Annotated in this window: 49 protein-coding genes and 1 tRNA gene (2 of these 50 running past the window's edge); 28 read left to right on the plus strand and 22 right to left on the minus strand. The window is 72.6% G+C overall.

The genetic code is table 11. The features are described from left to right. The 3 genes from AMK24_RS17500 to AMK24_RS17510 all read left to right on the plus strand — a co-directional run. Nucleotides 1–1,362: the 3' portion of a class I adenylate-forming enzyme family protein gene (locus tag AMK24_RS17500; RefSeq protein WP_199876448.1), read on the plus strand. It extends 408 nt beyond the left edge of the window; the window shows 1,362 of its 1,770 coding nt (coding positions 409–1,770); its start codon lies beyond the left edge, outside the window; its stop codon occupies nucleotides 1,360–1,362. 49 nt (nucleotides 1,363–1,411) lie between these two features. Next, nucleotides 1,412–2,005, plus strand: coding sequence for a TetR/AcrR family transcriptional regulator (locus AMK24_RS17505; RefSeq protein WP_030114195.1), 594 nt, complete (start codon nucleotides 1,412–1,414; stop codon nucleotides 2,003–2,005). Between the two features lie 363 nt (nucleotides 2,006–2,368). Next, nucleotides 2,369–3,703 (plus strand): M28 family metallopeptidase, encoded by a 1,335-nt coding sequence (locus AMK24_RS17510; RefSeq protein WP_073769708.1) that lies wholly within the window; start codon nucleotides 2,369–2,371, stop codon nucleotides 3,701–3,703. Between the two features lie 130 nt (nucleotides 3,704–3,833). Here the strand turns inward: AMK24_RS17510 and AMK24_RS17515 are convergent, their stop codons facing one another. After that, nucleotides 3,834–5,048, minus strand: coding sequence for an acyl-CoA dehydrogenase family protein (locus tag AMK24_RS17515; protein ID WP_073769709.1), 1,215 nt, complete (start codon nucleotides 5,046–5,048; stop codon nucleotides 3,834–3,836). 3 nt (nucleotides 5,049–5,051) lie between these two features. Continuing rightward, nucleotides 5,052–6,074 (minus strand): phosphotransferase family protein, encoded by a 1,023-nt coding sequence (locus AMK24_RS17520; RefSeq protein WP_073769710.1) that lies wholly within the window; start codon nucleotides 6,072–6,074, stop codon nucleotides 5,052–5,054. Nucleotides 6,075–6,297: 223 nt separating this feature from the next. On the opposite strand from AMK24_RS17520, the gene AMK24_RS17525 reads away from it, so the two are divergent. Beyond that, the gene (locus tag AMK24_RS17525) at nucleotides 6,298–7,233 is read left to right on the plus strand and encodes an NADP-dependent oxidoreductase (RefSeq protein WP_073769711.1); all 936 of its coding nucleotides are present in this window, start codon (nucleotides 6,298–6,300) and stop codon (nucleotides 7,231–7,233) included. A gap of 24 nt (nucleotides 7,234–7,257) precedes the next feature. On the opposite strand, the gene AMK24_RS17530 is transcribed toward AMK24_RS17525, so the two are convergent. From AMK24_RS17530 to AMK24_RS17540, 3 genes are all read right to left on the minus strand, one after another. Next, nucleotides 7,258–7,569: a DUF202 domain-containing protein gene (locus AMK24_RS17530; protein ID WP_073769712.1), complete on the minus strand. Its 312-nt coding sequence runs from the start codon at nucleotides 7,567–7,569 to the stop codon at nucleotides 7,258–7,260. Next, the gene (locus tag AMK24_RS17535) at nucleotides 7,566–7,961 is read right to left on the minus strand and encodes a YidH family protein (RefSeq protein ID WP_073769713.1); all 396 of its coding nucleotides are present in this window, start codon (nucleotides 7,959–7,961) and stop codon (nucleotides 7,566–7,568) included. Before AMK24_RS17535 ends, AMK24_RS17530 begins: the two co-directional genes overlap by 4 nt. A 159-nt stretch (nucleotides 7,962–8,120) precedes the next feature. Then, nucleotides 8,121–8,630 carry an NUDIX hydrolase gene (locus tag AMK24_RS17540; protein ID WP_073769714.1) on the minus strand — a complete coding sequence of 170 codons (510 nt, stop codon included), beginning with the start codon at nucleotides 8,628–8,630 and terminating at the stop codon, nucleotides 8,121–8,123. A gap of 157 nt (nucleotides 8,631–8,787) precedes the next feature. On the opposite strand from AMK24_RS17540, the gene AMK24_RS17545 reads away from it, so the two are divergent. Continuing rightward, nucleotides 8,788–10,449: an FAD-binding dehydrogenase gene (locus AMK24_RS17545; RefSeq protein ID WP_073769715.1), complete on the plus strand. Its 1,662-nt coding sequence runs from the start codon at nucleotides 8,788–8,790 to the stop codon at nucleotides 10,447–10,449. Between the two features lie 217 nt (nucleotides 10,450–10,666). Here AMK24_RS17545 and AMK24_RS17550 read toward each other — a convergent pair whose 3' ends face one another. Further along, the gene (locus AMK24_RS17550; RefSeq protein ID WP_073769716.1) at nucleotides 10,667–11,092 is read right to left on the minus strand and encodes an ASCH domain-containing protein; all 426 of its coding nucleotides are present in this window, start codon (nucleotides 11,090–11,092) and stop codon (nucleotides 10,667–10,669) included. 225 nt (nucleotides 11,093–11,317) lie between these two features. Here AMK24_RS17550 and AMK24_RS17555 point away from each other — a divergent pair, with 225 nt between their 5' ends. Continuing rightward, the gene (locus AMK24_RS17555; protein ID WP_073769717.1) at nucleotides 11,318–12,298 is read left to right on the plus strand and encodes a hypothetical protein; all 981 of its coding nucleotides are present in this window, start codon (nucleotides 11,318–11,320) and stop codon (nucleotides 12,296–12,298) included. Between the two features lie 131 nt (nucleotides 12,299–12,429). Then, on the plus strand, nucleotides 12,430–14,001 hold the full coding sequence (locus AMK24_RS17560; RefSeq protein ID WP_073769718.1) for an APC family permease: 1,572 nt from the start codon (nucleotides 12,430–12,432) through the stop codon (nucleotides 13,999–14,001). A 74-nt stretch (nucleotides 14,002–14,075) separates the two neighbouring features. Here the strand turns inward: AMK24_RS17560 and AMK24_RS17565 are convergent, their stop codons facing one another. Both AMK24_RS17565 and AMK24_RS17570 read right to left on the minus strand, forming a co-directional pair. Beyond that, nucleotides 14,076–15,473, minus strand: coding sequence for a GntP family permease (locus AMK24_RS17565; RefSeq protein WP_073769719.1), 1,398 nt, complete (start codon nucleotides 15,471–15,473; stop codon nucleotides 14,076–14,078). A gap of 11 nt (nucleotides 15,474–15,484) precedes the next feature. Then, a complete protein-coding gene (locus AMK24_RS17570; protein ID WP_073769720.1) occupies nucleotides 15,485–16,012 on the minus strand; it encodes a gluconokinase in 528 nt (175 codons plus the stop codon). A gap of 131 nt (nucleotides 16,013–16,143) precedes the next feature. Between AMK24_RS17570 and AMK24_RS17575 the strand changes: the two genes are divergently transcribed. The 3 genes from AMK24_RS17575 to AMK24_RS17585 all read left to right on the plus strand — a co-directional run bounded on the left by AMK24_RS17575 (nucleotide 16,144) and on the right by AMK24_RS17585 (nucleotide 18,630). Next, nucleotides 16,144–16,845, plus strand: a complete 702-nt coding sequence (locus AMK24_RS17575) for a FadR/GntR family transcriptional regulator (RefSeq protein ID WP_073769721.1) — start codon at nucleotides 16,144–16,146, stop codon at nucleotides 16,843–16,845. A 70-nt stretch (nucleotides 16,846–16,915) separates the two neighbouring features. After that, complete coding sequence (locus tag AMK24_RS17580; protein ID WP_073769722.1) at nucleotides 16,916–18,001, plus strand: S-(hydroxymethyl)mycothiol dehydrogenase; 1,086 nt, start codon at nucleotides 16,916–16,918, stop codon at nucleotides 17,999–18,001. Further along, nucleotides 18,001–18,630, plus strand: coding sequence for an MBL fold metallo-hydrolase (locus AMK24_RS17585; protein WP_073769723.1), 630 nt, complete (start codon nucleotides 18,001–18,003; stop codon nucleotides 18,628–18,630). The genes AMK24_RS17580 and AMK24_RS17585 overlap by 1 nt, the downstream gene beginning before the upstream one ends. A 12-nt stretch (nucleotides 18,631–18,642) precedes the next feature. Here the strand turns inward: AMK24_RS17585 and AMK24_RS17590 are convergent, their stop codons facing one another. Beyond that, complete coding sequence (locus AMK24_RS17590) at nucleotides 18,643–19,581, minus strand: RluA family pseudouridine synthase (RefSeq protein WP_073769724.1); 939 nt, start codon at nucleotides 19,579–19,581, stop codon at nucleotides 18,643–18,645. A 267-nt stretch (nucleotides 19,582–19,848) separates the two neighbouring features. After that, nucleotides 19,849–19,936: transfer RNA gene (locus AMK24_RS17595), tRNA-Leu, on the minus strand. 183 nt (nucleotides 19,937–20,119) lie between these two features. Between AMK24_RS17595 and AMK24_RS17600 the strand changes: the two genes are divergently transcribed. The 3 genes from AMK24_RS17600 (at nucleotide 20,120) to AMK24_RS17610 (ending at nucleotide 22,779) form a co-directional block, all read left to right on the plus strand. Then, nucleotides 20,120–21,454: a M20/M25/M40 family metallo-hydrolase gene (locus AMK24_RS17600; RefSeq protein ID WP_073769978.1), complete on the plus strand. Its 1,335-nt coding sequence runs from the start codon at nucleotides 20,120–20,122 to the stop codon at nucleotides 21,452–21,454. A 163-nt stretch (nucleotides 21,455–21,617) separates the two neighbouring features. Continuing rightward, on the plus strand, nucleotides 21,618–21,851 hold the full coding sequence (chpH, locus tag AMK24_RS17605; protein ID WP_015607544.1) for a chaplin ChpH: 234 nt from the start codon (nucleotides 21,618–21,620) through the stop codon (nucleotides 21,849–21,851). Between the two features lie 139 nt (nucleotides 21,852–21,990). Continuing rightward, entirely contained in the window at nucleotides 21,991–22,779 is a 789-nt protein-coding gene (locus AMK24_RS17610; protein ID WP_073769725.1) for a chaplin, read from the plus strand. Nucleotides 22,780–22,849: 70 nt separating this feature from the next. Here the strand turns inward: AMK24_RS17610 and AMK24_RS17615 are convergent, their stop codons facing one another. Further along, nucleotides 22,850–23,038: a DUF5703 family protein gene (locus tag AMK24_RS17615; protein ID WP_003970138.1), complete on the minus strand. Its 189-nt coding sequence runs from the start codon at nucleotides 23,036–23,038 to the stop codon at nucleotides 22,850–22,852. 47 nt (nucleotides 23,039–23,085) lie between these two features. Here AMK24_RS17615 and AMK24_RS17620 point away from each other — a divergent pair, with 47 nt between their 5' ends. Next, on the plus strand, nucleotides 23,086–23,751 hold the full coding sequence (locus AMK24_RS17620; protein WP_073769726.1) for a hypothetical protein: 666 nt from the start codon (nucleotides 23,086–23,088) through the stop codon (nucleotides 23,749–23,751). 83 nt (nucleotides 23,752–23,834) lie between these two features. Here AMK24_RS17620 and AMK24_RS17625 read toward each other — a convergent pair whose 3' ends face one another. Continuing rightward, a complete protein-coding gene (locus tag AMK24_RS17625; RefSeq protein WP_073769727.1) occupies nucleotides 23,835–26,177 on the minus strand; it encodes a helix-hairpin-helix domain-containing protein in 2,343 nt (780 codons plus the stop codon). Continuing rightward, nucleotides 26,174–27,157, minus strand: a complete 984-nt coding sequence (locus tag AMK24_RS17630; RefSeq protein WP_073769728.1) for an aldo/keto reductase — start codon at nucleotides 27,155–27,157, stop codon at nucleotides 26,174–26,176. The genes AMK24_RS17625 and AMK24_RS17630 overlap by 4 nt, the downstream gene beginning before the upstream one ends. Before the next feature lie 138 nt (nucleotides 27,158–27,295). Between AMK24_RS17630 and AMK24_RS17635 the strand changes: the two genes are divergently transcribed. Then, nucleotides 27,296–28,345: an LLM class F420-dependent oxidoreductase gene (locus tag AMK24_RS17635; protein WP_073769729.1), complete on the plus strand. Its 1,050-nt coding sequence runs from the start codon at nucleotides 27,296–27,298 to the stop codon at nucleotides 28,343–28,345. Nucleotides 28,346–28,569: 224 nt separating this feature from the next. Continuing rightward, nucleotides 28,570–29,358 (plus strand): hypothetical protein, encoded by a 789-nt coding sequence (locus AMK24_RS17640; RefSeq protein ID WP_073769730.1) that lies wholly within the window; start codon nucleotides 28,570–28,572, stop codon nucleotides 29,356–29,358. Nucleotides 29,359–29,462: 104 nt separating this feature from the next. On the opposite strand, the gene corA is transcribed toward AMK24_RS17640, so the two are convergent. Continuing rightward, nucleotides 29,463–30,458 carry a magnesium/cobalt transporter CorA gene (gene corA, locus AMK24_RS17645; protein ID WP_073769731.1) on the minus strand — a complete coding sequence of 332 codons (996 nt, stop codon included), beginning with the start codon at nucleotides 30,456–30,458 and terminating at the stop codon, nucleotides 29,463–29,465. A 55-nt stretch (nucleotides 30,459–30,513) separates the two neighbouring features. Between corA and AMK24_RS17650 the strand changes: the two genes are divergently transcribed. From AMK24_RS17650 to AMK24_RS17670, 5 genes are all read left to right on the plus strand, one after another. After that, nucleotides 30,514–31,236 carry a histidine phosphatase family protein gene (locus tag AMK24_RS17650; RefSeq protein WP_073769732.1) on the plus strand — a complete coding sequence of 241 codons (723 nt, stop codon included), beginning with the start codon at nucleotides 30,514–30,516 and terminating at the stop codon, nucleotides 31,234–31,236. Nucleotides 31,237–31,306: 70 nt separating this feature from the next. Continuing rightward, entirely contained in the window at nucleotides 31,307–31,897 is a 591-nt protein-coding gene (locus tag AMK24_RS17655; protein ID WP_073769733.1) for a DUF3090 domain-containing protein, read from the plus strand. Then, complete coding sequence (locus AMK24_RS17660; RefSeq protein ID WP_073769734.1) at nucleotides 31,861–32,700, plus strand: SCO1664 family protein; 840 nt, start codon at nucleotides 31,861–31,863, stop codon at nucleotides 32,698–32,700. Before AMK24_RS17655 ends, AMK24_RS17660 begins: the two co-directional genes overlap by 37 nt. Before the next feature lie 111 nt (nucleotides 32,701–32,811). Further along, nucleotides 32,812–34,041, plus strand: coding sequence for a cysteine--1-D-myo-inosityl 2-amino-2-deoxy-alpha-D-glucopyranoside ligase (gene mshC, locus AMK24_RS17665; RefSeq protein ID WP_073769735.1), 1,230 nt, complete (start codon nucleotides 32,812–32,814; stop codon nucleotides 34,039–34,041). A 123-nt stretch (nucleotides 34,042–34,164) separates the two neighbouring features. Next, nucleotides 34,165–37,212, plus strand: a complete 3,048-nt coding sequence (locus AMK24_RS17670; protein ID WP_073769736.1) for an NPCBM/NEW2 domain-containing protein — start codon at nucleotides 34,165–34,167, stop codon at nucleotides 37,210–37,212. 69 nt (nucleotides 37,213–37,281) lie between these two features. Here the strand turns inward: AMK24_RS17670 and AMK24_RS17675 are convergent, their stop codons facing one another. The 5 genes from AMK24_RS17675 to AMK24_RS17695 form a co-directional block, all read right to left on the minus strand. Next, entirely contained in the window at nucleotides 37,282–38,346 is a 1,065-nt protein-coding gene (locus AMK24_RS17675) for a PAC2 family protein (protein ID WP_073769737.1), read from the minus strand. 274 nt (nucleotides 38,347–38,620) lie between these two features. After that, nucleotides 38,621–40,231: a glycerol-3-phosphate dehydrogenase/oxidase gene (locus tag AMK24_RS17680; RefSeq protein ID WP_073769738.1), complete on the minus strand. Its 1,611-nt coding sequence runs from the start codon at nucleotides 40,229–40,231 to the stop codon at nucleotides 38,621–38,623. A 14-nt stretch (nucleotides 40,232–40,245) separates the two neighbouring features. Beyond that, nucleotides 40,246–41,790, minus strand: a complete 1,545-nt coding sequence (gene glpK / locus AMK24_RS17685; protein ID WP_073769739.1) for a glycerol kinase GlpK — start codon at nucleotides 41,788–41,790, stop codon at nucleotides 40,246–40,248. A gap of 44 nt (nucleotides 41,791–41,834) precedes the next feature. Next, the gene (locus AMK24_RS17690) at nucleotides 41,835–42,626 is read right to left on the minus strand and encodes an MIP/aquaporin family protein (RefSeq protein WP_073769740.1); all 792 of its coding nucleotides are present in this window, start codon (nucleotides 42,624–42,626) and stop codon (nucleotides 41,835–41,837) included. A 412-nt stretch (nucleotides 42,627–43,038) separates the two neighbouring features. After that, nucleotides 43,039–43,803, minus strand: coding sequence for an IclR family transcriptional regulator (locus AMK24_RS17695; protein WP_073769979.1), 765 nt, complete (start codon nucleotides 43,801–43,803; stop codon nucleotides 43,039–43,041). A 239-nt stretch (nucleotides 43,804–44,042) separates the two neighbouring features. Here AMK24_RS17695 and metH point away from each other — a divergent pair, with 239 nt between their 5' ends. From metH to AMK24_RS17710, 3 genes are all read left to right on the plus strand, one after another. Next, entirely contained in the window at nucleotides 44,043–47,555 is a 3,513-nt protein-coding gene (gene metH / locus AMK24_RS17700; RefSeq protein WP_073769741.1) for a methionine synthase, read from the plus strand. 144 nt (nucleotides 47,556–47,699) lie between these two features. Beyond that, the gene (locus AMK24_RS17705; RefSeq protein ID WP_073769742.1) at nucleotides 47,700–48,401 is read left to right on the plus strand and encodes an HAD family hydrolase; all 702 of its coding nucleotides are present in this window, start codon (nucleotides 47,700–47,702) and stop codon (nucleotides 48,399–48,401) included. 308 nt (nucleotides 48,402–48,709) lie between these two features. Next, a complete protein-coding gene (locus AMK24_RS17710; RefSeq protein WP_073769743.1) occupies nucleotides 48,710–50,308 on the plus strand; it encodes an ABC transporter substrate-binding protein in 1,599 nt (532 codons plus the stop codon). Nucleotides 50,309–50,388: 80 nt separating this feature from the next. On the opposite strand, the gene AMK24_RS17715 is transcribed toward AMK24_RS17710, so the two are convergent. After that, complete coding sequence (locus tag AMK24_RS17715) at nucleotides 50,389–51,060, minus strand: response regulator (RefSeq protein ID WP_073769744.1); 672 nt, start codon at nucleotides 51,058–51,060, stop codon at nucleotides 50,389–50,391. A 9-nt stretch (nucleotides 51,061–51,069) separates the two neighbouring features. Continuing rightward, entirely contained in the window at nucleotides 51,070–51,915 is an 846-nt protein-coding gene (locus AMK24_RS17720; RefSeq protein ID WP_242435188.1) for a RecB family exonuclease, read from the minus strand. 176 nt (nucleotides 51,916–52,091) lie between these two features. Here AMK24_RS17720 and AMK24_RS17725 point away from each other — a divergent pair, with 176 nt between their 5' ends. From AMK24_RS17725 to AMK24_RS17735, 3 genes are all read left to right on the plus strand, one after another. Further along, entirely contained in the window at nucleotides 52,092–53,324 is a 1,233-nt protein-coding gene (locus AMK24_RS17725; protein WP_073769746.1) for a site-2 protease family protein, read from the plus strand. A 62-nt stretch (nucleotides 53,325–53,386) separates the two neighbouring features. Further along, the gene (locus tag AMK24_RS17730; protein ID WP_073769747.1) at nucleotides 53,387–54,298 is read left to right on the plus strand and encodes a tRNA (adenine-N1)-methyltransferase; all 912 of its coding nucleotides are present in this window, start codon (nucleotides 53,387–53,389) and stop codon (nucleotides 54,296–54,298) included. 181 nt (nucleotides 54,299–54,479) lie between these two features. Continuing rightward, nucleotides 54,480–55,058, plus strand: coding sequence for a hypothetical protein (locus AMK24_RS17735; RefSeq protein ID WP_073769748.1), 579 nt, complete (start codon nucleotides 54,480–54,482; stop codon nucleotides 55,056–55,058). Nucleotides 55,059–55,107: 49 nt separating this feature from the next. Here AMK24_RS17735 and AMK24_RS17740 read toward each other — a convergent pair whose 3' ends face one another. Continuing rightward, nucleotides 55,108–55,419 carry a ferredoxin gene (locus AMK24_RS17740; RefSeq protein WP_073769749.1) on the minus strand — a complete coding sequence of 104 codons (312 nt, stop codon included), beginning with the start codon at nucleotides 55,417–55,419 and terminating at the stop codon, nucleotides 55,108–55,110. Nucleotides 55,420–55,659: 240 nt separating this feature from the next. Between AMK24_RS17740 and arc the strand changes: the two genes are divergently transcribed. Continuing rightward, nucleotides 55,660–56,910, plus strand: partial view of a proteasome ATPase gene (gene arc, locus AMK24_RS17750; protein ID WP_073769750.1) — the 5' portion only. 516 nt of this gene lie beyond the right edge of the window; the window shows 1,251 of its 1,767 coding nt (coding positions 1–1,251); it begins with the start codon at nucleotides 55,660–55,662; its stop codon lies off the right edge, out of view.

A 56,910-nucleotide genomic window follows, 5' to 3' on the forward strand; every position in this document is an offset into this window, starting at 1 on the left:
ACCGTCGTCCCGCTCAACCCGATGTACAAGGCCGGCGAGGTCGGCCACGTCCTCGCCGACGCCGGGGTCACCGCGCTGGTCTGCTCGGACCGGGCGTGGGAGGCGTACCTGCGGGAGACCGCGGCGGCGGCCCCGTGCCTCCGGATCGCGCTCACCGCCTGCGAGCTGGACCTCCAGAGCGTGAACGACCCCCGCGTCCTCGGCTTCGAACGGCTCCCCGCCCCCGGCCCCGACGACCTCGCGGACGACCTGCTGGCCGTCGCCCGCGCCGGCCGCCCCGCCCCCGCGGACCCCGCTCCCACCGCCGCCGACACCGCGCTGATCAGCTACACCTCCGGCACCAGCGGCGTCCCCAAGGGCGCGATGAACACCCACGGGAACATCACGGTCAACGCCGAACGCCAGCGCACCGGCCACCCGATCGCGGAGGGCTCCGCCTACTTCGCGCTCGCCCCGCTCTTCCACATCACCGGGATGGTCTGCCAGTTCGCCGCCTGCGTCGCCAACGCGGGCACGCTCGTCCTCGCCCACCGTTTCGAGGCGGGCGTGGTGCTGGAGGCGTTCGCCGTCCACCGCCCCGCCTACACCGTCGGCCCGTCCACCGCCTTCATGGCGCTGGCCGCGCACCCGGACGCCACCCCGGACCACTTCGCCTCGTTCCGGGTGATCTCCTCCGGCGGCGCGCCGCTGCCGCCCGCCCTGGTGGAGAGGTTCCGCGCGGGGTTCGGCCCGTACCTCCGCAACGGCTACGGACTCACCGAGTGCACCGCCCCCTGCGCCTCGGTCCCGCCCGAGCACGAGGCCCCCGTGGACCCGGTCTCGGGCACCCTCTCGGTCGGCGTCCCCGGCCCGGACACCGTCGTACGCATCCTGGACGAGGAGGGGCGCGAGGTCCCCTTCGGGGAGCAGGGGGAGATCGCGGTGCGCGGCCCGCAGGTCGTCCCCGGCTACTGGAACCTCCCCGGGGCCACCGCCGTCGCCTTCCCGGACGGCGAGCTGCGCACCGGCGACATCGGCTTCATGGACGCGGCGGGCTGGCTGTACGTCGTGGACCGGAAGAAGGACATGATCAACGCCTCCGGGTTCAAGGTGTGGCCGCGCGAGGTCGAGGACGTCCTCCACACCCATCCGGCGGTGCGCGAGGCGGCCGTCGTGGGCGTGCCCGACGCCTACCGGGGGGAGACCGTCCGGGCGTACGTGAGCCTGCGGCCGGGCGCGTCCGCGGAGCCCGGCGAACTGCGCGCGTACTGCGAGGAACGGCTCGCCGCGTACAAGTACCCGCGCGAGGTGCGGATCCTGAGCGAGCTGCCGAAGACCGCGAGTGGGAAGATCCTCAGGCGGGAACTGCGTTCCCCCCGTTAGAACAGCGTCGGAACCGCCCACGCACGGTACGAAAGGAAGGTGGCGGCTCATGTCCAAGGCGACGGACCAGAACGGCACTCCCGTCCCTCAGAGACTGCTGGCCGCCGCCACCCGGCTCTTCGCCGAGCGCGGGTACGACCGCACCTCGGTCCAGGAGATCGTCGAGGCGGCGGGCGTCACCAAGGGGGCGCTCTACCACTACTTCGGCTCCAAGGAGGACCTGCTCCAGGAGGTCTACGCCCGGGTGCTGCGGCTCCAGCAGGAGCGCCTGGACGCCTTCGCGAACGCCGAGGCCCCCGTCGAGGAGCGGCTGCGGGACGCGGCGGCCGACGTGGTGGTCACGACCATCGACAACCTGGACGACGCGTCGATCTTCTTCCGTTCCATGCACCACCTGAGCCCGGAGAAGAACAAGCAGGTACGGGTCGAGCGACGCCGCTACCACGAGCGCTTCCGGGCCCTGATCGAGGAGGGCCAGCGCAGCGGGGTCTTCTCCTCCGCCACCCCCGCCGACCTGGTCGTCGACTACCACTTCGGCTCCGTCCACCACCTCTCCACCTGGTACCGCCCGGACGGTCCGCTCAGCCGCCAGGAGGTCGCCGACCATCTCGCCGACCTGCTGCTGCGGGCCCTGCGCCCGTAGCGCGGGGCCGCCGCGCCCCCCGTGACGCACCGCTCCGGAGCGGCGCCCGGGCCGTCCGCCCCCGGGGCCCCGCGCCGTCCACTGGCCCGCTCCGCCGACCGGGGCGAGCCTGGATGTATGACGTATACGCCCCCTCCCGGTGAGGCCCCGCGGTTCACGGGTTCGCCTCTGTTCGTTAATAGAACGGCTATGTCCGGTTTCCGCTCTTGACGGAGCACGGTCATTTACCTGAGCATCGGTCACGCATCGCGCACCTCCGGGCCCCCTTCTCGGGGCCCATGCTCCAGGACCCGGCCGCCCCACCGCGCGGCCGGGGACCCCCCGCACGTTCCGTCAGTCCCCAACGGAATCCGGAGCCCGTGAATGAGACCGAACCGTTTCGCCCTGCGCAGATCCCCGGCGGCCGTCGCGGCCGTGGCCCTCGCCGTCGCCCTCGGGGCCGGCGTGCCGGCCGCCCACGCGGACGCGGCGGGGGCGGCGAAGGCCGCCGTCGCCGCCCCCGACATCCCCGTGGCCAACGTCAAGGCCCACCTGTCGCAGCTCTCGACGATCGCCGCGAACAACGGCGGCAACCGCGCCCACGGCCGCCCCGGCTACAAGGCGTCCGTGGACTACGTGAAGGCCAAGCTCGACGCGGCCGGATACACCACCACGCTCCAGCAGTTCACCTCCGGCGGGGCCACCGGATACAACCTCATAGCCGACTGGCCCGGCGGCGACCCGAGCAAGGTCCTGATGGCCGGGGCCCACCTCGACTCGGTCTCCTCCGGCGCCGGGATCAACGACAACGGTTCCGGCTCGGCCGCCGTGCTGGAGACCGCCCTCGCCGTCTCCCGTGCCGGGTACCAGCCCGACAAGCACCTGCGGTTCGCCTGGTGGGGCGCAGAGGAGCTGGGCCTGATCGGCTCGAAGTACTACGTCAACAACCTGCCGTCCGCCGAGCGTTCCAAGCTCGCCGGCTACCTCAACTTCGACATGATCGGCTCGCCCAACCCCGGCTACTTCGTCTACGACGACGACCCGGTCATCGAGAAGACCTTCAAGGACTACTTCGCCGGCCTCTCGGTCCCCACGGAGATCGAGACCGAGGGCGACGGCCGCTCCGACCACGCCCCGTTCAAGAACATCGGCGTCCCGGTCGGCGGCCTCTTCACCGGCGCCGGCTACACCAAGTCGGCCGCCCAGGCGCAGAAGTGGGGCGGGACGGCCGGGCAGGCCTTCGACCGCTGCTACCACTCCTCCTGCGACAACCTGAGCAACATCAACGACACCGCCCTGGACCGCAACAGCGACGCCGCCGCGCACGCGATCTGGACGCTGTCCGCCGGCTCCACCGGCGAACCGCCCACCGGCACCGTCTTCTCCAACGACGCCGACGTCGCCGTCCCGGACGCCGGGGCGGCCGTGACCTCCTCGGTCGCGGTCACCGGCCGGACGGGCAACGCCCCGGCCGCGCTCTCGGTCGGCGTCGACATCAAGCACACCTACCGGGGCGACCTGGTCGTCGACCTGATCGCCCCGGACGGCAGCGCGTACCGGCTGAAGAACTCCAGCAGCGGCGACTCGGCGGACAACGTCATCGCGACGTACACGGTCAACGCCTCCGGCGAGACGGCCAACGGGACCTGGAAGCTCCGCGTCCAGGACATCGCCCGCCAGGACACCGGCTACATCGACAGCTGGAAGCTCACCTTCTGACCGCCGGTCCCACCGGCCCGGGGCCACCGGTCCAGGGCCCACCGGGCGGCGGCCCCGCCCTCCGGACCCCGTGCGAGCGCCGCGGCCCCTTCCCGAGCACCGCCTCGGGAAGGGGCCGCGGCGGCGTCCGTCACCCGTGCCGCTTGATCTCCCGCCGGGCCAGCGACCGCTGGTGCACCTCGTCGGGGCCGTCCGCCAGCCGCAGAGTCCGGGCCGAGGCCCACAGCTCCGCCAGCGGGAAGTCCTGGCTGACCCCGCCCGCGCCGTACAACTGCACCGCCGAGTCCAGGATGTCCACCACCGCGCGCGGAGTGGCGATCTTGATGGCCTGGATCTCCGTGTGCGCGCCCTTGTTGCCCACGGTGTCCATCAGCCAGGCCGTCTTCAGCACCAGCAGCCGCAGCTGCTCCACCGTGACCCGGGCGTCCGCGATCCAGTTCTGCACGACGCCCTGCGCGGCCAGCGGCTTGCCGAACGCCGTACGCTCCACGGCCCGCCGGCACATCAGCTCGATCGCCCGCTCCGCCATCCCGATCAGCCGCATGCAGTGGTGGATGCGGCCCGGCCCCAGCCTCGCCTGCGCGATGGCGAAACCACCGCCCTCCTCGCCCACCAGGTTGGCCGCGGGCACCCGCACGTCGTGGAAGACGACCTCGGCGTGGCCGCCGTGCGAGTGGTCCTCGTACCCGTACACCCGCATGGCCCGCCGCACCTCGACGCCCGGGGCGTCGCGGGGGACCAGGACCATCGACTGCTGGCGGCGGATGTCGTCTCCGTCCGGGTCGGTCTTGCCCATCACGATGAAGACCGCGCAGTCGGGGTTCATCGCCCCGGAGATGTACCACTTGCGCCCGTTGACGACGTAGTCCCCGCCGTCCCGGATCATCCGGGTCTCGATGTTCGTCGCGTCCGAGGACGCCACCTCCGGCTCCGTCATCGCGAACGCGGAGCGGATCTCCCCGGCGAGCAGCGGCTCCAGCCACCTCTTCTTCTGCTCCTCGGTGCCGAACTGGGACAGCACCTCCATGTTCCCGGTGTCCGGGGCGGCGCAGTTCGTCGCGGTCGGCGCGAGGTGCGGGGAGCGTCCGGTGATCTCCGCGAGCGGGGCGTACTGGAGGTTCGTCAGCCCGGCCCCGTACTCCGCGTCCGGCAGGAAGAGGTTCCACAGCCCGCGCCGGCGCGCCTCGGCCTTCAGCTCCCCGACGACCGCGGGCGTGTCCCACGGCGAGGCGAGCCGTGCCCGCTGCTCCTCGGCGACCGGCTCGGCCGGGTACACGTGCTCGTCCATGAACGCGAGCAGCCTGCCCCGCAGTTCCTCGGTACGGGCGTCGAATGCGAAGTCCATGGGTCAGCCTTCCTGGAGGGTGGTGCGGCCGTGCTCGATGAAGACGGGGACGAGGTCGCCGATCCGGTCGAAGCCCGCGCCGACGGTCTGGCCGAGGGTGTAGCGGTAGTGGATGCCCTCCAGGATCACGGCGAGCTTGAACCACGCGAACGCCGTGTACCAGGAGATGGCGGAGGCGTCCCGGCCGGACCGGGCGGCGTAGCGCTCGATCAGCTCGGCGGGGGAGGGGTGCCCGGGGGCCCCGCTGGTGGTGGAGACGGGCGACCTCGGCAGCCCGAGGTCGGAGCTGTACATCACGAGCAGGCCGAGGTCGGTCAGCGGGTCGCCGAGCGTGGACATCTCCCAGTCGAGGACGGCCCTGATGCGGTCGTCCGGGCCGAGCAGCACGTTGTCCAGCCGGTAGTCGCCGTGGACGACGGTGGGCGCGGGGGAGGCGGGCAGGGCCCGGCCGAGGGCGGCGTGCAGCTCGTCGATGCCCGCCAGCTCGCGGTTGCGGGAGGCGTCCAGCTGCTTGCCCCACCGCCGCAACTGCCGGTCCAGGAAGCCCTCCGGCCGCCCGAAGTCCCCGAGCCCCACCGCTTCCGGGCCCACGGCGTGCAGGTCCACCAGGGTGTCGACGAGTCCGAGGACCGCCGCCCGGGTGCGCTCGGGGCCCAACGGGGCGAGCTGGGCGGCCGTGCGGTACGGGGTGCCCTCGACGTACTCCATCACGTAGAACGGCGCGCCGAGCACCGCGTCGTCCTCGCAGAGCAGCAGCGGCTCCGGCACGGGCACGGCGGTGGGGTGCAGGCCGCTGATCACGCGGTACTCGCGCCCCATGTCGTGCGCGGTGGCCAGCACGTGGCCGAGCGGCGGCCTGCGCACCACCCACTGCCCCGTCCCGTCGCCGACGACGTACGTGAGGTTGGAGCGGCCGCCCTCGATCAGCCGCGCTTCGAGGGGTCCGCTCACCAGCCCCGGCCGCTCGCGGTCGAGACGGGCCCGCAGCGCCACGGGGTCGAGACCTGGCGGGGGGACTGGGCTCATGGGGCGTACCTCCGGGCGACGGAACGAGGGGCGGGACGGACGGAGACCATGATGCCGACCAGTCGGTATGCCGTCCAGTGCCTTCCGTGATCGGGCCGTCCCGCAGGCCGGCCGGGGCACGCGGCCGAGCCTCCGCGCGCTCTGCGGCCACCGGCGGCCACCGGTGGCCGTACCGGCGGCGCTCCGAGTTGCGGCGCCCCCGGCCTGCGCGGAAGGTCGGAGGATGAAGGCGATCAGCTACAGCGCGTACGGCTCCGCGGACGTCCTGGAGTACGGCGAGCGGCCCGACCCCAAGGTCGGCCCCGACTCCGTCCTGGTGAAGGTGCGGGCCGCCGCCGTCAACCCGGTCGACTGGAAGGCCCGCGAGGGCTACCTGCAAGGGGCGCTCGACGCCGTCTTCCCGGTGGTCCCCGGCTGGGACGTCTCCGGCGTCGTCGTGCAACCGGGCGTCGCCGTGGACGAGTTCGCGGTGGGCGACGAGGTCATCGGCTACGTACGGGAGGACTTCCTCTCGCGCGGCACGTTCGCCCAGTACGTCGCCGCCCCCGTGCGCACCCTGGCCCGCAAGCCGCTGAGCCTGAGCTTCGAGGAGGCGGCCGGCCTGCCGTTGGCCGGGCTGACCGCGTACCAGGTGCTGCACCGCGTCCTGAAGATCCGCGAGGGCGACACCGTCCTGGTCCACGCGGCGGCCGGCGGGGTCGGATCGCTCGCCGTCCAGATCGCCCGGCACACCGGCTGCCGGGTCGTCGGCACCGCGAGCCCCCGCAACCACGACCACCTGCGCAGCCTCGGCGCGGAGCCGGTGGAGTACGGCGAGGGCCTGGTCGAACGCCTGCGGGAACTGGTTCCCGAGGGCTTCGACGCCTCCTTCGACACGGTGGGCGGCGACGCCCTGCGGGCCTCCGCCGAGACTCTCGCCCCGGGCGGCCGGCTCGCCTCCATCGCCGACGAGGAGGTCTTCTCCTACGGCGGGCGCTACGCCTTCGTGCGCCCCGACGCGGACGACCTGACCCAGGTCGCGGAGCTGGCCGAGCGGGGCATCGTCACCGTCCACGTGGACCGGGTGTTCCCGCTGGAGGAGGCCGCCGAGGCCCACCGCCTCAACCAGGAGGGGCGCACCCGCGGCAAGATCGTGGTGACGGTGGACTGGGACGGCTGAGGGCGGAGCGCGGCGGGGCCGCGCTCAGAAGACCATCGCCGCCGCGAACACCGCCAGCGCCACCGTGCACAGCGCGGCCGTCAGCGCCCCGCGCGGCGCGAGCGGCCGGGGGCGCGCCACCCCCAGCGCCACCACCCGGCGGTGGGCCGTCAGCAGGAACCCCAGCCAGGCCAGCGCGCTCAGCGCCACCGCGACCAGCGTGCCCGGGGCCGCCCCGCTGTGCAGCGCCTGCCGTACGGCGAGCAGCGCGACGACCGTGGCGGAGAGCGTGGTCCGCCGCCAGGCCAGCCGCGTCCGCTCGGGCTGCAGTCCGGGATCCCGGCCCGGCGCCGTCACCCGCCCTCCCAGCCGAAGAGGACCACCACCACCATCGCCACGGCCACGACGGCGACCACGAGGCCCAGCAGGGTCGGGAACCGGGACACCGGCAGGTCACCGCCCCGCCGCATCGCCCGCTCGCACCGCACCCAGTGGTTGACCGCCCGCAGCGCGCAGAGCACTCCGGCGGCCAGCAGCCCGAGCGCCAGCCCGGCCCGGACGCCCCATGCCAGCTCCGGCAGGAACTGGTCGACGGCGAACCCGCCGCCGATCAGCGCCAGCGCCGTCCGGATCCAGGCGAGGAACGTGCGCTCGTTGGCCAGCGAGAACCGGTAGTCGGGGGTGTCCCCCTCCTCCCGGACCCGCTGCGGCGCGAACCACAGCCGTACGCTCTGCGCGATCTTGTTCACACCGGAAACCCTAGGCGCTGCCCCCCGGCCGGACCCGACCGGGCCGGACCGCGCCCAACCGCGCCCGACTGCTTCCGACCGCGTCCGACCGGGCCGGACCAGGTCCGAGGCCGTGCCGGGGCGGGCCCGGAGGGGCCGGTGGGCCGGTACCGGGCCCCGTCACGCCGTCCGGGGCTCCCGCAGCCGCCGGTACGCCTCCAGGCCGTCCGGCACCCAGGGCCACTCCCCGAGCCGCCGCTCCAGCTCCGCCTCGTCGAGGAACGCGTGCCAGGCGACCTCCTCCACCTGCGGGGAGACCGGCAGCTCGCAGCGCACCCGGTAGACGGCCGACCACCAGGTGTGCTCGCCGTCCGCGTAGAGGAACCGGAACAGCGGCTCCGGGCGGGGCAGCCCCGAGACCCCCAGCTCCTCCTCCGCCTCGCGCAGCGCCGCCTCGTCGTACGACTCGCCCGCGCCCACGACACCGCCGACGAACATGTCGTAGTGCGAGGGGAAGACCGGCTTCGTGTCCGTACGCCGGTGGACGAAGACCCTCCCCTCCGCGTCGCGCACCTCGATGAACACGCAGCGGTGCCGCAGCCTCCGCGCGGTCGCCTCACCGCGCGGAGCCTGCCCGACGACCACGTCGTTCTCGTCGACGATGTCCAGAATCTCCTCGGAGGGGTCCATGCGCTCCATCCAACAGCACCAGGCCGGACGGTTGACGTGGCCCCGGCGGATACCCAAGATCTGACGCACGGGTAACTTGAACGTCTCGCCGCCCCCCGGGGCCGACCGCCGCCGCCCGTCCTGCCCGCCCCCGAGCCTTCCCGACAGGATGGAACCCATGGCGTACGACGCTGACGTGATCGTGATCGGGGCGGGACTCGCCGGGCTGGTGGCCACCGCCGAACTCGTCGACGCCGGCCGCTCCGTGATCCTCCTCGACCAGGAGCCCGAGCAGGCCGTCGGCGGCCAGGCGCACTGGTCCTTCGGCGGTCTCTTCCTCGTCGACTCGCCCGAACAGCGCAGGATGCGGATCAAGGACAGCCGTGAGCTGGCGCTCCAGGACTGGTACGGCACGGCGGGCTTCGACCGCGAGGAGGAGGACCACTGGCCGAGGAAGTGGGCCGAGGCGTACGTCGACTTCGCCGCCGGTGAGAAGCGCTCCTGGCTGCACCGGCAGGGGGTGCGCTTCTTCCCCGTCGTCGGCTGGGCCGAACGCGGCGGTTACGACGCGACCGGCCACGGCAACTCCGTACCCCGCTTCCACATCACCTGGGGCACCGGCCCCGGCATCGTCGCCCCCTTCGAGCGGCGGGTCCGCGAGGGCGTCGCCCGGGGGCTCGTCCGGCTGGGGTTCCGCCACCGGGTGACCGGTCTCTCCCGCACCGCCGGGGCGCTCGACACGGTCACCGGCGAGATCCTGGAACCCAGCGCGGCCGAGCGCGGCGCCGCGAGCAGCCGGGAGGTCGCCGGGGTCTTCGAGCTGAGGGCCCAGGCGGTGATCGTCACCTCCGGCGGCATCGGCGGCAACCATGACCTGGTCCGCGCCCAGTGGCCGAAGCGCCTGGGCGCCCCGCCCGAGAAGATGCTCTCCGGCGTCCCGGCCCACGTGGACGGCCTGATGCTCGGCATCGCGGAGAAGGCGGGCGCGCACCACATCAACCGCGACCGGATGTGGCACTACACCGAGGGCATCGAGAACTGGAACCCGATCTGGGCCCGGCACGGCATCCGGATCCTGCCCGGCCCCTCGTCCCTCTGGTTGGACGCCCGCGGCAAGCGGCTGCCGGTGCCCCTCTTCCCCGGCTTCGACACGCTCGGCACCCTCGAACACATCATGGGCTCGGGCCACGGCTACACCTGGTTCGTGCTCAACCAGCGCATCATCGGCAAGGAGTTCGCGCTCTCCGGCTCCGAGCAGAACCCGGACCTGACCGGGAAGTCGGTGCGCGACGTGATCGGCCGGGCCCGTGTGGACGTGCCCGCCCCGGTCAAGGCGTTCATGGACCACGGGGCCGACTTCGTCGTGGAGAAGGAGCTCGGCGCGCTGGTGCGCGGCATGAACGCGGTCACCGGCGACGGCCTCATCGACGAGGCGGGCCTGCGCCACGAGATCACCGCCCGCGACCGCGAGATCGCCAACCCCTTCACCAAGGACCTCCAGGTCACCGCGATCAACGGAGCCCGCGCCTACCTGGGCGACCGCCTCATCCGCACCGTGAAGCCGCACCGCATCCTGGACCCGGCGGCGGGACCTCTGATCGCCGTCCGGCTCAACATCCTCACCCGCAAGTCCCTCGGCGGCCTGGAGACGGACCTGTCCTCCCGGGTCCTGACCGCCGACGGCGCCCCGCTTCCCGGCCTGTACGCGGCGGGCGAGGCGGCGGGCTTCGGCGGCGGCGGAGTCCACGGCTACCGCTCCCTGGAGGGCACGTTCCTGGGCGGCTGCGTCTTCTCGGGCCGGGCGGCGGGCCGGGCGGCGGCGGAGGCCGTGGCCTCGTAGCCCCGAGCACCGGCGGGCGGGCCGTTCCAGCCCTTCGCGGGCCCCGGCGACCGGGCCTCCGGCCCCCGCTTCTCCCGAGCGGAGGGCCCGGCTCCGGCCCCGGGCCGAGCCCTGCGGAGGCCGAGGGGCGGAGGCCCGGGGGCGGCCCCGGCAACCCCCGGCCGAGGGCCCGCCCCCGCCTCCGGACACCCTGCCTCCGGGCGCCCCAGCCCCCGGGTCACACCATCCGCTCGACCACCCGGAACCGCTCCGCGACGATCAGCGTCCCGTCGTCCACCGTGAACGACGGATCCCCCAGAGCCTCCCGCATCTCCTCGCCGTGCCAGAACCGTTCGTGCCCCGCCCGCCACTCGGCCACCGAGGCGTACCCCTCGCCCTCGTCCAGCACGTGCCGCAGGTCCACGGCCCCCAGCGGCAGCACCCGTACCTCCGTCACCTCGACCACCGCGACCTCCCGCCCGTCCGAGTCGATGAGCGCGGAGCGTTCGCCGACCGGCGGCAACTCCTCCTGCTCCGCCTCGTATTCGCACAGCAGCCCGGTGGTGGACACCTTCTCGCCCGCGAGCACCGCTGCCACCAGCCGGTCCCGCAGCGGTCCGGGAAAGGCGAGGAGGAAGGGCTTCAGGGGTTCGCGTGGCTCCATGCGACCAGTGTGGCATCCGCGGGAACCCCGGTCCGGGCGCCGACGAGTGCCGCCCCGCCCCCCTCCACCCGCTGTGCCGCCGTCCTCGGCGGTTCGACCGGAATCAGCCAACTGACTTACCCATATGAGCAGTTGGCGTCCAACGCCCCTTGACGCGAAGCGCGGCCTCCCGCTTTGCTGTGCGCGATCGTCCGCTCGCACACCGCATCGAAAGAAGCCCGCGGCATGCCCCCGCCTCCGCCGCCCCCGCCCCCTCTGGGCCGTTCCCGACGCCGGGGCAGCCGCTCGGAACACGTCTTCGACCCGGCTCTCGACGACGACGAACTCATCGCCGTACGCGGCCGGTTCGCCCGGGGCAGATGGTCCGAGGCCCGCACCCTGCTGGTGGGCACCGGACGGGACTGGGACCGCCGCGCCCACCGCCTGCTCGCCCTCGCCGAGATCGCGTCCGCCGTGGACTGGGCGGGCGACTGGCTGCTCGTCGAACCCGAGAGCGCCGACGCGGCCGTCCTCCTCGGCTGCGCCCGGGTGGCCCGTGCGCTGCGGCCCGGGGCCGGGCCGCGCGACGCCGCCCGCGCCCGCGAGGCGTGTCTGGCCGCCGCCCGCCTCACCCCCGACGACCCCACCCCCTGGCTCGCGCTGCTCCTCCTGGACCGGGGGCGCGACGACGGCGCGGACGAGACCGGCCGGCTCTTCGAGGAGGTGCGCTCCCGCCACCCGGACCACCATCACGCCCACCACGTGATGGCGGCTCTGCTGGCCGAGAGCAGCCCCGAGAGCGGCCACGACCCGCTCCACGAGGTCTACGACTTCGCCTCCTGGGCCGCCGAACTGGCCCCGGCCGACTCCCCGTTGGCCGTCCTCCCCGTCATCGCCCACGCCGAGCGCTACCGCGTCCTGGTCGCGGCGGGCATCGAACCCGCCGACCCGGCGGCCTCCGACCACTGGTCCGGACGCCGCGCCCGCCAGGTGACGAAGGCCGCCTTCGACTGGTGGCTGGAGTGGGAACGCGACGACCACCCCCGCCACCGCGTCGACCTGAACTTCCTGGCGCACGCCAAGGTCTGCGAGGGCCGGCCCGCCGAGGCCGCCGCCCTCTTCCACCGCATCGGCGCGCACGCCACCGCCGCGCCCTGGTCGTACGCCGGAGGGGAACCCCACGCGGCGTTCACCGCCGCGCGCGCCTACGCCCTCGGCGCCCCCTGAGGGGCGGCGTCCCTTGGAGCACGCCGCCCCTGAGACGCCTCCTCCTGAGACGCTCCTGGGACAGGGCGCCCGCGCAGCACGAAGAGCACCACCCCACCGGCTCCACCCCGAAGGAAGGAACCCCACCCGTCATGTCGACCGGCAGTTCGTTTTCCAGCGAGACCGACACCACCGGGAGCGCGGCCGGCGCCGGAGGGATCAACACCTACAAGGGCGAGGAGCGCGCCCTGCGCGCCGACCGGCTCGGCACCCCCGGCCTCCTGCTCTCGGTGGTCGCCGCCAGCGCGCCCCTGATGGTCGTCGCGGGAGTGATGCCCACGGTCTTCGGCGTGATGGGCATCGTCGGCCAGCCGCTGCTCTACCTCATCCTGGGCGCCGTCCTGATGCTCTTCGGCGTCGGTTACGCGGAGATGAGCCGGCACGTCCACAACGCCGGCGCGTTCTACGCCTACATCGCCCGCGGGCTCGGCCCGACCGCCGGCGCCGGGGCCTCGCTCGTGGCGCTGGTGGCGTACAGCGCGATGCAGGTCGGCATCTACGGCATCCTCGGCTTCGAGGTCTCCGGCATCTTCGCCGCCTACCTCGGCATCGAGCTCGCGTGGTGGATCCCGGCCCTGGCCTCGGCGGCGGTCGTCGGCGCCCTGGGCTGGCTGAAGATCGACCTCAACGCCAAGGTGCTCGGCGTCCTCCTGGTCATCGAGTGCGCCCTCGTCGTGATCTTCGACATCGCCGCCGTCAGCAAGCCGGGCCCCGAGGGCCTGTCGCTGCACGCCTTCGACCCCGAGACGCTCGCCGGCGCCGGACTCGGCACCGCGCTCTGCTTCTGCGTCGCCGCGTTCGTCGGCTTCGAACAGGCCCCGGTGTACGCCGAGGAGACCAGCCGCCCGCAGGTCGTGGTCTCCCGGGTGATGTTCCTCGCCGTCGGCTACGCCGCACTGTTCCTGGCGATCAGCTCCTGGGCCCTCACCGTGGCCGCCGGACCCGGCTCCATCGCCGACACCTCCCTCAAGGAGGGCCCCGGCATGCTGTTCGGCCTCACCGAGGAGCGGCTCGGCTCCACCTTCACCGACGTGCTGCACGTCCTCTTCGTCACCGGGATGTTCGCGGCGCTCCTGAGCTTCCACAACGTGGTCGCCCGCTACGCGTTCGCGATGGGCCGCGAGGGCCTGCTGCCCGCCCGCTTCGGCCGTACCAACCGGGTGAGCGGCGCCCCCGGCACCGGTTCGCTGCTCCAGAGCGCGGTCTCGGTGGTGGTCGTCCTGGCGTTCGCGTTCACCGACGACAACCCGGTCGGCGACCCCACCGCCCCCGTCCTGCGGCTGTTCACCTGGATGGGCAACGTCGGCGCGCTCGGCGTCATCCTGCTGATGGCCGCCGCCTCCTTCGCCGTCATCGCCTTCTTCGTCAAGCGCGGCGCGGGCCGCGCCCAGGCCCCCCGCCTGGTCGCCTCCGCCCTCGCCGGACTGGCGCTGCTGTCGATCGCGGTCCTCACCGTCCGCGACTTCGGCGCCCTCGTCGGCTCGGGCCCCGGCTCGGCCCTCACCTGGCTGCTGCCCGGTGTGATCGTCCTCGCCCTCCTCGGCGGCCTGGCGTACGGGGCGGTACTGCGCTCGGTCCGGCCCGGGGTGCACGCCCGGATCGGCCTCGGCAACGAGGCGTTCCGGCTGGAGAAGGCCGCCGGGAGCGGGACCGCCCGCCGCTGAGCCTCCGTACGCACGCGTACGCGCCCGCCCCGGACGGTTCCGGGACGGGCGCGTACGTACGCGGTACGGGGCCGCTACAGCAGCAGCGACAGCAGCAGGATGAACGCCATCGCCACCACGGAGATGATCGTCTCCATCACGGACCAGGTCTTCACCGTCTGGCCGACGTTCATGCCGAAGTACTCCTTCACCAGCCAGAACCCGGCGTCGTTGACGTGGCTGAAGAAGAGCGAACCGGCGCCGACCGCCAGCACCAGCAGCGCCGCGTGCGAGGTCGACATGTCGGCGGCCAGCGGGGCGACCAGACCGGCGGCCGAGATCGTGGCGACCGTGGCCGAGCCGGTGGCGAGGCGGATCGCGACGGCGATCAGCCAACCGAGCAGCAGGGCGGGGATCGACCAGTTCTCGGAGAAGTCCAGGATCATCCGGCCCACACCGGCGTCGATGAGCGTCTGCTTGAAGCCGCCGCCCGCCCCGACGATGAGCAGGATCCCGGCGATCGGGGCGAGGGACTTCTCCACCGTGCCGGCCAGCCGGTCCTTGGTGAACCCGGCGGCCCGGCCGAGCGTGAACATCCCGACCAGGACGGCCGCGAGCAGGGCGATCAGCGGCGAACCGATGACCATGGTGACCTTCTGGAGGCCGTTCTCCGGGTTGTCGACCACGATCTCGACGAGCGCGTTCAGCAGCATCAGGACGACCGGCAGCAGGATGGTCGCCAGGGTCGCGCCGAAGCTCGGGCGGCGGTCCAGCTCCTCCGAGGGCCGCTGCGGGATCATGTTCTCCGGCGGCTTGATGTCCACCCAGCGCGCGGCGTAGCGGGAGAAGACCGGACCGGCGATGATCACCGTCGGTATGGCGACCAGCACGCCGAGCGCCAGCGTCACGCCCAGGTTGGCGTCCAGGGCGTCGATCGCGACCAGCGGGCCGGGGTGCGGCGGGATCAGCCCGTGCATCACCGAGAGCCCGGCCAGCGCGGGGATGCCGATCCGCATCAGGGAGTAGTTGCCGCGCTTGGCGACCAGCAGCACGACCGGGATCATCAGCACGATCCCGACCTCGAAGAACAGCGGCAGCCCGATGATCGAGGCGATCAGGACCATCGCCCAGGGCATCGCCCGGCCGCTCGCCTTCGCCAGGATGGTGTCGACGACCTGGTCGGCGCCGCCGGAGTCCGCGAGCAGCTTGCCGAGGATCGCGCCGAGCGCGATCAGGACGCCCACGCCCGACACGGTGGAGCCGAGGCCCGAGGTGAAGCTGAGGATCGTGTCCGCCGGGGCCGCGCCCGCGAAGGAGCCGAGCGCCAGCGAACCGATGGTCAGCGCCAGGAAGGCGTGCATCTTGAGCTTGGTGATGAGGAGAACGATGACGGCGATGCCCGCCAGGACGGCGATGCCCAACTGAGCGTTGCCTGCCGAGGTGATCGGTTCGGCGGCGTCCGCTGCCAGCATCTCGACGCTGAGACTGGTCACGGTGAAGGTCCTTAACTGTCGAGCCGGCGCAGTGCCGCGACGGCTCGCTGGGTGATTTCCGTAGGGGTGCCGGACACGTCGACGCTCACCCCGGCCTCGTCGGCCTGGAGCGGCTGGAGCGTCGCGAACTGCGAGTCGAGCAGCGCGGGGGGCATGAAGTGGCCCTTGCGATCCGCCATCCGCTCCTCGATAAGCGCCCGGTCGCCGGTCAGGTGCAGGAAGACGGCGTCGGGCGCCCCCTCCCGCAGCCGGTCCCGGTAGACCCGCTTGAGCGCGGAGCTGGAGACGACCCCGCCGAGCCCGGCACGCCCGTGCGCCCATGCGCCGATGGCGTCCAGCCAGGGCCACCGGTCGTCGTCGTCCAGGGGGGTGCCGGCCGACATCTTGGCGATGTTCGCCGGGGGATGGAAGTCATCGCCCTCGGCGTACGGAACGCCGAGTTCGGCGGCGAGCAGGGGGCCGATCGTGGTCTTGCCGGTTCCTGCTACGCCCATCACCACGACGACGTGGGGGGTGCTCGTGGGGGGTGCGGTCTTCATGGGGTGTCTCGCTGTCTTCTTCGACATCGGTCCGTCGCGCTACTGAAACCTATTAGGTACGACTTATTCAAGAGTCTGTGACGTAAACGTCGTACTTATTGTTCCCGAGGGGCACCCCTTAGGCTTGACCCATGACCACACAGAGCCAGGGGCTGCATACGCATGTGCTGGACACCCTGGGTCTGGAGATCTCCTCCGGCCAGTGCCCGCCCGGCAGCGTGCTGCGCACCGACGAGCTGGCCCAGCGCTTCGACGTCTCCCGTACGGTCGTCCGGGAAGTGGTCCGGGTCCTGGAGTCGATGCACCTGGTCGAGTCGCGCCGCCGCGTCGGCGTGACCGTCCGCCCCACCGACGCCTGGAACGTGTACGACCCCCAGGTCATCCGCTGGCGCCTCGCCGGCGCCGACCGCCCCCGCCAGCTCCGCTCCCTCACCGTGCTGCGCTCCGCCGTCGAACCGGTCGCCGCCTCCCTCGCCGCCCGCCACGCCACCGCCGAGCAGTGCGCCGAGCTGACCGAGCGCGCCCTCGGCATGGTCGCCACCTCGCGGGGCCAGCAGCTGGAGGGCTACCTCGAACACGACATCGCCTTCCACCGGATCGTCCTCAACGCCTCCGGCAACGAGATGTTCGCCCGGCTCGGGGACGTCGTCGCCGAGGTCCTGGCGGGCCGCACCCACCACCAGGTGATGTTCGAGGACCCCGACCCGGCCGCCGTCACCCTGCACGTACGGTTGGCCGAAGCGGTCCGCGAGGGGGACGCGGAGGCCGCCGAGCGGATCACCAAGGAGATCGCGGTGGGCGCCCTGCACGAACTGGACGTGCTCGCTCCGTAGCGGGCGCCCCGAGGCGTACGGTGGTCCGCGATCGATCTTCGCGAAGCGCGGGAACAGGGAGAACAGGGTTATGGCACAGCAGGTGCAAGCGGTCATCGCACCGGGCAAGGACGAGCCGGTCAGGGTCGAGACGATCGTGATCCCGGACCCCGGCCCCGGCGAGGCCGTCGTGAAGATCCAGGCGTGCGGCGTCTGCCACACCGACCTGCACTACAAGCAGGGCGGCATCAACGACGAGTTCCCCTTCCTCCTCGGCCACGAGGCGGCGGGCGTCGTGGAATCGGTCGGCGAGGGCGTCACCGACGTCGCCCCCGGCGACTTCGTCATCCTCAACTGGCGTGCCGTGTGCGGCCAGTGCCGCGCCTGCCTGCGCGGCCGCCCCTGGTACTGCTTCGACACCCACAACGCCGGGCAGAGGATGACCCTGCTGGACGGCACGGAGCTGTCGCCCGCCCTCGGCATCGGCGCGTTCGCGGAGAAGACCCTCGTGGCCTCCGGCCAGTGCACCAAGGTCGACCCCGAGGTCGCCCCGGAGGTCGCCGGGCTGCTGGGCTGCGGCGTCATGGCGGGCATCGGCGCCGCCATCAACACCGGCCAGGTCGGCCGCGGGGACTCCGTCGCCGTCATCGGCTGCGGCGGCGTCGGCGACGCGGCGATCGCCGGAGCCCGGCTGGCCGGCGCGGCGAAGATCATCGCGGTCGACATCGACGACCGCAAGCTGGAGACGGCGAAGAAGATGGGCGCCACCCACACCGTCAACTCCCGCTCCACCGACCCCGTCGAGGCGATCCGCGCCCTCACCGACGGCAACGGCGCCGACGTGGTCATCGAGGCCGTCGGCCGCCCCGAGACCTACCAGCAGGCCTTCTACGCCCGCGACCTGGCCGGCACGGTCGTCCTCGTCGGCGTCCCCACCCCGGACATGAAGCTCGAACTGCCGCTCCTGGACGTCTTCGGACGCGGCGGCTCCCTCAAGTCCTCCTGGTACGGCGACTGCCTGCCCTCGCGCGACTTCCCGATGCTCGTCGACCTGCACCAGCAGGGCCGCCTCGACCTCGCCGCCTTCGTCACCGAGACCATCGGCATCGGGGACGTCGAGCAGGCGTTCGCCCGGATGCACGACGGCGACGTCCTGCGCTCGGTGGTGGTCTTCTGATGGCCGCCCGCATCGACCACCTGGTCACCTCCGGCACCTTCGCCCTCGACGGCGGCGAGTGGGACGTCGACAACAACGTCTGGATCGTCGGCGACGACAGCGAGGCGATCGTCATCGACGCCGCCCACGACGCCGCCGCCATCGAGACCGCCCTCGGCGGCCGAACCCTGCGCGCCATCGTCTGCACCCACGCGCACAACGACCACATCGACGCCGCGCCCGCCCTCGCGGAGGCCACCGGCGCCCCGGTCCTGCTCCACCCGGACGACCTGCCGCTCTGGCTGGCGACCCACCCGGAGCGCACTCCGGACGGCACGCTCACCGACGGGCAGGAGCTGACCGTGGCGGGCACCACGCTCACGGTCCTGCACACCCCGGGCCACGCCCCCGGCGCGGTCTGCCTGTACGCCCCCGAGCTGGGAACCGTCTTCACCGGCGACACCCTCTTCCAGGGCGGCCCCGGCGCCACCGGCCGGTCGTTCTCGTCCTTCCCGACGATCATCGACTCGATCCGGGACCGCCTGCTCACGCTCCCGGGCGACACCGCCGTGCGCACCGGCCACGGCGACCCCACCACCATCGGCGCGGAGGCCCCGCAGCTCGACGAGTGGATCAGCCGCGGCCACTGAGCGCCGCCCGCCTCACCCCTCCGGCCAGGCGGAGAGCCGCAGCCCGCTCGTGAAGCGGCGCGGCTCCCCGCCGACCGGATCGGTGAACTCCAGCACCCGCGCCAGCAACTGCAACGGCCGCGCGTAGTCGTCCGCGGCCCCCTCCGCCTCCACCACCGGATACAGCGGGTCGTGGAGGATCGGCAGCCCCAGGGCGTTCATGTGGACCCGCAGCTGATGCGTCCGCCCGGTCGCGGGCAGCAACCGGTAGCGCCCCGCCCCACCGCGCCGCTCCACCAGCTCCACCCGGCTCTCGCTGTTCGCCTCGCCCGGCTCCTCGCGGGCCGCCAGCACCCCGCGCTCCTTGACGATCCGGCTGCGTACGGTCCGGGGGAGGGCCACCGAGGGGTCGTACGGGGCCACCGCCTCGTACTCCTTGCGCACCCGCCGGTCCCGGAACAGCGTCTGGTACGCGCCCCGGTCCTCGGGCCGCACCACGAACAGCAGGAGCCCCGCCGTCAGCCGGTCCAGCCGGTGCGCGGGCTGCAGCGCGGCCAGCCCCAGCTCCCGCCGCAGCCGGGCCACCGCGGTCTCGGTGACGTGCCGCCCCCGGGGCGTGGTCGCCAGGAAGTGCGGCTTGTCGACGACCACGATCCGCTCGTCGCGGTACACCACCCCGACCGGGAACGGCACCGGCTCCTCGGGGGCGAAGTCCCGGTGGAACCAGAGGCGCAGCCCGGCGGCGTACGGCTCCGAGCCCCGCACGGCGGCCCCGTCCGCCCCCACGAACCGCCCGGCCTCCAGCATCTCGGCCACCCGCCCGGCCCCCACCGCCCCGCCGAACCGCGCGACCAGGTACTCCCCGACGGTGGCCGGAGAGCTCACCGGGTCCTCCGGCAACCGCACCCGCACCGCGTCGATCCCGTCCCGCTGGGGAAGCGGCCCGCCGGACGCCCTCCCGCGGCCCCTCACCGGGCGCCGCCGGGAGCGGGTACGCCACCGTGGGCAGGGGCAGGGGCAGGGGCAGGGGCAAGGGGTCGACGCATGCGGTCGGGTCGTCCTTCCGGTCGGGCGGCCGGGCTTCGGCCGGCCCGTCCCGCCATTCTCCCGGACGAGGGCCGCGTCCATCCCGCCCCGCCGGGCAAGCGGCCCGCCGGACGACCTCCTGCGCCCCCGTCGCCGTCCCCCTTCGTAACCGCCCGACAACGCGAAGGAGCCCCACCGAAGTGGGGCTCCTGCTGGTGTCCGAGGGGGGACTTGAACCCCCACGCCCGATAAAGGGCACTAGCACCTCAAGCTAGCGCGTCTGCCATTCCGCCACCCGGACAAGGTGTCTGTCTCGCGGGCCGTGCCCGTTCCGACGTGGAAAACCATAGCAAACATTCGAGGGTGCTCGATCCCGCCCCGGCGGCTGTGAACGGTGCGTGACGGGGGGTGTGCGGCCTTGGGCGTACGCCGTGGGCGCGGGAGGATGAGGAGGAGCACCGCAGCGACAGTGGAGGGAACCAGCGTGAGCGAGAGCAGCACGGGCCGGACCGTGACCGGCGGCAACGCCGAGCAGGAGGTCGTCGACCTCTGTCGCGACCTGATCCGCATCGACACCAGCAACTACGGCGATCACTCGGGGCCCGGCGAGCGGCTCGCGGCCGAGTACGTGGCGGAGAAGCTCGCGGAGGTCGGGCTGGAGCCGCAGATCTTCGAGTCGCACAAGGGGCGGGCCTCCACCGTCGCCCGGATCGAGGGCGAGGACCCCTCCCGCCCGGCGCTCCTCATCCACGGGCACACCGACGTCGTCCCGGCCAACGCGGCGGACTGGACGCACGACCCGTTCTCCGGGGAGATCGCGGACGGCTGCGTCTGGGGCCGGGGCGCGGTCGACATGAAGGACATGGACGCGATGACCCTCGCGGTCGTCCGGGAACGGATGCGCACCGGCCGCAAACCCCCGCGCGACATCGTGCTGGCCTTCCTCGCGGACGAGGAGGCGGGCGGCACGTACGGCGCGCGCTACCTCGTGGACCACCACCCCGGCCTCTTCGAGGGCGTCACCGAGGCGATCAGCGAGGTGGGCGGGTTCTCCTTCACCGTCAACGAGAACCTGCGGCTGTATCTGGTGGAGACGGCCCAGAAGGGCATGCACTGGATGAAGCTGACCGTGGACGGCACCGCCGGACACGGTTCCATGATCCACAAGGACAACGCCATCACGGAGCTGTCCGAGGCGGTCGGGCGGCTGGGCCGGCACAAGTTCCCGGTGCGGGTCACCAAGACGCTGCGGCACTTCCTGGACGAGCTCTCGGACGCGCTGGGCACCGAGCTGGACCCGGAGAACATGGACGAGACGCTCGCCAAGCTGGGCGGCATCGCCAAGCTCATCGGCGCCTCCCTCCAGAACACCGCCAACCCCACCCAGCTGGGGGCCGGCTACAAGGTCAACGTCATCCCGGGCCAGGCGACCGCGCACGTGGACGGCCGGTACCTGCCCGGGTACGAGGAGGAGTTCCTGGCCGACCTGGACCGCATCCTCGGCCCCCGCGTCCGGCGGGAGGACGTGCACGCGGACAAGGCCCTGGAGACCACGTTCGACGGCGCCCTGGTCGACGCGATGCAGACCGCGCTGGTGGCCGAGGACCCGATCGCCCGTGCCGTGCCGTACATGCTCTCGGCCGGCACCGACGCCAAGTCCTTCGACGACCTGGGTATCCGGGGCTTCGGCTTCGCCCCGCTGAAGCTGCCGCCGGAGCTGGACTTCGCCGGGATGTTCCACGGCGTGGACGAGCGGGTTCCGGTCGACGGTCTGCAGTTCGGCGTGCGGGTGCTCGACCGGTTCATCGATCATTCCTGACCGCCGCGACCGCCCGGCGGCCGGTTCGCCATGCGATTCGTCCGCCTGTGCGGATATGTCCGAACGAGTGAAACGAGCCGTTCACACGTAGCCCCGCCTCACCCTCCTCGTTACACGGTGTGCGGTCCGCGGCTGGGACCGCGCTTTCCAACTAGGAGGAATCATGATCAAGAAGGTCGTCGCAGTTGCGGCTGCCACCGGTGGCCTCGTTCTCGCGGGTGCGGGCATGGCTTCCGCCGACGCGGGCGCCCAGGGTGCCGCCATCGGCAGCCCCGGCGTGCTCTCCGGCAACGTCGTCCAGGTCCCGGTCCACGTGCCGATCAACCTGTGCGGCAACACGGTCTCCGTGATCGGTCTGCTGAACCCCGCCTTCGGCAACACCTGCGTCAACGCCTGACGTTGAACGTCGACCCGTAAGGGTTTGAGCTCGACCGGTCCCGGAGTGCACACCATGCACTCCGGGACTGTTCGGCATTCGGCTCCCGCACGGTCATGTCCGGGGGTTTTTCGGAAGCCAGAAGGCAGGAAACGAACCTATGCGACAGGTCACTCGTAAAGGCCTGATCACCATGGCGGCTGCGGGCGGAGTGCTCGCACTCAGTGGCGGATACGCCCACGCCGACTCCGGAGCGGGTGCCACCGCCGCCGGCTCCCCGGGCGTACTGTCCGGCAACTCGATCCAGGTCCCGGTCGAGATCCCGGTCAACGTCTGCGGCAACTCCGTCAGCGTCGGCGGACTGCTCAACCCCGCCAGTGGAAACGACTGCGCAAACGGATCAGCGGCATCCGTCCGCGCCGGGGACCGCTCGGCCGCCCCGGAGACCCGCTCGGCTCCCGGCGACTCCGGCAACGGCGCCCGGGCCGGCGACACCACCGCGTCGGACCGGCACTCCGAGCCCGGCGCCGGACGCCACCGCGCCCCGGGCGGCGGCGCCACGGCCGAAGGGGTCGCCCAGGGCTCGCCCGGCATCCTCTCCGGCAACTCGATCCAGGCGCCGATCGACATCCCGGTGAACCTCTGCGGCAACAGCATCAGCGTCGTCGGACTGCTCAACCCCGCCTTCGGCAACAGCTGCTCCAACGACTCCGAGGTTCCGCCCCCGCCGCCCGAGCAGCCGGAGAAGCCCCCGGTCACCCCGGAGAAGCCGGTCGACCCGCCGGCCCCCCAGCCGCCCGGGCCGAACACCCCCGAGCCCCACTTCCCCGAGGAGCAGCTCGCGCAGACCGGCGGGGACGGGCTCGACGTGCTCATCCCGGCCGCCGCCGGACTGCTGCTCGCCGGAGCGGGATCGGTGCTCTACCGACGCACGCGCAGCGCCGCCTGACCCGGCGCGCACGGCACGGCAGAGCCCGGGCGTGAAGAGCGGGCCCCGCGATCGCGGGGCCCGCTCCATGTCACCAGGTGGCCCGCAGCTGACGGATGATCCGTCTGCGCAGCCGCACCCTGCGGCTGCCGTCCCTGCGGAGCGTCAGGCGGTCCAGCTCCCAGTGCCCGTACTCGGCGTGGTCGGTCAGAAGTCGGGCCGCTTCCTTGCGGGACACCCCGCGCGGCACGTACACGTCGACGAATTCGTATTCCGGCATCGCATCTATTGTGCGGGCAGAGCCCCGGTACGGATAGCGTCTGCACTATGTCTGATGCTGCGCAGCCCACCGCTGCCGAGGTACGTGCCGCCGCCGAAGCGGTCAAAACCGCGATCGACCGTCACCTCGACGCGGTCGAACGCCGTACCGGGGACGACGACCCCGCCGTCTACGACGCGTTCAACGCCCTGGCCGCTGCCGCCGAGGTCTACGACGAACTCCTCTACGACCGCTACGACGAAGTCACCCCCTTCGAGATCCCCGGGGCGGAAGACTCCCTGCCTCCCTACGCCGGCCCCGCCGAGCCCAGTGCGCTCAGCGTCCTGATCCGGCGCGACTACGTGGTCGCGGAGCCCCCCCGCCTCCTCGCCCAGGCCCAGCGCCTCGCCGACCTCGACGCCGGGCCCGGCGGCCGGCCGGACACGGCCCCGGTGGTCGGGACCAGCGTCCACGCCGCGCTCGGCGTGCTCTTCGGCGAATACGAACCGGACGAGATCGCCTCCCGGCACAAGGAGTTCGGCCTGGAGGAGGGCGACTCCACGCTCTGGGTCTCGGCCGCGGACGCGCCGCCGGAGCCGGGGGAGTGGCTGGGGGCCCCGTTCGAGGACGCCGACCCCGAACTGGTCGTCTGCCGCTTCGACGTGAGCGCGGTCTTCGACGAGGAGGACGAGTCCGACGAGGACTTCACCGGGCCCGCGGGGGGCGGCCGCTGATCCGCACCGGACGTGACGGCGGGGGCCGGTGCGCAGCGCACCGGCCCCCGCCGCTGTCCGGGCCGGCTACCGCCCCTCCCCGGTCATCCGTTCAGGGACGCCGCGTCGGGCGTGGGAAGCGCCTCCAGCAGCGGGCGCAGCCGGGTCGTCCGCTCCTGGGCCGGGACCTCCGCCACCGCGCGCGGGAGCGCCCGGTCGACCCCGTGGACCACGGACAGGTGCCGCTCGCCCCGGCTGAACGCCGTGTACACCCACGGCCGGCTCAGCCCCCGCGCCGCGTCGCCCGGCAGCACGACGACCGCGGCGGGCCAGCGCATCCCGGCCGCCTGATGGGCGCTGAGGGCCCAGCCGTGCCGCACCGACGACTCCACCCGCTCCTGCGGTACGACGACGGGGAGACCGCCGCAGTCCAGGTGGAGGCCCTCCGCGTCGGCCGAGCGCACCACCCCGGGAACCGCCCGCCCGGGCGCGGGCACATGGACCACGCGGTCGCCCGGGTCGAACCCGCCGAACCGGCCGGGGCCCGGGTTGAGCCGCTGCTTGAGCGCCTCGTTCAGCACCCTGGTACCGGCGGCCCCGCCGTGGCCCACGGTGATCACCTGGGTCTCCTCGGCGGGGATGGAGAACGCCCGGGGCACCGAGTCCGCGACCAGCTGCACGGTGCGGTGGACCGCCTCGCCCGCGTCGCGGACCGGGACGATCACCACCTCCTTGCCCGGAGCGTCGACCTGGTTCAGCTCGCCGACGCCGATGCCGGAGACCAGTTCGCCGATCGGACCGGGGTCCGGGGTGCGGGAGACGACCTGCGGGCAGGCGCGGGCGGCCAGCACATCGGCGAAGACCCGCCCGGCCCCCGCCGAGCCCAGCACGCCGGGGTCGCCGCTCAGCACCAGCCGGGCCCCGTCCGCCAGCGCCTCGACCAGGACCGCCGCGCCCTCCACGTCCAGCTGCGGGGCGTCCAGCACGACCAGCAGGTCCAGGGCGAGCGCCCCGTCCTCGTCGCGGCCGGGGCCCTGCGCACCGGAGAGCAGGCCGGCCAGGGTGACCGCCGTGTCCGGATCGCCGGTGGCCGCCGCGAGGCGTCGGCGGCCGTCCTCGCTGTGGGCCGCGCCCAGGGCCCGCAGGCCCAGACCGCGCGCCGCCGCGATCAGCGCGGCGGGCTCGGCCCGTGCCGCCTCACCGCCGCTGTGCGCGACCAGTCCGGCCGACGCGACCGTACGGATCAGCTCGGCGGCCGACGGGCTCGGGGCGGCTGCGGCCGCCTCCGTCCAGTCGGCGGCCTTCTCGCAGGTGTTGACCAGCCGGGCCAGGCCGTCCGCGAGACTCTCCTCGGCCAGGGCGTAGCGGTCCAGGCCCAACAGCACCCGGACCGGCTCCCCGGCCGCGTCCGCGTCCTCGGCGGGGCCCGCCTCGCGCGCTTCGTCCTCGTCCGCCCCGGTCCCGTCGGCTCCGGTCCCGTCCGCCTCCGGGTCGCCGCCTTCCCGGAAGAGCAGGGCGACGCCTTCCTCGACGGCGTTCAGCACGGCCGCGTCCGGGTCGCGGACCGCGTGCTCGGCGAGCGCCGTCCGTACGGCGCCGGCGTCCAGCGCGGTGTGGCCCTGGAGGGCGGCCCGCTCCAGCAGCCAGCCGACCAGGGCCGCCGTGCGGCGCCCGTCGTCCGGACCGCACTCCCCGCCCAGCAGGGCCCGTGCGAAGCCGTCGGCCTGCTCCGGGCGCACGCCGGGCACGGCCAACAGGTGCCAGGGGTCGGTGCGCAGCAGCTCGGCCGCCTGTTCGCCCAGGGCGCCGAGGGCCGGGCGGGCCAGCGCCTCGGGGGCCCCGCCCTCCGCCAGCACCGCGCGCACCGCGTCCAGGGCCTCCGGCGAGAGGGCCTGCGCCGCGGGAGCGGCCTCGGGCACGGGGGGCCGGGGCGGCTGGTCCGGGGCGGGGCGCTGGGAGGCCGCGGGAGCGGGGACCGGGGCGGGCCGGGCGAAGAACGCGGTCCCCGCCTTCTCGCCGCTCTCCACCGCCCGGACGGCCGCGAGCAGATCGGCGGCCGTGCCGCTCAGGCCCCCGCCCGCGGAGATGGGCGCGGCCTTCTCCGCCTTGCGCTTCTCGATCCGCTCCCGCAGCTCGCGCTGGGCGGCCAGCTCGGCCTGCGCCTCCGAGAGCTCGGAGGCGGGCGCGGCGTCGGGCGGACCGGCTCCGGGCGTCGCGTCGGAGGCGTCGGCTTCGGGCGCCGCCTCCGCGCCACCGCCCCCGGCCGCGCTCTCGGGCGCGCTCTCCTCCGTGCCGGGCTCCCCCTCCCCGGCGGCGGGAGGAGCCTTCGAGCCGCCGTCCGAGGGCGTCGCGTCCGCGGCGCCGTCCCCGGGCGCGGGGGCGGCGGCCGACGCGTCCTCGGCCGTCGCGTCGGCCGTGCCGGGGGTGTCCCCGGGAAGCGCAGTCACAGGGTGCTCCAGTCCTGGTCGGGATAGCGGTGCACGGGCGCCGACACATCGTCGAGCGCCCGGCGGATCTCGTAGGGAAGACTAAGCGCCTCCACCGACAAAGCCTCCGTGAGCTGCGCGGCGTTGCGCGCGCCGACGATCGGGGCGGTCACGCCGGGCCGGTCCCGGACCCAGGCGAGCGCCACCTGGAGCGGGCTCGTCGCCAGGCCGTCCGCCGCCGTCGCCACCGCCTCCACGACCCGGGTCGCCGCCTCGTCGAGGTACGGCTCGACGAACTGGGCGAGCCGGGACGAAGCGCCCCGCGAGTCGGACGGGGTGCCCCGGCGGTACTTGCCGGTGAGCACACCGCGCCCCAGCGGCGAGGACGGCAGCAGCCCGAGCCCCAGGTCCAGCGCGGCGGGCAGCACCTCGCGCTCGATGCCCCGCTGGAGCAGCGAGTACTCCATCTGCGTGCTGGCCAGCCGGGTGCGCGCGCCCGGCGCGGCGAGCTGCCAGGTCGCGGCTTTCGCCAGCTGCCAGCCGCAGAAGTTCGACACGCCCGCGTACCTGACCCGGCCGGAGGAGACCGCCTGGTCCACCGCCTGGAGCGTCTCCTCCAGAGGGGTCGCCGGATCGAAGGCGTGGATCTGCCACAGGTCCACGTAATCCGTGCCGAGCCGCTCCAGGGACGCGTCCAGGGCGGCCAGCAGATGCCCGCGCGAGCCGTTGACGCGGCGATAGGGGTCGGGGACGTTGCCCGCCTTCGTGGCGATGACCAGGTCCTGGCGGGGGACCAGGCTGTCGAGGAGCCGGCCGAGCAGGAACTCGGCCTCGCCGCCGCCGTACACGTCGGCGGTGTCCACCAGGGTGCCGCCCGCGTCCCAGAAGGCTTTCAGCTGGTCGGCGGCGTCGTGCTCGTCCGTGTCCCGGCTCCAGGTGAGGGTGCCGAGCCCGATTCGGGACACGCGAAGGCCGGTACGGCCGAGATGCCTCTGCTCCATGGAGGCTGAGATTACTGGCCGGGGCCCCGGCGGACGGAAGCCTGTGGACAACCCGAGGTCCGCCGGGCCTGCCGCATCGCCGCCGCCCGCGCTAGAGTCCGGAGAAAGGGACGTTACTGATCAGTAAGGGGAGCGGTTATGCGGCTCGGCATCAATCTCGGTTACTGGGGCGCCGGCATGGACGGCGACAACCTCGCCGTCGCGCAGGAGGCCGACCGGCTCGGTTACGACGTCTGCTGGGCGGCCGAGGCGTACGGATCCGACGCCCCGACCGTGCTGACCTGGGTCGCGGCCCAGACCGAGTCGATCGACGTCGGCTCCGCGATCATGCAGATCCCGGCCCGGCAGCCCACCATGACGGCGATGACCGCCGCGACCCTCGACTCGCTCTCCGGAGGCCGCTTCCGCCTGGGCCTCGGCGTCTCGGGCCCGCAGGTCTCCGAGGGCTGGTACGGCGTGAAGTTCGACAAGCCGCTGGCCCGCACCCGCGAGTACGTGGAGATCGTCCGCAAGGCGATGACCCGGGAGCGCCTGTCGTTCGAGGGGGCGCACTGGACGCTGCCGCTGCCCGGCGGCCCGGGCAAGCCGATCAAGCTCACCGTGCACCCCCAGCGCGAGCACATCCCGCTCTACATCGCCGCGATCGGGCCCAAGAACCTGGAGCAGACCGGTGAGATCGCCGACGGCGCCCTGCTGATCTTCCCCTCCGCCGAGCACCTGGAGGAGACCGCGATCCAGCCGTTGCGCGCGGGCCGCGAGAAGGCCGGCAAGACGATGGAGGGCTTCGACGTCAGCCCGACGCTGCCGCTCGCGGTCGGTGACGACGTGACCGGCCTCGCCGACATGTTCCGCCCCTACACCGCGCTGTACGTCGGCGGGATGGGCAGCCGCAAGCAGAACTTCTACAACCAGCTCGCCCAGCGCATGGGGTACGAGAAGGAGGCCGCGGAGATCCAGGACAAGTACCTGGACGGGGACAAGGCGGGGGCCGCCGCCGCCGTGCCGCACCGGCTGATCGACCAGACCGCGCTGCTCGGCCCCGTCGAGCGGATCGCGGAGCGGATGCAGGCGTACGCCGCCGCCGGGGTCACCACGCTGAACCTCGCCCCGGCCGGATTCACCCTGGACGAGCGGATCACCGCCCTGCGCGCCGGCACGGACGCGCTGGAGCGCTCCGGACTCGCCTGACCCTCCTGGCGCAGCACTACGGCCGTGGTGGGGGCTCGGGGTCCCTCCCCGCCACGGCCGTCACCAGGAACAACGCGCCGCGCGCCCCGGGGTTACGGCGTGGCGGCGCGCCCGTGCGGGACCGCTGCGGTTGCCGACCGCCCGGACACGCCTTTGACTCTCTGTGCGGACCACCGCGGCGCGCACCTCGGCTCCGCGGGCTCACGGGTACGGAGGCAGCAGCCATGCTCTCAGCGCAGACCCTGTTCCAGGAGATCCTGGACAACGACGAGTCCTACCGGCTCTTCTGCTCCATCGCCGCGAGCGGAGAGGCCCAGGGCGGCTGGGAGAACGCCCGGATCGCCGCCCTCGTCCCGGAGAGCAGCCGCGACCTGGCGCCCAAGATCGTCCGGCACGGCGCCGACGAGGACAAGCACGGCCGGATCTTCAACGCCCTGCTGAGGAAGCGCGGGCTGCCGCCGGTCGAGGTCCCGCCGGAGACCGACTACACGATGCTCCTGGAGCGGGAGGGCATCGGCCTCGCCCATTCCCGGCTGCGGGGCGAGGAACGGCTCACCGAGCGCGACGTCATCACCTATCTGGCCCACAGCCGCGTCACCGAGCAGCGCGCCTCGGAGCAGATGCGCCTGCTGCGCCGGTACTTCGCCGATCACCCAGACATCGGGCGGGCGGTGAAGATGATCTCCCACGACGAGGACGACCACCTCGCCTACTGCCACGAGGAACTGCTCCGTCTCGCCCGCGCAGGACACGGCCGGACCATCCAGCGGACCATGCGCGAGTGCGCGCTGGCCGAGATCCGCGTCTACCGCGACGTCAGCCTCGCGGTGATGGCCCACATGGGCCGGGTACTGGGCTGGTCGCGTCCGAAGGCCGCCGTGCTCGCCGCGGGCATCCACGCGGTGTACGCGTACGAGCGCCTGGTCGGCTGGCGGCGCATGGTGCGCCTGGAGACGCCTCGGCGGCGCGACGCGCTGAGCGCCCCCGCCGCACCGGAACACGAATACGCCTGAGGCCGGCCGCCCCGCCCCTCCGGACGCCCGGCGAACGCGGACGCCCTGAACGCGCCGGGCCGACGGACTCGCGGACCTGCGGACTCGCGGGCGCCCCGGCGCCCTCAGAGCCAGCCGCGCCGCTTGAACAGCCGGTGCAGGCCGACCACGGCCACGCCCATCAGGCCGACCACCGCCGGATAGGTCCACGGCCAGTGCAGCTCCGGCATGTGGTCGAAGTTCATGCCGTAGACGCCCGCCACCATCGTCGGGACGGCGGCCATGGCCGCCCAGGCGGAGATCTTGCGCATGTCGTCGTTCTGCCGCACTCCCATCTGCGCCAGATGCGCCGACAGGATGTCCGAGAGCAGCCGGTCCAGCCCCTCCACCTGCTCGTTGGCGCGCGTCAGGTGGTCGGCGACGTCCCGGAAGAACGGCTGCGCGTCCTCGTGGACGAACGGCACGCCCGCCCCCGCGAGGCGCGTCATCGGCCCCGTCAGCGGACCGGCCGCCCGGCGGAACTCCAGCACCTGCCGCTTGAAGGTGTAGATCCGGGCGGCGGTGTTCTTCGAGTCGCCCGAGCCGGACGGCGCGAAGACCTCCGTCTCCAGCTCCTCCAGGTCCACCTGGAGCTCCCCGGCCACGTCCAGGTAGTGGTCCACGACCGCGTCGCTGACCGCGTACAGCACCGAGGTCGGCCCGTGCTTGAGCACCTCGGGCTCGGCCTCCAGGCGGCGGCGCACGGCCGCCAGCGGAGCGCCCTCGCCGTGCCGGACCGTCACCACGAACGCGTCGCCTATGAAGACCATCAGCTCGTCGGCGCTGACCGCGTCGCTCTCCGGCTCGTAGACGACCGGCTTGAGCACCGCGAACAGCGAGTCGTCGTACACCTCCAGCTTGGGCCGCTGGTGCGCCCGCAGCGCGTCCTCCACGGCCAGCGGATGCAGCCCGAACTCCGCCCGGACCAGGTCGAACTCCGCCTCCGTGGGCTCGTGCAGCCCGATCCACAGGAAGGCGTCGTGCGAGGCCCGCGCCTCGTCCAGGGCGTCGGAGAAGTCTTCGGGCCGGTCGGTGCGGCGCCCGTCCCGGTAAATGGCACAGTCCACGATCACGGCGGGCATTCTTCCCCGTGAACCCGTCTCTACGCACCTTCACCGGCCCTCTACGCTGGCGGGTATGCCCACGCTGATCCTCGTACGCCACGGACGCTCCACCGCCAACACCGCCGGAGTGCTCGCGGGCCGCACCCCCGGCGTCAGCCTCGACGAACGCGGCGCCGAACAGGCCGCGGCCCTCCCCGCCCGGCTTTCCGCCCTCTCTCCGGTCCTCGCCGTCAGCAGCCCGCTGGAGCGCTGCCGCCAGACGCTCCAGCCGCTCCTCGACGCCCGCCCGGGGCTGCCGCTGCACATCGAGGACCGGATCAGCGAGTGCGACTACGGCCACTGGTCGGGGCGGAAACTGGCCGAACTCGCCGACGAGCCCCTGATGTCCGTCGTCCAGCAGCACCCCTCCGCCGCGGCCTTCCCCGGCGGCGAGTCCATGCGCGCGATGCAGGCCCGCGCCGTCGACGCCGTACGCGACTGGAACGAGCGCGTCGAGACCGGGCACGGCGAGGACGCCGTGTACGTCATGTGCTCGCACGGCGACATCATCAAGTCCCTGGTGGCCGACGCGCTGGGCATGCACCTGGACCTCTTCCAGCGCGTCCACGCCGACCCCTGCTCGGTCACCGCGATCCGCTACACCCGGCTGCGCCCCTTCCTCCTGCGGCTCGGCGACACCGGCGACCTGACCGCCCTGGCCCCGCGCGAGAACCCGGTCGGGGCGGACGCCGCGGCCTCCCCCTCCGGCGACGGCGCGGCGGCGGCGACGGTCGGGGGCGGCGCGGGCGCGCCGTGATCGCTCCGGGCAGTAGGGTGGACGCGCCGTAGCGCCGCCCCACCACCATCGAAGCTCAAGGGAGCAGGACGTGTCCCGTCAGGTGTTCCTCTACGACCCGCCGGACCGGTTCGTGGCCGGTACGGTCGGGTTGCCTGGCCGTCGTACGTTTTTCCTGCAGGCCTCCGCACAGGGCCGGGTCACCAGCGTGGCGCTGGAGAAGACCCAGGTCGCCGCGCTCGCCGAGCGGGTCGACGAACTGCTCGACGAGGTCGTGCGCCGTACCGGGGGCAGCTCCCCGGTGCCCGCCGTGGCCCCCGCCGACGTCGCCGACACCGCGCCGCTCGACGTCCCCGTCGAAGAGGAGTTCCGGGTCGGCACCATGGCCCTGGCCTGGGACGGCGAGGAGCAGCGCATGATCATCGAGGCGCAGGCCCTCGTCGAGCTCGACGCCGACTCCGAGGACGACCTCGCGGAGGCCGAGGAGAAACTCCTCCAGGACGAGGAGAACGGCCCGCCGATGCTCCGTGTCCGGCTCAGCGGCGCCCAGGCCCGCGCCTTCGCCAAGCGCGCCCTGGACGTCGTCAACGCCGGCCGCCCGCCGTGCCCCCTGTGCAGCCTGCCGCTCGATCCGGAAGGACATGTATGCCCGCGCCAGAACGGATACCGTCGCGGAGCCTGACCGACCCCGAGCTGCTCACCCTGCTCTCCGAGGGCACGCTCACCGTCCTCGGGCAGGTCGGCGGGGCGTCCAACGCGGTGCTGCACTGCACGGTGGAGTACGGAGGTGAGGAGCGCGCCTGCGCCTACAAGCCGGTCGCGGGGGAGCAGCCGCTCTGGGACTTCCCCGACGGGACCCTCGCCCAGCGGGAGGTGGCGGCGTACGAGATCTCCCGGGCGACCGGCTGGGACCTGGTGCCGCCGACCGTGCTGCGGGAGGGACCGTACGGGCCGGGCATGTGCCAGCTCTGGATCGAGGGCCCCGCGTCCGACGAGGATGCGCCCTCCTTGCTGGCGCTCGTCGAGGGCGAGGAGCCGGGCGAGGGCTGGAAGGCCGTGGGCTTCGCGGACGTGGGGGAGGGGAAGACCGCGCTGCTGGTCCACGCGGACGACCCCCGGCTGCGCCGGCTCGCCGTGCTGGACGCGGTCATCAACAACGGCGACCGCAAGGGCGGGCATCTGCTGCCCGCGCCCGGCGGACGGCTCTTCGGCATCGACCACGGGGTCACCTTCAACGCCGACGACAAGCTGCGGACCCTGCTCTGGGGGTGGGCCGGCGAGCCGCTGACCGAAGAAGCCCGCCAGGTCCTGGACCGGCTCGCCGCCGAGCTGGGGCCGGGGGCCGCCCTCGCCACCCGGATGGCCGAACTCATCACCCCGGCCGAGCTGGAGGCCCTGCGCGAGCGGGTCGCGGGGCTGGTCGGCGGCGGCGTGCACCCGCGGCCGAGCGGCCGGTGGCCGCCCATCCCCTGGCCGCCCGTCTAGGGTCTGTCGTCGGACTGCCGCCTCGTGCCGGAGTTCCCGCGAGGGGGCCTCTTCGGACAGGATGACGGATCCGGTTCGTATCCGGAAGCATCGTCCGGTTACGCTCATGGCATGCATGCCTGGCCCGCTTCTGAGGTCCCCGCCCTGCCCGGCAAGGGCCGCGACCTTCGGATCCACGACACCGCGACCGGCGGACGGATCACCCTTGACCCCGGTCCCGTCGCCCGCATCTACGTCTGCGGCATCACGCCGTACGACGCGACCCACATGGGTCATGCGGCGACCTACAACGCGTTCGACCTGGTTCAGCGCGTGTGGCTCGACACCAAGCGGCAGGTCCACTACGTCCAGAACGTGACCGACGTGGACGACCCGCTGCTGGAGCGGGCCGTGCGCGACGGTCAGGACTGGACCGAGCTGGCGGAGCGCGAAACCGCCCTCTTCCGCGAGGACATGACCGCCCTGCGGATGCTGCCCCCCCGGCACTACGTCGGAGCGGTCGAGGCGATACCGGGCATCGTGCCCCTCGTCGAACGCCTCCGGGACGCGGGCGCCGCCTACGACCTGGACGGCGACGTCTACTTCTCCGTCGACGCCGACCCGCACTTCGGCGAGGTCGCCGGTCTGGACGCCGGGGCGATGCGGCTGCTCTCCGCCGAACGCGGCGGCGACCCCGAGCGCCCCGGCAAGAAGAACCCCCTCGACCCGATGCTCTGGATGGCCGCCCGCCCGGGTGAGCCGAGCTGGGACGGGGCCTCCCTGGGCGAGGGCCGCCCCGGCTGGCACATCGAGTGCGTCGCCATCGCGCTCGACCACCTCGGCATGGGCTTCGACATCCAGGGCGGCGGTTCCGACCTCGCCTTCCCCCACCACGAGATGGGCGCCTCGCACGCCCAGGCGCTGACCGGCGAGCACCCGTTCGCCCGGGCGTACGTCCACGCGGGCATGGTCGCCCTGGACGGCGAGAAGATGTCCAAGTCGCGCGGCAACCTGGTCTTCGTCTCGGCGCTGCGCCGCCAGGGCGTGGACCCGGCGGCCATCCGGCTCTCCCTCCTCTCCCGCCATTACCGCTCCGACTGGGAGTGGACCGACCAGGTGCTGGCCGACGCCGTCGAGCGCCTCGCGCGCTGGCGGGCCGCCGTCTCGCGCCCCGACGGCCCGTCCGCCGACGCGCTGGTCGAGGAGGTCCGCGAGGCCCTCGCGGACGATCTGGACAGCCCCGCCGCCCTGGCCGCGGTGGACCGCTGGGCTGCGCTCCAGGGCGCGGAGGGCGGTACGGACGAGGGCGCGCCCGGCCTCGTCTCGCGTACGGTCGACGCCCTGCTGGGGGTCGCTCTGTAGCACGGCGAGCGGCCTTCGCCGCTCGATCCGACCACCCGGACCGGCCCTGAACTTCCGCACGAAGTTCGGGCCGGTTCCTTTTTGCCCATGGTCAGCTGCTCGAAGTTGCGCTAAAAGCTCTCTATGCAAACATCAACGCGCATGAGAGTGGCGGCAGTTGCCGCACTGCTCGGACTGCTCACGGCCCTCGCGGGGCCCGGCGGGGCCCACGCCGACGAGGCCCCGCCGGAGTCCACCACCGTCGGGGACGTCACCGGATTCCGGGCGGATGGGGCCGTGTACCGGCTGACCGCCGGACGGGCCGAGGCCCGGGTCAGCTTCCTCTCGGAGGAGACCTTCCGCATCGAGCTGGCCCCGGACGGCGAGTTCACCGACCCCACCGGCGACGACATCGTCCTGCCGCAGGGCGCGCCGCCCCGCACCCGCTGGAAGGACCGCGGCGACCGCTACGAGCTGTCGACGAGCGCGGTCACCCTGCGGGCCTACAAGACGCCGCTGCGCTTCGCCCTGCACCGGGCGGACGGCAGCCGGGTCTGGTCCGAGGCCAGGGGGCTGAGCTGGACCGGCGAGCGGACCGTCCAGACCCTGGCCCGGGGCGCGGGGGAGCAGTTCTACGGGGCCGGCATGCAGAACGGCCGCGGCAACACGACCCACCGGGACAAGACCGTCGAGGTCGCCGTCGACTACGACTGGAACGACGGCGGCCACCCCAACTCCGTCCCGTTCTACCTCTCCTCGGCCGGCTACGGAGTCTTCCGCAACACTTACGCCCCCAACACCTACGCGTTCACCGACCCGGTGACGACGAGCGCGGAGGAACGGCGCTTCGACGCCTACTACTTCGCGGGCGACGGGGCCAAGGACGTCATCGGCCAGTACACCGACCTCACCGGCAAGCCGTTCCTGCCGCCGCTCTACGGCATGGAGATCGGCGACGCCGACTGCTACCTCCACAACGCCAACCGGGGCGAGCGCCGCACCCTGGACGCGCTCAAGGTCGCCGACGGGTACGTCGAGAACGACATGCCCAACGGCTGGATGCTCGTCAACGACGGCTACGGCTGCGGCTACGAGGACCTGGAGAAGACCGCCGAGGGGCTCAAGGACCGCGACATGGAACTGGGCCTGTGGACCGAGGACGGCATCGACGGCCTCGCCGACCAGGTCAAGGCCGGACAGCGGGTCGCCAAGCTGGACGTCGCCTGGGTCGGCCCGGGCTACAAGTTCGCCCTCGACGCCTGCAAGGACGCCTACCGGGGCATCGAGGACAACAGCGACGCCCGCGGCTTCACCTGGGCCCCCGAGAGCTGGGCGGGCGCGCAGCGCTGCGGCGTCCAGTGGTCCGGCGACCAGAAGGGCGACTGGGAGTACATCCGCTGGCAGATCCCGACCTACGCGGGCGCCACCATGTCCGGCCTCGCCTACACCACCGGTGACGTCGACGGCATCTTCGGCGGCAGCGCCAAGACCTACACCCGCGACCTCCAGTGGAAGATGTTCCTCGGCACCACGATGACCATGGACGGGTGGGCCGCCGTGGACAAGCAACCCTTCCGCTACGGGGAGCCGTACACCTCCGTCAACCGCGACTACCTCAAGCTCAAGGAGTCGCTGCTGCCCTACCAGTACAGCTACGCCCACGAGGCCACCGAGACCGGGGTCGGCATGGTCCGGCCGCTGGTCCTCGAATACCCCGACGACCCGAAGGCGGCCACGGAGGCGGCGAAGTACGAGTTCCTCTCCGGCGAGCACTTCCTCGTCGCCCCCGTCTACCAGGACGCCACCGAGCGCAAGGACGTCTACCTCCCGGAGGGCACCTGGATCGACTACTGGAGCGGCCGCACCCACCAGGGCCCCACCACCATCGACACCTACAGCGCCCCGCTCGACACCCTGCCGCTCTTCGTGAAGGCGGGCGCGGCGGTCCCGATGTGGCCGGGCATCCGCTCCTACCGCGACCGCACCGCCGACTCCCCGCTCGCCTGGGACGTCTACCCGCAGGGGGACACCTCCTTCACCCTGTACGAGGACGACGGCGTCACCCGCGAGCACCGGGCCGGCGCGTACGCCACCCAGCGTGCCGACGTCCGCGCCCCGGAGCACGGCGCGGGCGACGTCTCCGTCACGATCAACGAGAGCCGGGGCGACTTCACCGGCAAACAGACCGTCCGCCCCTACGAGTTCACCGTCCACACCGGCTCCGAGCCCCGCACGGTGAAACTGGACCGGACGCTGCCCGAGCTGACGTCGAGGAGCGCGTACGACCGGGCCCGCCAGGGCTGGTGGTACGACCGCGACGACCGGGGCGGTGTGGTGCACGTGAAGACCGCGCCCCTGAGCACCGCGCAGAAGTTCACGGTGAAGCTGCTGGGCGCCAGCGCGGTCGGCGGCAAGAAGGCTTCGGCCGCCGCCGCCCTCAGCGCCCCCGCGGGCCAGGAGGCCGCGGCCGGCACCCCGGGCACGGTCCTGGTCGACGTGACCGCCGGCAGCACGGCCCTCACCGACACCATGCTCTCCCTCCGGGCGCCCGACGGCTGGCAGGCCGCGACCGCCCGGATTCCGGACCGGATCCCGGCGGGCGCCACCCGCCGGGTCGAGGTGGCCCTCACCCCGCCGGAGGACGCGGAAGTGCGCGAGACCACGCTGACGGCCCTCGCCCGCTACCGGACCGGCGGCGAGGCGCGCACGAGCCAACAGCGGCTCACCGTCACCGTCCTGCCGCCGCCGCCCGGGGGCGACGCCTGGGCGAGCGACCTGGTCTGGCTCTCCGAGACCAACGGCTACGGCCCGGCCGAACGCGACCGCTCCAACGGGGAGTCCGGCGCGAACGACGGCAGGGCGCTGACACTGGCGGGGACGACGTACGAGAAGGGCATCGGCACCCACGCCGACTCCGCCCTCGCCTTCCACCTCGGCGGCCGGTGCACCGCGTTCACCGCCGACGTCGGGATCGACGACGAGATCAACGGGTACGGGGAGGTCGCGTTCTCCGTGGAGGGCGACGGCGAGGTGCTCTGGACCTCGCCGAAGCTGACCGGCGCATCGGCGACCGTCCCCGTGGACGTGCGGCTCGACGGCGTGCGGCGGGTGCGGCTGAAGGTCACCGACACCAACGGCTCCAAGACCGGGGACCACGGCGACTGGGCCGCGGCGAGGTTCCACTGCGCCTGAGCCCGGCCCGACGCGCCGGAGCGCCGCACGGGATCGCTTCCCCGTGCGGCGCTCCGGCCGGTCCTGCGGTCAGTCCTCCCCGGGACGGTCCGGGCCCTCGCCGGGGCCCGGGCCGCCCGCTTCGCCCTCGGACGCCTCGTCCGGGCCCTTGGCGCCCTGGTCGTCGGCGGCCTTGCCCCGCCCCGCCTCCGGGCGCGGCGGCATCGGCGGCCGGGTGCGGCCGGAGGCGGGATCGCGCAGATACGGTACGTCGCCGGACTCGGTGGCGTGGCCGCCCGGCCCCTGCCCGGGGCCGCCGTCCCGCCGCCGCAGATAGCGCTCGAACTCCCGGGCGATGGCCTCGCCGGACGCTTCGGGCAGCTCCGCGGTGTCCCGGGCCTCCTCCAGCGTCTGCACGTACTCCGCGACCTCGCTGTCCTCCGAGGCCAGTTGGTCCACGCCGACCTGCCACGCCCGCGCGTCCTCGGGCAGTTCGCCCAGCGGGATGCGCAGTCCGATCAGATCCTCCAGGCGGTTCAGCAGGGCCAGCGTCGCCTTCGGGTTCGGCGGCTGCGACACGTAGTGCGGGACCGCCGCCCACAGGCTGACCGCGGGCACCCCGGCGTGCGTGCACGCCTCCTGGAGCACCCCGACGATGCCCGTGGGGCCCTCGTACCGCGTCTCCTCCAGGTCCATCGTCCGCGCCAGGTCCGCGTCGGAGGTGACCCCGCTCACCGGCACCGGCCGGGTGTGCGGGGTGTCCCCGAGCAACGCGCCCAGGATGACGACCATTTCGACGCCCAGCTCATGGGCGAAGCCGAGGATCTCGTTGCAGAACGACCGCCAGCGCATCGACGGCTCGATACCGCGCACCAGGACCAGGTCCCGGGGCTTGTCGCCGCCCACCCGCACCACGGACAGCCGCGTCGTCGGCCAGGTGATCTTCCGCGTCCCGCCGTCCAGCCACACCGTGGGCCGGTTGACCTGGAAGTCGTAGTAGTCCTCGGCGTCCAGCGCCGCGAACACCTCGCCCTTCCACTCCCGGTCCAGATGAGCGACCGCTGTGGAGGCGGCGTCCCCGGCGTCGTTCCAGCCTTCGAACGCGGCCACCATGACCGGGTCGACCAGCTCGGGCACCGACTCGAGCTCGATCACCCGGGCCTCCTTCCGCTGTCTCCATGCGTACGGAGCAACCTTACGGCTTCCGGGGCCCCCCGCCGCAGCCCTCCCGCACGGCCGGGTGAACCCTGCCACCAGGAGTGGATCAGCGGGCGGAACCGTGCATCATGGCCCCGCACACGGCGGCCGAACCGCCCCCGCCCGGCCGGCGCCCCGCCAGAACCCCCGGGGCCCACGGGTAGGGGAACGGGGGCGGCCTCCGCGCGGAGGCCGCCCCCGTTCCCCTACCCGTGGGGGGTGGATCGGCAGGTCAGTCGCGGTCTCCCAGCAGCTTCTCGACGCCCTCGCGGACCTCGTCCGTGGCCAGGCCCCGGATCGTCAGCGTGGTCCGGCGGCGCAGCACGTCGTCAGCCGTCTCGGCCCACTCGTGGTCCCGGGCGTAGGCGACCTGCGCCCAGATCTCCGGGGCGTCCGGGTGCACGCGCTCGGCCAGCTCCGGGTTCTCGTTCGCCAGCCGGGCGATGTCGAAGGCGAGCGAACCGTAGTGCGTGGCCAGGTGGCGGGCGGTGTCCGGCGCCATCCGGGGGCCGGGCGCGGGGCCGTCGACCAGCAGCCGGTGCGCGACCGCGTTCGGGCTGGCGATCCCGGGCAGCGGCAGCTTCCGCGGCAGCCGGTTCATCGGCTCCATGTCCTCGGCCAGCGGGTGGCCCGGAAGGGCCGCCAGCTTGTTCATGACCGTGCGGCCGATGTGGCGGAAGGTCGTCCACTTGCCGCCGGCGACCGACAGCATCCCGCCGCGGCCCTCCGTGACGACCGTCTCGCGCTTGGCCCTGGAGGTGTCGCCGGGACCGCCGGGCAGCACCCGCAGACCCGCGAAGGAGTACGTGATCAGATCGCGCGAGAGCTGCTGGTCCTTGATCGAGAACGCCGCCTCGTCGAGGATCTGCGCGGTGTCCGCCTCGGTCACGGCGACGTCCGCCGGGTCGCCCTCGTACTCCTCGTCCGTCGTGCCGAGGAGCAGCATGTCCTCCCACGGCAGCGCGAACGTGATGCGGTACTTGTCGATCGGGGTGGCCAGCGCCGCCCGCCACGGCCGCGTCCGCTTGAGGACCAGGTGCGCGCCCTTGGAGAGGCGGATGGAGGGGGCCGCGTTCGGGTCCTCCATCTTCCGCAGGTGGTCGACCCAGGGGCCCGTCGCGTTCAGCACGAGGCGGGCGGTGACGCCGAACTCCGTACCGTCCGTGCTGTCCTTCAGCTCCGCGCCGGTGACCCGGCCCCGGGTGAAGCGCAGACCCGTGACGGCCGCGTGGTTGAGGACGACCGCGCCGGCGTCGACCGCCGCGCGGACCGTCATCAGCGCCATGCGGGCATCGTTCATCTGGTCGTCGCCGTAGACCGCGACGGCCTTGAGGTTGTCGGTGCGCAGCTCGGGGACGTCGCGCTGGGCCTTGGCCGGGGAGATGACGTGGCCGACGCCGTCGCCGAAGGCGGAGAGCGCGGAGTAGGCGAAGACGCCCGCGCCGAGCTTGGCCGCGCCGTGCGGGCCGCCCTTGTAGACCGGCAGGTAGAAGGTGAGCGGGTTGGCCAGGTGCGGGGCCACCTCGCGGGAGACCGCGCGCCGCTCGAAGTGGTTCTCCGCGACCAGCTTCACCGCGCCGGTCTGGAGGTAGCGCAGGCCGCCGTGGAGGAGCTTGGAGGAGGCGGAGGAGGTGGCGCCGGCGAAGTCGCCGGCGTCCACCAGGGCCACCCGCAGCCCGGACTGCGCGGCATGCCAGGCGGTGGAGATGCCCAGGATGCCGCCGCCGATGACCAGGAGGTCGTACGTGGCCCGGGACAGCTGGTCCCGGGTCTCGGCGCGGCTCGGCAGCGAGCCGGAGGCCGGGTGCGTTCCGAGGGCGGGAACGCTCTGCAGGGTGGTCATGGTGATGCTCCTCGTCAGCTTTCTTCGTCCTCGATCCAGCCCATGGTCCGTTCGACGGCCTTGAGCCAGCTCTTGTACTCGCGGGCACGGGTGTCCGCGTCCATGCGGGGTGTCCACTCGGCGGCCCGGCGCCAGTTGGCGCGCAGCGCGTCGGTGTCCGGCCAGAAGCCGACGGCGAGACCGGCGGCGTAGGCGGCGCCGAGGCAGGTGGTCTCGGCGACCATCGGGCGCACCACGGGCGCGTCCAGGAAGTCGGAGAGCGTCTGCATCAGCAGGTTGTTGGACGTCATGCCGCCGTCGACCTTGAGCGCGGTCAGCTCGACGCCGGAGTCCTTGGTCATGGCGTCGCTGATCTCGCGGGTCTGCCAGGCGGTGGCCTCCAGGACGGCACGGGCGATGTGTGCCTTGGTGACGTAGCGGGTGAGTCCGGCGATCACGCCCCGGGCGTCGGGACGCCAGTAGGGGGCGAAGAGGCCGGAGAAGGCGGGCACGAAGTAGGCGCCGCCGTTGTCCTCGACCGAGGAGGCCAGCGTCTCGATCTCGGCGGCCGACTTGATCAGGCCCATCTGGTCGCGCATCCACTGCACCAGCGAACCGGTGACCGCGATGGAGCCCTCCAGCGCGTAGACCGGGGGCTTGTCGCCGATCCGGTAACCGACCGTGGTGAGCAGTCCGTTGTACGAGTTGACCGGGGTGTGGCCGGTGTTCATCAGCATGAAGGTGCCGGTGCCGTACGTGGACTTCGCCTCGCCCTCGGCGAAACAGGTCTGGCCGAACAGGGCCGCCTGCTGGTCGCCGAGCGCGGAGGCGACGGGCACGCCGTCGAGGACGCCGCCCTTGGCGTTGCCGTAGACCTCGGCGGAGGAGCGGATCTCGGGGAGCACCGCGGCCGGGATGCCGATGGAGGAGAGGATCTTCTCGTCCCACGCCATGGTGTGCAGGTTCATCAGGAGGGTGCGGGAGGCGTTGGTGACGTCGGTGACGTGCACCCCGCCGTCGGTGCCGCCGGTCAGGTTCCAGATGACCCAGGAGTCCATGGTGCCGAAGAGGATGTCGCCGCGCTCGGCGCGCTCGCGCAGCCCCTCGACGTTGTCGAGCAGCCAGCGGACCTTGGGGCCGGCGAAGTACGAGGCGAGCGGCAGCCCGGTCTCGCGGCGGAAGCGGTCCTGGCCCACGTTGCGGCCGAGCTCCTTGCAGAGCGCGTCGGTACGGGTGTCCTGCCACACCAGCGCGTTGTGCACCGGCTCACCGGTGTTCCTGTCCCACAGCAGGGTGGTCTCGCGCTGGTTGGTGATGCCGATCGCCTTGACGTCGGCGGAGGTGATGCCGGCCTTGACGATGGCCCCGGCGACGACCTCCTGGACGTTCTCCCAGATCTCGGTCGCGTCGTGCTCGACCCATCCCGGCTTCGGGAAGATCTGCTCGTGCTCCTTCTGGTCGACGGAGACGATCCGGCCGTCCTTGTCGAAGACGATGCAGCGGCTGGAGGTGGTGCCCTGGTCGATGGCCGCGATGAACGGGCCGGTGCCGTGGGTGCCGGTGGTGTGTGCGTCGGTCACGGTGTGCTCCCGGAAGTCTGTGAGATGAGGAGGTGCGGCTCGGACTAGGCGAAGGCGAGGTTGTAGAGCCCGCCGGCGAGGGCGCCGCCGATGAGCGGACCCACGATGGGTACCCAGGCGTAGCCCCAGTCCGAACCACCCTTGTTGGGCAGCGGCAGCAGGGCGTGCACGATGCGCGGACCGAGGTCGCGGACCGGGTTGACGGCGTAGCCGGTCGGGCCGCCGAGCGAGAGGCCGATGCCCACGACGACCAGGGAGGTGATCAGCGCGCCGAGCACGCCGAGGCCGTTGCCCTCGTCGTTCAGGCCCTGGGTCAGGATCGCCAGGACCAGCACGACGGTCGCGATGATCTCGGTGACCACGTTCTGCACGCCGTTGCGGATCTCCGGACCGGTGGAGAAGACCCCGAGCACCGGGCCGGCTTTCGGGGCGGCGTTCTGATCGACCATGCCCTCGTCGGCGGACTTCGTCCCGATGATCTCCGGGTCGGTCAGGTGGGCGTGGAACTGGCCGTAGTAGACCGCCCAGACCAGCAGGGCGCCGATCATCGCGCCGAGCAGCTGCGAGCCGAGGTAGAGGGGAACGTCGCCCCACTCGGTACCGCCCTGGATGGCCAGGCCCACCGTGACCGCGGGGTTGAGGTGGGCGCCCGATACGCCGCCGGCGAGGTAGGCGCCGGTCAGCACGGCGAAGCCCCACCCGAAAGTGATGGCGAGCCAGCCCGCGTCCCGGGCCTTGCTGCTCTTCAGCGTGACGGCGGCACAGACACCGCCGCCGAGCAGGATGAGTACGGCGGTCCCTATGGTCTCGCCGATGAAAATGTCGGAGCTGGACACCCGCGACTCCTTTGTCCTTCGTCCAGGGGAGAGCGGATCACCGGTCCCGCCGGTGTTCCGCGCCCCAGATGGGTATCCACGAAGCGTGGGCAGCCCATCTGTAAGGGCTTGACCGGCCCTTGGCACTGTCACACTCTAACGCTTATTACCGTTAGGCGTTCGACAATGCCGACCGTTGAACGGCAGTGTTCCCCTGGGCGAAGGAAGCGTCAAGGGTTCTGTGGCCCACGACTCGGTGCGCGACGCGATCGTTACCGCGTGCGAGGGCGCGTGCGGGGGTGGAGGGGGGACGGAGGCGTTCTGGAGCGCGGCCGGTCTCGCCGGGGCGAGGGCCCGGCGCGGTGTGAGGGGCGCGCGGGACGCCGGGAGCGGGGGCGACGGGACGCCCCGCCGGGGTGCCCGCCCGGAGTGTTCAGAAGCGGCCGGCGCCCAGATCCCGCGAGACCGCGCGGGCGCAGTCGCGCACGGCCGCGATCAGCTCGGGCCGCAGCGCCCCGCCCGGGGCCACCCGCTCCACCGCGCCGGTCACGGCCACCGCCCCGACCGGCATCCTGCGCCGGTCGTGCACCGGGGCGGCCACGGCGGCGACGCCCTCCCAGGTCTCCTCGGCGTCGGCGGCCCAGCCCTGGGCGCGGACCAGGTCGAGCATCGCCTCGAACTCGTCGGCCGCGGTGACGGTGCGCCCGGTGAAGGAGCGGCGCTCCGCCTCCATGACCTCGCTGTGGGCCACCGGGTCGTACGCGGAGAGCACCTTGCCCAGCGCGGTGGAGTGCAGCGGCTGCATCGCCCCCACCTCCAGCACCTGGCGGCTGTCGTCGGGGCGGAAGACGTGGTGGACGATCAGTACGCCGTGCTGGTGCAGCACCCCGAGGTGGACGCTCTCGCCGCTGGAGCGGGCCAGGTCGTCCGTCCAGACCAGGGCGCGCGCCCGCAGCTCGTGGACGTCCAGGTAGCTGTTGCCCAGCCGCAGCAGCTCCGCCCCCAGCTGGTAGCGGCCCGAGGCCGCGTCCTGCTCGACGAACCCCTCCAGCTGGAGGGTGCGCAGGATGCCGTGCGCGGTGCCCTTGGCCAGCCCCAGCGAGGAGGCGATGTCGGAGAGCCCGAGCCGACGCTCGCCGCCCGCCAGCAGACGCAGCATCGCGGCCGCCCGCTCCAGCGACTGGATGTTCTTGGCCATCGCGCCGTACTCCTCCACCTCGGTTCGACAATGCTGAACACTATCGGTCGATGCCGACCTCCGCCGGACTCCGGGGAAAAGTCTCCGCCACCGCCCCGCCCGCACCGCACCCGCACAGCATGCAGTCCGCCGTTCGGACGCATCGACGGGGCCGAGGGCGGTCCGGCTAGGCTGGCGGGGTGCGCCTTCCCCGAGAAGGACGCAAAGCCGACAGCCGTCGCATCCCTGGGAGATCATCCATGGCCTCGTTGCCGACATCCGCCGCCGACAGCCGGACCCGCGCAGACGCGCTCCGAGAGGCACTCGCCACCCGCGTGGTGGTGGCCGACGGGGCGATGGGCACCATGCTCCAGGCACAGGACCCCACACTGGAAGACTTCGAGAACCTCGAAGGCTGCAACGAGATCCTCAACATCACCCGGCCCGACATCGTCCGCTCGGTCCACGAGGAGTACTTCGCGGTCGGCGTCGACTGCGTCGAGACCAACACCTTCGGCGCGAACCACTCCGCCGCCAACGAGTACGAGATCGCCCACCGGATCCACGAGCTCTCCGAGTCCGGCGCCCGCATCGCCCGCGAGGTGGCGGACGAGTTCGCCGCGAAGGACGGGCGCCAGCGCTGGGTCCTCGGCTCGATCGGCCCCGGCACCAAGCTGCCCTCCCTCGGCCACATCACCTACGACGTCCTGCGGGACGGCTACCAGCAGAACGCCGAGGGCCTCCTCGCGGGCGGCTCGGACGCGCTGATCGTCGAGACCACCCAGGACCTGCTGCAGACCAAGTCCAGCATCGTCGGAGCGCGCCGGGCGATGGACGCCCTCGGCGTCCAGGTGCCCCTGATCTGCTCCCTCGCCTTCGAGACGACCGGCGTCATGCTGCTGGGCTCCGAGATCGGCGCGGCCCTCACCGCCCTGGAGCCGCTGGGCATCGACCTGATCGGCCTGAACTGCTCGACCGGCCCGGACGAGATGAGCGAGCACCTGCGCTACCTCGCCCGCCACTCCCGCACCCCCCTGATGTGCATGCCCAACGCCGGCCTCCCCGTCCTCACCAAGGACGGCGCGCACTTCCCCCTCGGCCCCGGAGGACTGGCCGACGCCCAGGAGCACTTCGTCCGGGACTACGGCCTCTCCCTCATCGGCGGCTGCTGCGGCACCACCCCCGAGCACCTGCGGGCCGTCGTCGAGCGGGCCCGCGAGCTGACGCCGACCGAGCGCGACCCGCGCCCCGAGCCCGGCGCGGCCTCCCTCTACCAGCACGTCCCCTTCCGCCAGGACACCGCCTACCTGGCGATCGGGGAGCGCACCAACGCCAACGGCTCCAAGAAGTTCCGCGAGGCCATGCTGGAGGCCCGCTGGGACGACTGCGTGGAGATGGCCCGCGACCAGATCCGCGAGGGCGCGCACATGCTCGACCTCTGCGTCGACTACGTGGGCCGCGACGGCGTCGCCGACATGACCGAGCTGGCCGGCCGCTTCGCCACCGCCTCCACCCTGCCGATCGTGCTGGACTCCACCGAACTGCCCGTCCTGCGCGCCGGCCTGGAGAAGCTCGGCGGCCGGGCCGTGCTCAACTCGGTCAACTACGAGGACGGCGACGGCCCCGACTCCCGCTTCGCCAAGGTCAGCGCCCTGGCCGCCGAGCACGGCGCGGCCCTGATCGCCCTGACGATCGACGAGGAGGGACAGGCCCGCACCGTCGAGCACAAGGTCGCCATCGCCGAGCGGCTCATCGAGGACCTCACCACCAACTGGGGCATCCGCGAGTCCGACATCCTCATCGACACCCTGACCTTCACCATCTGCACCGGTCAGGAGGAGTCCCGGGGCGACGGCATCGCCACCATCGGGGCGATCCGCGAGCTGAAGAAGCGCCACCCCGACGTCCAGACCACCCTCGGCCTCTCGAACATCTCCTTCGGCCTGAACCCCGCCGCGCGCGTGGTGCTGAACTCCGTCTTCCTCGACGAGTGCGTCAAGGCGGGGCTGGACTCCGCGATCGTGCACGCCTCGAAGATCCTGCCGATCGCCCGGCTGGAGGAGGAGCAGGTCAAGGTCGCCCTCGACCTGATCTACGACCGCCGCGCCGAGGGCTACGACCCCCTCCAGAAGCTCATGGAGCTGTTCGAGGGCGTCAACATGAAGTCGATGAAGGCGGGCAAGGCCGAGGAGCTGATGGCCCTGCCGCTGGAGGAACGGCTCCAGCGCCGCATCATCGACGGCGAGAAGAACGGCCTGGAGGCCGACCTCGACGAGGCGCTCCAGGACACCCCCGCCCTCGACATCGTCAACAACACGCTGCTGGAAGGCATGAAGGTGGTCGGCGAGCTGTTCGGCTCCGGCCAGATGCAGCTGCCGTTCGTGCTCCAGTCCGCCGAGGTCATGAAGAGCGCGGTGGCCCACCTGGAACCGCACATGGAGAAGTCCGACGACGAGGGCAAGGGCACCATCGTGCTGGCCACCGTCCGCGGCGACGTCCACGACATCGGCAAGAACCTCGTCGACATCATCCTCTCCAACAACGGCTACAACGTCGTCAACCTCGGTATCAAGCAGCCCGTCTCCGCGATCCTGGAAGCCGCCGAGGAGCACCGCGCCGACGTCATCGGCATGTCCGGTCTCCTGGTGAAGTCGACCGTGATCATGAAGGAGAACCTCGAAGAGCTGAACCAGCGCAAGATGGCCGCCGACTTCCCCGTCATCCTCGGCGGCGCCGCGCTGACCAGGGCCTACGTCGAGCAGGACCTGCACGAGATCTACGAGGGCGAGGTGCGCTACGCCCGCGACGCCTTCGAGGGCCTGCGCCTCATGGACGCGCTCATCGGCGTCAAGCGCGGGGTGCCGGGCGCGGCCCTGCCGGAGCTGAAGCAGCGCCGCGTCCCGAAGAGGGACGCCGCGGTGCTGGAGGTCGAGGAGCCCGAGGGCTCGGTGCGCTCGGACGTCTCCACCACCAACCCCGTCCCCGAGCCGCCGTTCCGGGGCACCCGCGTCATCAAGGGCATCCCGCTCAAGGAGTACGCCTCCTGGCTCGACGAGGGCGCCCTGTTCAAGGGCCAGTGGGGGCTCAAGCAGGCCAGGACCGGCGACGGGCCGACGTACGAGGAGCTGGTGGAGACCGAGGGGCGCCCGCGCCTGCGCGGCTGGCTCGACCACCTCCAGTCCAACAACCTCCTGGAGGCGGCCGTCGTCTACGGCTACTTCCCCTGCGTCTCCAAGGGCGAGGACCTGATCCTCCTCCACGAGGACGGCTCCGAGCGCACCCGCTTCACCTTCCCGCGCCAGCGCCGCGGCCGCCGCCTCTGCCTGGCGGACTTCTTCCGCCCCGAGGAGTCCGGCGAGACCGACGTCATCGGCCTCCAGATCGTCACCGTCGGCTCCCGGATCGGCGAGGCCACGGCCGAACTGTTCGCCGCCGACTCCTACCGCGACTACCTGGAGCTGCACGGCCTGTCCGTCCAGCTCGCCGAGGCGCTGGCCGAGTACTGGCACGCCCGCGTCCGGGCCGAGCTGGGCTTCGCGGGGGAGGACCCGGCGGACGTCGAGGACATGTTCGCGCTGAAGTACCGGGGCGCGCGGTTCTCGCTCGGTTACGGGGCGTGCCCGGACCTGGAGGACCGGGCGAAGATCGCCGACCTGCTCCGGCCGGAGCGGATCGGGGTGCACCTCTCCGAGGAGTTCCAGCTCCACCCGGAGCAGTCCACCGACGCCCTCGTCATCCACCACCCCGAGGCGAAGTACTTCAACGCCCGGTAACCCCGGGTTCCGGCAGCGGTCCCGCGCCCTTCGCGCACCGCGGCCGGACACGTCGTACACTGGTCGGTCCAGTGCAGGCCGGTCGCCCTCCCACCCGTGGGAACGGCGGCCGGCCTTCTCGTCCCTTTACGGAAGGTGTGCCGGATGACCAGTACGGTCCCCGCGTCCTTGACCCGCACGGCCGAAGGCGCCGCCCTGCAGGCGGTCCTTCTCGACATGGACGGAACCCTGGTCGATACCGAGGGCTTCTGGTGGGACGTGGAGAAAGAGGTCTTCGCCGGTCTCGGGCACCGGCTGGAGGAGTCCTGGCGGGACGTGGTCGTGGGCGGGCCGATGACCCGCAGCGCGGGCTACCTCATCGACGCCACCGGAGCCGACATCCGGCTGGACGAACTGACCGTGCTGCTCAACGACCGATTCGAGAGCCGCATCAGCCGGGGCGTACCGCTGATGCCGGGGGCCGAACGGCTGCTGGCCGAACTGGCCGCCCACGAGGTGCCCACCGCGCTCGTCTCCGCCTCCCACCGCCGGATCATCGACCGGGTGCTGGATTCGGTGGGCCACCACCACTTCGCGCTCACGGTCGCCGGTGACGAGGTGGCCCGGACCAAGCCCCACCCCGATCCCTACCTCACCGCCGCCGCGGGCTTCGGCGCCGACCCCTGGCGCTGCGCGGTCGTCGAGGACACCGCGACCGGGGTCGCCGCCGCCGAGGCCGCCGGGTGCCGGGTCGTCGCGGTGCCGTCCGTCGCCCCCATCGCCCCCGCAGCCGGACGCGTGGTGGTCGGCTCCCTCGAAGACGTCGATCTGGCCTTCCTGCGGAAGCTCATCACGGGAACGGGCTGAGCGGGGCGCCGGGCGGACGGATGTGAACGAACGGCGGACGTTCTGCCCGGTCCGTGTGCGTTCCGACAACGTTCCGTGGATGTGGATCATGCGAAGGGCGCATCTGTGAAGAGGGGTGGCCGGTGGCCTTCCTCACACCGAAGCCCTCCGGAGGTGGACAGGATCAGGCGATCTGTCCGCAATGCTGATCGTATGAGCTGCCGGTGGACGGCCGGGGGAGCGCGAGCCGCCCACCGGACCGTCCGGGGCGGCGAGCCACGGCTACTAGCGTTGATTCCTCACCTGCCGGGATGAGGGAGAACGTCCACATGAACCGCAAGACCCTGGTGCTGCCGGCCGTCGTCGGCCTGCTCGCCCCCGTGCTCGCCGCCTGCGGCGGCACGGACGGCGGCGCCGATGGCAAGGGCGCCATCGTCGTCGGCACCACGGACCAGCTCGTGGCCTCCAAGGAGAACCCCGCGCCGCTCGACCCGGCCGTCGGCTACGAAGCGGGCGTCTGGAACGTCCTGCGGCAGACCGTGCAGACCCTCACCACCGTGCCCAACGGCGGCGGCGAACCGGTGCCCGAGGCCGCCCGCAGCTGCGCCTTCACCGACACCGCGAACGAGAGCTACCGCTGCACCCTGCGGGCGGGCCTCACGTTCGCCGACGGCACGCCCGTCACCGCCGAGGACGTCAAGCACTCCATCCAGCGCGTCATCGACATCGACGCGGACAGCGGACCGGTCGGCCTCCTGTCCGGCATCGACATGATCGAGACCAAGGGCGAGGACCAGGTGGTCTTCCACCTGAACACGCCCGACGCCACCTTCCCGTACAAGCTCGCCACCCCCGCCGCCGGCATCGTCCCGAAGGCGAAGTACCCGGCGAAGGCGGCGCGCACCGGCTTCCAGGTGGACGGTTCCGGCCCGTACACCATGGAACCGGAGGTCGAGGACGGCCGCGTCGTCAAGATCGGCTTCGCCAGGAACCCCGCCTACAAGGGGCAGCTGAAGGTCCTCAACGACAAGGTCGAGATGGACCTCTTCCCCGACGCCGGGACCATGGGCGAGGCGCTCGACGAGAAGAAGATCCACCTCATGACCCGGGCCATGTCGCCCGAGCAGGCCCACGAGATGCTGGTGGACCCCAAGGAGGGCGTCGACCTCACCGAACTGCCCGGCCTCGCCATCAGCTACCTCGGCTTCAACACCAAGGACCCGGTGGTCACCAAGCCGGTACGGCAGGCCATGGCGCAGATCATCGACCGCGGCCAGATCGCGGGCCAGGTCTACGGCACCACCGCCGAACCGCTCTACTCGCTCATCCCGTCCAGCATCGCCGGACACACCAACGCCTTCTTCAACAAGTACGGCGAGCCCAGCACCGCCAAGGCCGCGAAGATCCTCGACAAAGCCGGCGTCAAGACGCCGGTGGCGTTCACCCTGCACTACACCAGCGACCACTACGGCCCCGCCACCGCCGAGGAGTTCAAGGCGATCCAGCGGCAGCTGAACGCCTCGGGCCTCTTCAAGGTCTCCGTCCGGGGCGAGGAGTGGTCGACGTACCGCCCCCAGCAGAAGCGCGGCGACTACGCGGCCTACGGCATGGGCTGGTTCCCCGACTTCCCGGACCCGGACAACTACACCGCGCCCTTCCTGGACGCCGACAACTTCCTCAACTCGCCCTACCGCTCGCCCGAGGCGGAGAAGGTGCTCATCCCGCAGTCCCGCCGCGCGGCCGACCGCACCGCCGCCGCGGACGCCTACGAGAAGCTCCAGGACATCGTCGCCGACGACGTGCCGGTGCTCCCGATCTGGCAGGGCAAGCAGTACGTGGCCTCCCGCGACGGGATCGCCGGCGTCGAGCGGTCCGTCAGCGCCACCTCCGAACTGCAGCTCTGGGAGCTCAACCGGCCCAACGCCTGAGGACCCGGGAGAGCCGAGCGGCCCGCCGCCCCCTCGAGAGGGGGCGGCGGGCCGCTCGGCTCTCCCGGGGGCCGGGACCGCTACTGCGCGCCGGGACGCACCAGCCCGCTCTCGTACGCGTACACCGCGGCCTGCACCCGGTCGCGCAGGCCCAGCTTCGTGAGCACATGGCCCACATGCGTCTTGACCGTCGTCTCGCTGACGAAGAGGTCCGCCGCGATCTCCGCGTTCGACAGCCCCCGCGCCACCAGCTTCAACACCTCGACCTCGCGGTCCGTCAGCGTGTGCAGGGCGTCCGGCACCGGCTCCTCGCCGGAGGGCAGATGGTCCGCGTACTTGTCGAGCAGCCGACGCGTGATGCTCGGCGCGAGCATCGCCTCGCCCGCCGCCACCACCCGGATCGCCTGCACCAGCTCGGCCGCCGGGGCGTCCTTCAGCAGGAAGCCGCTCGCCCCGGCGCGCAGCGCCTCCACCACGTACTCGTCGAGGTCGAAGGTGGTCAGCACCAGCACCTTCGCCGGGCCGTCCTTCCCCGGGCCGGTGATCTGACGGGTCGCCTCCACCCCGTCCATCCGCGGCATCCGGATGTCCATCAGCACCACATCGGGCTGCAGCGCCCGCACCTGGTCGATGGCCTGCAGACCGTCACCGGCCTCGCCGACCACCGCCAGATCGCCTTCCGCCTCCAGGATCATCCGGAAACCGGTGCGCAGCAGAGGCTGGTCGTCGACCAGAAGGACGCGGATCGCCACAGGAACTCCTTAAGGGCCCTCAAGGGCCTCGGTTCGGCCGGCCTCGGCCCCGACCGGTCCCATTCTGCCCTGGCCCCCCTCGCCCGGGTCCGCCGGGCGGACGGGCAGCGGATAGACCGGCGGAGTCCCGCCGAATTCCGGACACACCGCCTGGTGGTCGCACCAGCCGCACAGCTTCGTCGGCCGGGGCCGCCAGTCGCCCGTCTCCGTCGCCCGCGCGATCGCGTCCCACAGCGCCAGCAGCTTGCGCTCCACCCGCTCCAGATCCGCCATCACCGGGTCGTACGTCACCACGTCGCCGCTGCCCAGGTAGACCAGCTGGAGCCGGCGCGGCACCACGCCCTTCAACCGCCAGACCACCAGCGCGTAGAAGGTCATCTGGAACAGCGGTCCCTCGGAATACTCCGGCCGGGGCGCCTTCCCCGTCTTGTAGTCGACGATGCGGACCTCACCGCTGGGCGCCACGTCCACCCGGTCGATCACCCCGCGCAGCCGCAGCCCCGACTCCAGCTCCGTCTCGACGAACATCTCGCGCTCCGCCGGCTCCAGCCGCGTCGGGTCCTCCAGCGAGAACCACCGCTCCACCAGCTGCTCCGCCTCGCCCAGCCAGCGCGTCAGCCGCTCGCCCCCGGCGTCCCCGTCGAACAGCTCGCCCAGCTCCGGCCTCGACTCGAGCAGCCGGTCCCACTGGCCGGGGACCAGCGCCCGCGCCCGCGGCGCCGTACGGTCGGCCGCCGGGGCGTCGAAGAGGCGCTCCAGCACCGCATGGACCAGGGTGCCGCGGGTAGCCGCCTCGCTGGGCTTCTCCGGCAGCTTGTCGATCACCCGGAAGCGGTAGAGCAAGGGGCACTGCATGAAATCGCTCGCCCGCGACGGAGACAGGGACGTGGGCGGCTGGGGCGGGCGCGGCGCGGAGGTCATGTCTCAAGACCCTACGGCCCGCCACCGACAGCGAGCGGCATACCATCGACGGCAGACCCTCGCACGTGCATGATCGTGGCACAGGCCACACACCGAACCGAAGGGATCCCGTGGACGACAGCGGCGACAGCGGGCGGCCGCAGCCCGGCGCAGGGGGAACGGGCCCCGGCAAGCCGAAACGCCCCGCGGAGCCCGGCGGCGGCCTGCTCATGGGCCGCCCCTTCGGCGTGCCCGTCTACGTCGCCCCCAGCTGGTTCGTCGTCGCCGCGCTGATCACCTGGGTCTTCGGCGGCCAGCTCGACCGCGTCCTGCCCGAACTGGGCGGCGCCCGCTACCTGGTCGCCCTGTTCTTCGCCATCGCCTTCTACGCCTCCGTACTCGTCCACGAACTGGCCCACACGGTCGCCGCGCTGCGCTACAAGCTCCCGGTCCGCCGTATCCAGCTCCAGTTCTTCGGCGGCGTCTCGGAGATCGAGAAGGAGACCGAGACCCCCGGCCGGGAGTTCGTCCTCGCCTTCGTCGGGCCGCTCCTGTCGCTGGTCCTCGGCGGCGTCTTCTACGGGGCGATGCGACTCGTCGAGCCCGGCACCGTCCCCGGCGTCCTGCTCGCCGGCCTGATGATCTCCAACCTCATCGTGGCCGCCTTCAACCTGCTGCCCGGCCTGCCCCTGGACGGCGGCCGGATGCTCCGCGCCGTCGTCTGGAAGATCACCGGCAAGCCCATGAGCGGCACCATCGCCGCCGCCTGGGTCGGCCGCGCCCTCGCCGTCGCCGTGCTGATCGGACTGCCGCTGCTCACCCACACCGGGACGCTCGGCGGCGGCTCCCAGGCCATCGGCGGGGTCGAGACCGTCATGGACGCGCTGCTCGCCGCGATCCTCGCCGGCATCATCTGGACCGGGGCGGGGAACAGCCTGCGCATGGCCCGCCTCCGCGAGCACCTGCCCGACCTCCGGGCCCGCACCCTGACCCGCCGCGCCGTCCCCGTCGAGTCCGCCACCCCGCTCTCCGAGGCGCTGCGCCGGGCCAACGAGGCGGGCGCCCGCGCCCTGGTCGTCGTCGACGGACAGGGCAACCCCAAGGGCCTCGTCCGCGAGGCCGCCATCGTCGGAGTCCCCGAGCACCGCCGCCCCTGGGTCGCCGTCAGCGGCCTCGCCCAGGACCTCACCGACGGCATGAGGGTCCCCGCGGAGCTGGCCGGCGAGGCCCTCCTGGACCGGCTCAAGGCCACCCCCGCCACCGAGTACCTGGTCGTCGAGGAGACCGGTGAGATCTACGGGGTCCTCTCCACCGCCGACGTGGAGCGCGCCTTCGTCAAGGCCATGGCCCGCCCCGGCTCCTGAGCACCCCCGCGCGCGCGGGGACGGACGGCGGGAGGCCCCGGAATCACCGGTAGGCTGGTCACATGTCTGAACCGACCGGTGCCGCCCGCCGACGTGGGCCCTTCAAGGTCGGGGACCAGGTACAGCTCACCGACCCCAAGGGACGCCACTACACCTTCACGCTCGAAGCCGGAAAGAACTTCCACACCCACAAGGGTTCTTTCCCGCACGACGAGCTGATCGGTGCTCCCGAGGGCAGTGTTGTCCGCACCACGGGAAACGTCGCCTACCTCGCGCTGCGCCCCCTGCTCCCCGACTACGTCCTGTCCATGCCCCGCGGCGCCGCCGTGGTCTACCCCAAGGACGCGGGCCAGATCCTGGCCTTCGCCGACATCTTCCCCGGCGCGCGCGTCGTGGAGGCCGGGGTCGGCTCCGGCTCGCTCAGCACCTTCCTGCTGCGCGCCATCGGTGAGCAGGGCATGCTGCACTCCTACGAGCGCCGCGAGGACTTCGCCGAGATCGCCCGGCAGAACGTCGAGCGCTACTTCGGCTCCCCGCACCCGGCCTGGCAGCTGACCGTCGGAGACCTCCAGGACAACCTCTCCGACACCGACGTCGACCGCGTCGTGCTGGACATGCTCGCCCCCTGGGAGTGCCTGGAGGCCGTCTCCAAGGCCCTGGTGCCCGGCGGCATCCTCTGCGCCTACGTGGCCACCACCACCCAGCTCTCGCGCACCGTCGAGTCCATCCGCGAGATCGGCTGCTTCGCCGAACCCCAGCCCTGGGAGTCGATGATCCGCAACTGGCACGTGGAGGGCCTCGCCGTCCGCCCCGACCACCGCATGATCGGCCACACCGGCTTCCTGGTCACCGCACGCCGCCTCGCGGACGGCGTCGAGCCGCCGCAGCGCCGCCGCCGCCCCTCCAAGGGCGCCTACGGCGAGGACTACGACGGCCCCAACAGCCGGGGCGGATCCGCGGCCTCCGACGGCTGATCCGCGCCACGCGCCGGCGCCGCCGCGCGGTTCCCCGACCGACCGGGGGCCGGGCGGCGGCGCTTTTTCCGTCGACCCCGCCGTTCCGCCCCGGGTGTGAGGTGTGGCACGATTCCGGCAACCCCTCGGGGCGGCCCCCCACGCCCACCGGGCTCCCAGGAACCATCAGGAGACGTACCGCGTGCAGACACCCGCGCTCCCGGACCTCGCCCACACCGCCGCCAAGCCGGTGCACTGGCTCGCCACGGCCGCGGCGATGGCGGGGATCGTCGCCCTGGCCGGGCTGCTCCAGCCCCGGTCGGCCACCGCGACCGCCACGGCCCCCGAGCAGCGGACCGCCCCCCACGGCGCCCCCGCGCCCGCCCCGGACCCGGCCGGTGTGGTCTTCCCCCTGGAGTGCGGCGCGGCGGGGACGACCGTCGCCCGGCACGCCCCCGGCGACCTCGACGGCGACGGGCGGCCGGAAACCGTCGCCGTGGTGCACTGCGACGCCGGATCGGGAACCCCGCCCGCCGGCGTCTACGTCCTGACACGGACGAGCGGGGCCGCACCCCGGGTCGTGGCGACCCTGGTGGACCCCGCCGACCGGAAGACGGTCGAGGGCTTCGCCGTACGCGACGGCGTCGTCTCCGCGACCCTCCTCGGCTACTCCTCGCTGGACGTTCCCCGCTGCTGCCCCGACCAGGAGGAACAGGCGTCCTGGCGGTGGCAGGGGCGGGCTTTCGTCCGCAGCTCCGGCGACCTCGCCCGAAGCGCCTGACCCCTCGCTGCCGGACGGGCCCGCGACGTCCGCGCCCCGCGCCGGCCGACTAGTCGGCGTCCGGCCCGTACACCTCGACGCTGTCCTTGACGCGCCGTACGTGGATGCAGTCCCCGGGGCACTCCTTGGCCGAATCGACCACGTCCTGGAGCAGCGGCAGCGGCACCGGGGTGGTCGCCCCCGGAGCCTGGAGCAGCTCGTCGTCCGCGCTCTTCACATACGCCAGGCCGTCGATGTCCAGCTCGAAGACATCGGGGGCGTACTGCACGCAGATGCCGTCGCCCGTACAGAGGTCCTGGTCGATCCAGACCTCCAGGTCCTGCGTGTCACTGTCGCCCGGCGAGTCCTGCTGCACGGTCATGTGTCCTGCCGTTCCTGCGTATCCGAACCAATTGGAGCCAGCCCTGACGGGTGTTGACCGGTTCGACGATACAACCGGCGGCTTTCCGGTGCCGAAGGGTGGGTATTCCCTTGACGTGAGGGAGAGCGCAAGGGTGAAGATCGGACACGCCCCGCAGTCTTTGTGATCTAGGGGTTTCAATCACCACCCACCCAGGTAGGGTCAGGAAGCGTCCAGCTCCCCATGGAGGAGGTGAGGACCGTGGCAGCCCACGACGACGACATCAACCGCGGCATCCGGCCCGCGCGAGGGTCAGAGGACCCAGCCGGCCAGGTTGCCTATCTCGAGCAGGAAATCGCCGTCCTGCGACGTAAGCTCGCCGACTCGCCGCGCCACACGAGGATTCTCGAAGAGCGCATCATCGAGTTGCAGACCAATCTGGCAGGCGTGTCCGCACAGAACGAGCGGCTCGCCAACACGCTCCGCGAGGCGCGCGACCAGATCGTGGCCCTCAAGGAGGAGGTCGACCGGCTCGCGCAGCCGCCGGCCGGCTTCGGCGTCTTCCTGCAGGCCAACGAGGACGGCACCTGCGACATCTTCACCGGGGGCCGCAAGCTCCGGGTGAACGTCAGCCCCAGTGTCGAGCTCGAAGACCTGCGGCGTGGCCAGGAGGTCATGCTCAACGAAGCGCTCAACGTGGTCGAGGCCATGGAGTTCGAGCGCGCCGGGGACATCGTCACCCTCAAGGAGATCCTGGAGGACGGCGAGCGCGCCCTGGTGGTGGGACACACCGACGAGGAGAGGGTGGTGCGGCTCGCCGAGCCGCTGCTCAACCTCACCATCCGCTCCGGCGACGCCCTGCTCCTGGACTCCCGCTCGGGTTACGTCTACGAGGTGGTCCCCAAGAGCGAGGTCGAGGAGCTCGTCCTCGAAGAGGTGCCGGACATCGACTACGACAAGATCGGCGGCCTGGGCGACCAGATCGAGCTGATCCGCGACGCGGTCGAACTTCCGTATCTGCACCCCGACCTCTTCAAGGAGCACGAGCTCCGCCCGCCGAAGGGCATCCTGCTCTACGGCCCGCCCGGCTGCGGCAAGACGCTCATCGCCAAGGCCGTCGCCAACTCGCTCGCCAAGAAGGTCGCCGAGGTGACCGGGCAGCCCGCGGGGAAGAGCTACTTCCTCAATATCAAGGGCCCCGAGCTGCTCAACAAGTACGTCGGCGAGACCGAGCGGCACATCCGCCTGGTCTTCCAGCGGGCGAGGGAGAAGGCGAGCGAGGGCACCCCCGTCATCGTCTTCTTCGACGAGATGGAGTCCCTCTTCCGCACCCGCGGCAGCGGCGTCAGCTCGGACGTGGAGAACACCATCGTCCCGCAGCTGCTCGCCGAGATCGACGGGGTGGAGGGCCTGGAGAACGTCATCGTCATCGGCGCCTCCAACCGCGAGGACATGATCGACCCCGCCATCCTGCGCCCCGGCCGCCTCGACGTGAAGATCAAGATCGAGCGT

The organism is Streptomyces sp. CB02366, assembly GCF_001905905.1.
In the GTDB taxonomy this organism is placed as follows: domain Bacteria; phylum Actinomycetota; class Actinomycetes; order Streptomycetales; family Streptomycetaceae; genus Streptomyces.

Excerpts from the sequence above, each read along its gene's own strand:
- AMK24_RS17510 (WP_073769708.1), top strand. The coding sequence starts at position 2,369 with ATGAGACCGAACCGTTTCGCCCTGCGCAGATCCCCGGCGGCCGTCGCG.
- AMK24_RS17585 (WP_073769723.1), top strand. The coding sequence starts at position 18,001 with ATGGCCGCCCGCATCGACCACCTGGTCACCTCCGGCACCTTCGCCCTC.
- AMK24_RS17550 (WP_073769716.1), bottom strand. The coding sequence starts at position 11,092 with ATGGAGCCACGCGAACCCCTGAAGCCCTTCCTCCTCGCCTTTCCCGGA.
- AMK24_RS17520 (WP_073769710.1), bottom strand. The coding sequence starts at position 6,074 with ATGAGCCCAGTCCCCCCGCCAGGTCTCGACCCCGTGGCGCTGCGGGCC.
- AMK24_RS17740 (WP_073769749.1), bottom strand. The coding sequence starts at position 55,419 with ATGACCGTGCAGCAGGACTCGCCGGGCGACAGTGACACGCAGGACCTG.
- chpH (WP_015607544.1), top strand. The coding sequence starts at position 21,618 with ATGATCAAGAAGGTCGTCGCAGTTGCGGCTGCCACCGGTGGCCTCGTT.
- AMK24_RS17730 (WP_073769747.1), top strand. The coding sequence starts at position 53,387 with ATGTCTGAACCGACCGGTGCCGCCCGCCGACGTGGGCCCTTCAAGGTC.
- AMK24_RS17555 (WP_073769717.1), top strand. The coding sequence starts at position 11,318 with ATGCCCCCGCCTCCGCCGCCCCCGCCCCCTCTGGGCCGTTCCCGACGC.
- AMK24_RS17630 (WP_073769728.1), bottom strand. The coding sequence starts at position 27,157 with ATGGAGCAGAGGCATCTCGGCCGTACCGGCCTTCGCGTGTCCCGAATC.
- metH (WP_073769741.1), top strand. The coding sequence starts at position 44,043 with ATGGCCTCGTTGCCGACATCCGCCGCCGACAGCCGGACCCGCGCAGAC.
- AMK24_RS17575 (WP_073769721.1), top strand. The coding sequence starts at position 16,144 with ATGACCACACAGAGCCAGGGGCTGCATACGCATGTGCTGGACACCCTG.
- AMK24_RS17640 (WP_073769730.1), top strand. The coding sequence starts at position 28,570 with ATGCTCTCAGCGCAGACCCTGTTCCAGGAGATCCTGGACAACGACGAG.
- AMK24_RS17515 (WP_073769709.1), bottom strand. The coding sequence starts at position 5,048 with ATGGACTTCGCATTCGACGCCCGTACCGAGGAACTGCGGGGCAGGCTG.
- AMK24_RS17635 (WP_073769729.1), top strand. The coding sequence starts at position 27,296 with ATGCGGCTCGGCATCAATCTCGGTTACTGGGGCGCCGGCATGGACGGC.
- AMK24_RS17540 (WP_073769714.1), bottom strand. The coding sequence starts at position 8,630 with ATGGACCCCTCCGAGGAGATTCTGGACATCGTCGACGAGAACGACGTG.
- AMK24_RS17545 (WP_073769715.1), top strand. The coding sequence starts at position 8,788 with ATGGCGTACGACGCTGACGTGATCGTGATCGGGGCGGGACTCGCCGGG.
- AMK24_RS17610 (WP_073769725.1), top strand. The coding sequence starts at position 21,991 with ATGCGACAGGTCACTCGTAAAGGCCTGATCACCATGGCGGCTGCGGGC.
- corA (WP_073769731.1), bottom strand. The coding sequence starts at position 30,458 with ATGCCCGCCGTGATCGTGGACTGTGCCATTTACCGGGACGGGCGCCGC.
- AMK24_RS17505 (WP_030114195.1), top strand. The coding sequence starts at position 1,412 with ATGTCCAAGGCGACGGACCAGAACGGCACTCCCGTCCCTCAGAGACTG.
- AMK24_RS17680 (WP_073769738.1), bottom strand. The coding sequence starts at position 40,231 with ATGACCACCCTGCAGAGCGTTCCCGCCCTCGGAACGCACCCGGCCTCC.
- AMK24_RS17570 (WP_073769720.1), bottom strand. The coding sequence starts at position 16,012 with ATGAAGACCGCACCCCCCACGAGCACCCCCCACGTCGTCGTGGTGATG.
- AMK24_RS17670 (WP_073769736.1), top strand. The coding sequence starts at position 34,165 with ATGCAAACATCAACGCGCATGAGAGTGGCGGCAGTTGCCGCACTGCTC.
- AMK24_RS17580 (WP_073769722.1), top strand. The coding sequence starts at position 16,916 with ATGGCACAGCAGGTGCAAGCGGTCATCGCACCGGGCAAGGACGAGCCG.
- AMK24_RS17650 (WP_073769732.1), top strand. The coding sequence starts at position 30,514 with ATGCCCACGCTGATCCTCGTACGCCACGGACGCTCCACCGCCAACACC.
- AMK24_RS17705 (WP_073769742.1), top strand. The coding sequence starts at position 47,700 with ATGACCAGTACGGTCCCCGCGTCCTTGACCCGCACGGCCGAAGGCGCC.
- AMK24_RS17710 (WP_073769743.1), top strand. The coding sequence starts at position 48,710 with ATGAACCGCAAGACCCTGGTGCTGCCGGCCGTCGTCGGCCTGCTCGCC.
- AMK24_RS17615 (WP_003970138.1), bottom strand. The coding sequence starts at position 23,038 with ATGCCGGAATACGAATTCGTCGACGTGTACGTGCCGCGCGGGGTGTCC.
- AMK24_RS17525 (WP_073769711.1), top strand. The coding sequence starts at position 6,298 with ATGAAGGCGATCAGCTACAGCGCGTACGGCTCCGCGGACGTCCTGGAG.
- AMK24_RS17620 (WP_073769726.1), top strand. The coding sequence starts at position 23,086 with ATGTCTGATGCTGCGCAGCCCACCGCTGCCGAGGTACGTGCCGCCGCC.
- AMK24_RS17720 (WP_242435188.1), bottom strand. The coding sequence starts at position 51,915 with ATGCAGTGCCCCTTGCTCTACCGCTTCCGGGTGATCGACAAGCTGCCG.
- AMK24_RS17660 (WP_073769734.1), top strand. The coding sequence starts at position 31,861 with ATGCCCGCGCCAGAACGGATACCGTCGCGGAGCCTGACCGACCCCGAG.
- AMK24_RS17560 (WP_073769718.1), top strand. The coding sequence starts at position 12,430 with ATGTCGACCGGCAGTTCGTTTTCCAGCGAGACCGACACCACCGGGAGC.
- AMK24_RS17695 (WP_073769979.1), bottom strand. The coding sequence starts at position 43,803 with ATGGCCAAGAACATCCAGTCGCTGGAGCGGGCGGCCGCGATGCTGCGT.
- mshC (WP_073769735.1), top strand. The coding sequence starts at position 32,812 with ATGCATGCCTGGCCCGCTTCTGAGGTCCCCGCCCTGCCCGGCAAGGGC.